The organism is Apilactobacillus nanyangensis (assembly GCF_016861915.1).
In the GTDB taxonomy this organism is placed as follows: Bacteria; Bacillota; Bacilli; order Lactobacillales; family Lactobacillaceae; genus Apilactobacillus; species Apilactobacillus nanyangensis.
Genome location: NZ_BOLX01000013.1, coordinates 1 through 53,431 on the forward strand (window position 1 = coordinate 1; position 53,431 = coordinate 53,431).

Annotated in this window: 52 protein-coding genes, 3 riboswitches and 1 other annotated feature; of the genes, 24 read left to right on the plus strand and 28 right to left on the minus strand. The window is 39.0% G+C overall.

Going from position 1 to position 53,431, the window contains the following annotated elements:
• Positions 1–105 precede the first annotated feature (105 nt).
• Positions 106–798, minus strand: coding sequence for a VIT1/CCC1 transporter family protein (locus JUD45_RS05320; RefSeq protein ID WP_034535052.1), 693 nt, complete (start codon positions 796–798; stop codon positions 106–108).
• 12 nt (positions 799–810) lie between these two features.
• Entirely contained in the window at positions 811–1,494 is a 684-nt protein-coding gene (locus JUD45_RS05325) for a VIT1/CCC1 transporter family protein (protein ID WP_138726411.1), read from the minus strand.
• Between the two features lie 314 nt (positions 1,495–1,808).
• On the opposite strand from JUD45_RS05325, the gene JUD45_RS05330 reads away from it, so the two are divergent.
• Entirely contained in the window at positions 1,809–2,984 is a 1,176-nt protein-coding gene (locus JUD45_RS05330) for an aminotransferase class I/II-fold pyridoxal phosphate-dependent enzyme (protein ID WP_138726412.1), read from the plus strand.
• Between the two features lie 13 nt (positions 2,985–2,997).
• Positions 2,998–4,509, plus strand: coding sequence for a phosphoenolpyruvate carboxylase (gene ppcA, locus JUD45_RS05335; protein WP_138726413.1), 1,512 nt, complete (start codon positions 2,998–3,000; stop codon positions 4,507–4,509).
• Between the two features lie 45 nt (positions 4,510–4,554).
• Here ppcA and JUD45_RS05340 read toward each other — a convergent pair whose 3' ends face one another.
• Positions 4,555–5,961, minus strand: a complete 1,407-nt coding sequence (locus JUD45_RS05340; protein WP_203619814.1) for an MFS transporter — start codon at positions 5,959–5,961, stop codon at positions 4,555–4,557.
• A gap of 101 nt (positions 5,962–6,062) precedes the next feature.
• Here JUD45_RS05340 and JUD45_RS05345 point away from each other — a divergent pair, with 101 nt between their 5' ends.
• Positions 6,063–6,659 (plus strand): hypothetical protein, encoded by a 597-nt coding sequence (locus JUD45_RS05345; protein WP_138726415.1) that lies wholly within the window; start codon positions 6,063–6,065, stop codon positions 6,657–6,659.
• On the opposite strand, the gene JUD45_RS07075 is transcribed toward JUD45_RS05345, so the two are convergent.
• A complete protein-coding gene (locus JUD45_RS07075) occupies positions 6,645–6,830 on the minus strand; it encodes a hypothetical protein (RefSeq protein ID WP_190238332.1) in 186 nt (61 codons plus the stop codon). The two genes, JUD45_RS05345 and JUD45_RS07075, sit on opposite strands and share 15 nt — an antisense overlap.
• Here JUD45_RS07075 and JUD45_RS07095 point away from each other — a divergent pair.
• Positions 6,752–6,979, plus strand: coding sequence for a CHY zinc finger protein (locus tag JUD45_RS07095; RefSeq protein WP_368856780.1), 228 nt, complete (start codon positions 6,752–6,754; stop codon positions 6,977–6,979). The two genes, JUD45_RS07075 and JUD45_RS07095, sit on opposite strands and share 79 nt — an antisense overlap.
• A gap of 27 nt (positions 6,980–7,006) precedes the next feature.
• Here the strand turns inward: JUD45_RS07095 and dapF are convergent, their stop codons facing one another.
• Together dapF and JUD45_RS05360 are read right to left on the minus strand one after the other, a co-directional pair.
• The gene (gene dapF, locus JUD45_RS05355; RefSeq protein WP_138726794.1) at positions 7,007–7,978 is read right to left on the minus strand and encodes a diaminopimelate epimerase; all 972 of its coding nucleotides are present in this window, start codon (positions 7,976–7,978) and stop codon (positions 7,007–7,009) included.
• 4 nt (positions 7,979–7,982) lie between these two features.
• On the minus strand, positions 7,983–9,350 hold the full coding sequence (locus JUD45_RS05360; protein WP_203619815.1) for an aspartate kinase: 1,368 nt from the start codon (positions 9,348–9,350) through the stop codon (positions 7,983–7,985).
• 179 nt (positions 9,351–9,529) lie between these two features.
• Positions 9,530–9,714, plus strand: a riboswitch (Lysine riboswitch).
• A gap of 146 nt (positions 9,715–9,860) precedes the next feature.
• On the opposite strand from JUD45_RS05360, the gene lysA reads away from it, so the two are divergent.
• From lysA to JUD45_RS05395, 7 genes are all read left to right on the plus strand, one after another.
• The gene (gene lysA / locus JUD45_RS05365) at positions 9,861–11,177 is read left to right on the plus strand and encodes a diaminopimelate decarboxylase (protein ID WP_138726796.1); all 1,317 of its coding nucleotides are present in this window, start codon (positions 9,861–9,863) and stop codon (positions 11,175–11,177) included.
• 5 nt (positions 11,178–11,182) lie between these two features.
• On the plus strand, positions 11,183–11,887 hold the full coding sequence (gene dapD / locus JUD45_RS05370) for a 2,3,4,5-tetrahydropyridine-2,6-dicarboxylate N-acetyltransferase (RefSeq protein ID WP_138726797.1): 705 nt from the start codon (positions 11,183–11,185) through the stop codon (positions 11,885–11,887).
• Positions 11,888–11,891: 4 nt separating this feature from the next.
• On the plus strand, positions 11,892–13,037 hold the full coding sequence (locus tag JUD45_RS05375) for an N-acetyldiaminopimelate deacetylase (protein WP_138726798.1): 1,146 nt from the start codon (positions 11,892–11,894) through the stop codon (positions 13,035–13,037).
• Between the two features lies 1 nt (position 13,038).
• Positions 13,039–13,953 (plus strand): 4-hydroxy-tetrahydrodipicolinate synthase, encoded by a 915-nt coding sequence (gene dapA, locus JUD45_RS05380; RefSeq protein ID WP_203619816.1) that lies wholly within the window; start codon positions 13,039–13,041, stop codon positions 13,951–13,953.
• Positions 13,950–14,711 (plus strand): 4-hydroxy-tetrahydrodipicolinate reductase, encoded by a 762-nt coding sequence (gene dapB, locus JUD45_RS05385; protein WP_373301476.1) that lies wholly within the window; start codon positions 13,950–13,952, stop codon positions 14,709–14,711. The genes dapA and dapB overlap by 4 nt, the downstream gene beginning before the upstream one ends.
• Before the next feature lie 11 nt (positions 14,712–14,722).
• Positions 14,723–15,904 carry an aminotransferase class I/II-fold pyridoxal phosphate-dependent enzyme gene (locus tag JUD45_RS05390; RefSeq protein WP_138726801.1) on the plus strand — a complete coding sequence of 394 codons (1,182 nt, stop codon included), beginning with the start codon at positions 14,723–14,725 and terminating at the stop codon, positions 15,902–15,904.
• 98 nt (positions 15,905–16,002) lie between these two features.
• Positions 16,003–17,079 carry an aspartate-semialdehyde dehydrogenase gene (locus JUD45_RS05395; RefSeq protein WP_138726802.1) on the plus strand — a complete coding sequence of 359 codons (1,077 nt, stop codon included), beginning with the start codon at positions 16,003–16,005 and terminating at the stop codon, positions 17,077–17,079.
• A gap of 50 nt (positions 17,080–17,129) precedes the next feature.
• On the opposite strand, the gene JUD45_RS05400 is transcribed toward JUD45_RS05395, so the two are convergent.
• From JUD45_RS05400 to JUD45_RS05415, 4 genes are all read right to left on the minus strand, one after another.
• Positions 17,130–17,591, minus strand: a complete 462-nt coding sequence (locus JUD45_RS05400) for a Fur family transcriptional regulator (protein ID WP_225426791.1) — start codon at positions 17,589–17,591, stop codon at positions 17,130–17,132.
• An 84-nt stretch (positions 17,592–17,675) separates the two neighbouring features.
• Positions 17,676–18,095 carry a hypothetical protein gene (locus JUD45_RS05405; RefSeq protein ID WP_203619817.1) on the minus strand — a complete coding sequence of 140 codons (420 nt, stop codon included), beginning with the start codon at positions 18,093–18,095 and terminating at the stop codon, positions 17,676–17,678.
• Positions 18,096–18,170: 75 nt separating this feature from the next.
• Positions 18,171–19,091, minus strand: a complete 921-nt coding sequence (gene mmuM / locus JUD45_RS05410) for a homocysteine S-methyltransferase (RefSeq protein ID WP_203619818.1) — start codon at positions 19,089–19,091, stop codon at positions 18,171–18,173.
• Positions 19,084–20,457: an amino acid permease gene (locus tag JUD45_RS05415; RefSeq protein ID WP_203619819.1), complete on the minus strand. Its 1,374-nt coding sequence runs from the start codon at positions 20,455–20,457 to the stop codon at positions 19,084–19,086. Before JUD45_RS05415 ends, mmuM begins: the two co-directional genes overlap by 8 nt.
• Positions 20,458–20,498: 41 nt before the next feature.
• Positions 20,499–20,745: a binding site (T-box leader), on the minus strand.
• 140 nt (positions 20,746–20,885) lie between these two features.
• On the opposite strand from JUD45_RS05415, the gene JUD45_RS05420 reads away from it, so the two are divergent.
• Positions 20,886–21,920: a lactonase family protein gene (locus JUD45_RS05420; protein ID WP_203619820.1), complete on the plus strand. Its 1,035-nt coding sequence runs from the start codon at positions 20,886–20,888 to the stop codon at positions 21,918–21,920.
• A gap of 40 nt (positions 21,921–21,960) precedes the next feature.
• Here JUD45_RS05420 and JUD45_RS05425 read toward each other — a convergent pair whose 3' ends face one another.
• A complete protein-coding gene (locus JUD45_RS05425; RefSeq protein ID WP_203619825.1) occupies positions 21,961–24,324 on the minus strand; it encodes an ATP-dependent DNA helicase in 2,364 nt (787 codons plus the stop codon).
• 112 nt (positions 24,325–24,436) lie between these two features.
• On the opposite strand from JUD45_RS05425, the gene JUD45_RS05430 reads away from it, so the two are divergent.
• The gene (locus tag JUD45_RS05430; RefSeq protein ID WP_138726808.1) at positions 24,437–24,910 is read left to right on the plus strand and encodes a DUF2798 domain-containing protein; all 474 of its coding nucleotides are present in this window, start codon (positions 24,437–24,439) and stop codon (positions 24,908–24,910) included.
• Positions 24,911–25,044: 134 nt separating this feature from the next.
• Positions 25,045–25,893 carry a DegV family protein gene (locus JUD45_RS05435; RefSeq protein WP_138726809.1) on the plus strand — a complete coding sequence of 283 codons (849 nt, stop codon included), beginning with the start codon at positions 25,045–25,047 and terminating at the stop codon, positions 25,891–25,893.
• Here JUD45_RS05435 and JUD45_RS05440 read toward each other — a convergent pair.
• Positions 25,868–26,578: an MIP/aquaporin family protein gene (locus tag JUD45_RS05440; protein WP_053796843.1), complete on the minus strand. Its 711-nt coding sequence runs from the start codon at positions 26,576–26,578 to the stop codon at positions 25,868–25,870. The genes JUD45_RS05435 and JUD45_RS05440 overlap by 26 nt on opposite strands.
• 97 nt (positions 26,579–26,675) lie before the next feature.
• Positions 26,676–26,936, minus strand: a complete 261-nt coding sequence (locus JUD45_RS05445) for a hypothetical protein (protein ID WP_138726810.1) — start codon at positions 26,934–26,936, stop codon at positions 26,676–26,678.
• A 218-nt stretch (positions 26,937–27,154) separates the two neighbouring features.
• On the opposite strand from JUD45_RS05445, the gene JUD45_RS05450 reads away from it, so the two are divergent.
• Positions 27,155–28,654 (plus strand): MFS transporter, encoded by a 1,500-nt coding sequence (locus JUD45_RS05450; RefSeq protein WP_203619821.1) that lies wholly within the window; start codon positions 27,155–27,157, stop codon positions 28,652–28,654.
• 29 nt (positions 28,655–28,683) lie between these two features.
• Here the strand turns inward: JUD45_RS05450 and JUD45_RS05455 are convergent, their stop codons facing one another.
• Positions 28,684–29,055 carry a hypothetical protein gene (locus JUD45_RS05455; RefSeq protein ID WP_225434701.1) on the minus strand — a complete coding sequence of 124 codons (372 nt, stop codon included), beginning with the start codon at positions 29,053–29,055 and terminating at the stop codon, positions 28,684–28,686.
• A 62-nt stretch (positions 29,056–29,117) separates the two neighbouring features.
• Positions 29,118–30,425: a nucleobase:cation symporter-2 family protein gene (locus tag JUD45_RS05460; RefSeq protein WP_236018489.1), complete on the minus strand. Its 1,308-nt coding sequence runs from the start codon at positions 30,423–30,425 to the stop codon at positions 29,118–29,120.
• A gap of 71 nt (positions 30,426–30,496) precedes the next feature.
• A riboswitch (purine riboswitch) is annotated at positions 30,497–30,596 on the minus strand.
• A 120-nt stretch (positions 30,597–30,716) separates the two neighbouring features.
• Here JUD45_RS05460 and JUD45_RS05465 point away from each other — a divergent pair.
• Both JUD45_RS05465 and JUD45_RS05470 read left to right on the plus strand, forming a co-directional pair.
• The gene (locus JUD45_RS05465) at positions 30,717–31,697 is read left to right on the plus strand and encodes an asparaginase (protein WP_308438517.1); all 981 of its coding nucleotides are present in this window, start codon (positions 30,717–30,719) and stop codon (positions 31,695–31,697) included.
• 14 nt (positions 31,698–31,711) lie between these two features.
• Positions 31,712–32,872: a hypothetical protein gene (locus JUD45_RS05470; protein ID WP_034532645.1), complete on the plus strand. Its 1,161-nt coding sequence runs from the start codon at positions 31,712–31,714 to the stop codon at positions 32,870–32,872.
• Positions 32,873–32,909: 37 nt separating this feature from the next.
• On the opposite strand, the gene JUD45_RS05475 is transcribed toward JUD45_RS05470, so the two are convergent.
• The 4 genes from JUD45_RS05475 to JUD45_RS05490 all read right to left on the minus strand — a co-directional run bounded on the left by JUD45_RS05475 (position 32,910) and on the right by JUD45_RS05490 (position 35,782).
• Positions 32,910–33,092, minus strand: a complete 183-nt coding sequence (locus JUD45_RS05475) for an LBP_cg2779 family protein (protein ID WP_034530908.1) — start codon at positions 33,090–33,092, stop codon at positions 32,910–32,912.
• A 72-nt stretch (positions 33,093–33,164) separates the two neighbouring features.
• Entirely contained in the window at positions 33,165–33,800 is a 636-nt protein-coding gene (locus tag JUD45_RS05480) for an energy-coupling factor transporter transmembrane component T family protein (protein ID WP_138726813.1), read from the minus strand.
• Entirely contained in the window at positions 33,800–35,212 is a 1,413-nt protein-coding gene (locus JUD45_RS05485) for an ATP-binding cassette domain-containing protein (protein WP_203619823.1), read from the minus strand. Before JUD45_RS05485 ends, JUD45_RS05480 begins: the two co-directional genes overlap by 1 nt.
• Positions 35,213–35,227: 15 nt before the next feature.
• Positions 35,228–35,782: an ECF transporter S component gene (locus tag JUD45_RS05490; protein ID WP_054605768.1), complete on the minus strand. Its 555-nt coding sequence runs from the start codon at positions 35,780–35,782 to the stop codon at positions 35,228–35,230.
• 77 nt (positions 35,783–35,859) lie between these two features.
• Positions 35,860–35,954: riboswitch (TPP riboswitch) on the minus strand.
• A 149-nt stretch (positions 35,955–36,103) separates the two neighbouring features.
• Here JUD45_RS05490 and JUD45_RS05495 point away from each other — a divergent pair.
• The 3 genes from JUD45_RS05495 (at position 36,104) to JUD45_RS05505 (ending at position 39,328) form a co-directional block, all read left to right on the plus strand.
• Positions 36,104–37,117, plus strand: a complete 1,014-nt coding sequence (locus tag JUD45_RS05495; protein ID WP_203619824.1) for a D-alanyl-D-alanine carboxypeptidase family protein — start codon at positions 36,104–36,106, stop codon at positions 37,115–37,117.
• A gap of 88 nt (positions 37,118–37,205) precedes the next feature.
• On the plus strand, positions 37,206–37,826 hold the full coding sequence (locus JUD45_RS05500; RefSeq protein ID WP_041153000.1) for an LVIS_2131 family protein: 621 nt from the start codon (positions 37,206–37,208) through the stop codon (positions 37,824–37,826).
• Positions 37,827–37,954: 128 nt separating this feature from the next.
• Positions 37,955–39,328: an MFS transporter gene (locus JUD45_RS05505; protein WP_187155490.1), complete on the plus strand. Its 1,374-nt coding sequence runs from the start codon at positions 37,955–37,957 to the stop codon at positions 39,326–39,328.
• A 35-nt stretch (positions 39,329–39,363) separates the two neighbouring features.
• Here JUD45_RS05505 and JUD45_RS05510 read toward each other — a convergent pair whose 3' ends face one another.
• Positions 39,364–40,764, minus strand: coding sequence for an APC family permease (locus JUD45_RS05510; RefSeq protein WP_187155489.1), 1,401 nt, complete (start codon positions 40,762–40,764; stop codon positions 39,364–39,366).
• Between the two features lie 107 nt (positions 40,765–40,871).
• Here JUD45_RS05510 and JUD45_RS05515 point away from each other — a divergent pair, with 107 nt between their 5' ends.
• Positions 40,872–41,741 (plus strand): LysR family transcriptional regulator, encoded by an 870-nt coding sequence (locus JUD45_RS05515; RefSeq protein ID WP_138726819.1) that lies wholly within the window; start codon positions 40,872–40,874, stop codon positions 41,739–41,741.
• A 30-nt stretch (positions 41,742–41,771) separates the two neighbouring features.
• Here JUD45_RS05515 and JUD45_RS05520 read toward each other — a convergent pair whose 3' ends face one another.
• Entirely contained in the window at positions 41,772–43,628 is a 1,857-nt protein-coding gene (locus JUD45_RS05520; RefSeq protein WP_187155488.1) for an FAD/NAD(P)-binding protein, read from the minus strand.
• A 122-nt stretch (positions 43,629–43,750) separates the two neighbouring features.
• On the opposite strand from JUD45_RS05520, the gene JUD45_RS05525 reads away from it, so the two are divergent.
• The gene (locus JUD45_RS05525) at positions 43,751–44,080 is read left to right on the plus strand and encodes a hypothetical protein (RefSeq protein WP_041152962.1); all 330 of its coding nucleotides are present in this window, start codon (positions 43,751–43,753) and stop codon (positions 44,078–44,080) included.
• A 36-nt stretch (positions 44,081–44,116) separates the two neighbouring features.
• On the opposite strand, the gene JUD45_RS05530 is transcribed toward JUD45_RS05525, so the two are convergent.
• Positions 44,117–44,626: a YbhB/YbcL family Raf kinase inhibitor-like protein gene (locus JUD45_RS05530; protein ID WP_138726821.1), complete on the minus strand. Its 510-nt coding sequence runs from the start codon at positions 44,624–44,626 to the stop codon at positions 44,117–44,119.
• An 11-nt stretch (positions 44,627–44,637) separates the two neighbouring features.
• Positions 44,638–45,099, minus strand: coding sequence for a hypothetical protein (locus JUD45_RS05535; protein ID WP_138726822.1), 462 nt, complete (start codon positions 45,097–45,099; stop codon positions 44,638–44,640).
• A gap of 133 nt (positions 45,100–45,232) precedes the next feature.
• Here JUD45_RS05535 and JUD45_RS05540 point away from each other — a divergent pair, with 133 nt between their 5' ends.
• On the plus strand, positions 45,233–46,096 hold the full coding sequence (locus JUD45_RS05540; RefSeq protein WP_138726823.1) for an NAD(P)-dependent oxidoreductase: 864 nt from the start codon (positions 45,233–45,235) through the stop codon (positions 46,094–46,096).
• 40 nt (positions 46,097–46,136) lie between these two features.
• On the opposite strand, the gene JUD45_RS05545 is transcribed toward JUD45_RS05540, so the two are convergent.
• The 5 genes from JUD45_RS05545 to JUD45_RS05565 all read right to left on the minus strand — a co-directional run bounded on the left by JUD45_RS05545 (position 46,137) and on the right by JUD45_RS05565 (position 51,346).
• Positions 46,137–46,907 (minus strand): ABC transporter ATP-binding protein, encoded by a 771-nt coding sequence (locus tag JUD45_RS05545; RefSeq protein WP_053791976.1) that lies wholly within the window; start codon positions 46,905–46,907, stop codon positions 46,137–46,139.
• Positions 46,900–47,796, minus strand: coding sequence for an ABC transporter permease (locus JUD45_RS05550; RefSeq protein ID WP_138726825.1), 897 nt, complete (start codon positions 47,794–47,796; stop codon positions 46,900–46,902). Before JUD45_RS05550 ends, JUD45_RS05545 begins: the two co-directional genes overlap by 8 nt.
• Complete coding sequence (trpX, locus tag JUD45_RS05555) at positions 47,793–48,788, minus strand: tryptophan ABC transporter substrate-binding protein (protein ID WP_138726826.1); 996 nt, start codon at positions 48,786–48,788, stop codon at positions 47,793–47,795. Before trpX ends, JUD45_RS05550 begins: the two co-directional genes overlap by 4 nt.
• Positions 48,789–49,164: 376 nt before the next feature.
• Positions 49,165–50,805: an APC family permease gene (locus tag JUD45_RS05560; RefSeq protein WP_138726827.1), complete on the minus strand. Its 1,641-nt coding sequence runs from the start codon at positions 50,803–50,805 to the stop codon at positions 49,165–49,167.
• A gap of 166 nt (positions 50,806–50,971) precedes the next feature.
• Complete coding sequence (locus tag JUD45_RS05565; RefSeq protein WP_053791973.1) at positions 50,972–51,346, minus strand: VOC family protein; 375 nt, start codon at positions 51,344–51,346, stop codon at positions 50,972–50,974.
• Between the two features lie 167 nt (positions 51,347–51,513).
• Here JUD45_RS05565 and JUD45_RS05570 point away from each other — a divergent pair, with 167 nt between their 5' ends.
• Positions 51,514–53,097 (plus strand): ABC-F family ATP-binding cassette domain-containing protein, encoded by a 1,584-nt coding sequence (locus JUD45_RS05570; RefSeq protein ID WP_498034158.1) that lies wholly within the window; start codon positions 51,514–51,516, stop codon positions 53,095–53,097.
• The last annotated feature ends 334 nt before the right edge of the window (positions 53,098–53,431 follow it).

The window sequence follows — 53,431 nt, forward strand, 5'->3', positions numbered from 1 at the left end:
TGTCACCGGTTGAATACCGGATCAATTCCTCCCAGAAAATAGCATAACCATCTTCCAATTTTAGGGGTTCAGGTCACTAAGCAAAAGTGCTTAGGTTTTTTTGTTTTAGAATTCGTTCATTAATTTCCCCATGGCATAGTGAATAATCATGGTTAGAATTCCGATGATGATGTTTCTGATTACTGCGACTTTGACTTTACCGTCACCCAGTTTGGCACTCATAAAACCAGTTAGACCTACAGAAACAATAACGGCTAAAATCGTGGCTGGCCAGCGGTAAATTCCACTTGTTAGACTCATTGCAAGAAGTGGGAATAATCCACCTAGTGCGGCTGAGAATAGGGATGAGAAGGCCGCTGACCACGGATTCATGTAGTGGTTTAATTCGATGTTGTACTTGATGCTAACCATTGTTTCCAATGGTTTCTTAGCAATCAATTCATCGGCAATTTCTTTGGCGGTTTCTTCGGTAATTCCACGACTCATGTAGAATTCTTGAACAATCTTCTTTTCACCTGCCAGGTCGTTTTTTAATAGGTAACGTTCTTTTTCTACCGATGAGCTTTCGGCGTCACGTTGTGAACTAACGGATGCGTATTCACCGGATGCCATTGAGAAGGCACAGGCAAGTAGGTCAGATAGTCCGGCGATAAAGATTGTGAAGATGTTTGGGGTGGCCACGGCAACTGAGAACAAGACACCAACGACGGTAAGAATTCCATCGTTAGATCCCAATACCCCAGCTCTTAAGGTATTTAGTCGTTCATCCATTGTGGCGGTTTGTTTTTTCTTTTCCATTGTTATTCCTCCCTAGGCTAGACTTCCGACTAGCAAACCAATTAGATAGGTTACTAGCATGGTTAACATTCCGGATGCGACGTTTCTTAATGTCGATTTCAAACGGTTGGCGTTACTCAACATTGCTGCAGCATATCCGGTCAGCGATAGGGCGATTAGGACAGCAATGAATGTTGCTATTACCTTAATGTTAGCAGGGAAGAGGGAGATAGCGACTAGCGGTAGGATGGAACCTGTCGGAAATGAAATCATTGATGAAATTGCAGCTGCATATGGACTGGTGAATTGATTGACGTTAAAACCGTATTTTTCACGAACGGTTGTTACCAATGCGTCTTTGTTCATCATTTCGGTAGTGGCTTTGGTGGCCAGTTCGTCTGAAATACCACTATTCATGTACTTTTCTTTGACAATATTGAACTCTGATTGATAATTATCCTTTAATGCGACCTTTTGTTTTTCAACGGCGTTTTTTTGCGAATCACTTTCTGAATTGACGGAGACATATTCCCCCATGGCCATTGAAACAGTGCCGGCAATCATACCAGCAATCCCAGAAATAAAAATTGAGAAGGTGTTGCTAGTGGCACCGGCAACACCGATAACGATACCGGCAACTGATAGGATTCCGTCGTTAGAACCCATCACACCGGCACGGATGATGTTAATGCGTTGTGCTAAAGTTTGTTTTTTCATATTGAAGGCCCTTTCTAGTTTATAATTATTATTAACTAGTAATAATTATAATTCACTTTTTTCGTAAAGTAAACCCTTCATTTTTAAGGTACTACCGAACATTTATTTTTTCAATAACTAACAAAATATTTATTGAAAATATTGATATATCAATATCTTATAGGATCAATAAAATTAGAAAATGATTAAAAATTATATTGTAATTTTAATGAAGTTATATTATAGTATTTAACAATATGATGCTCATTGAAAATTGGACTAATTGATTAGAAACAATCAATTGGTCCTTTTTTGCATATTTAGGAGGAATTGTAATGCCCAACTTATCATCATCACTTGTTGGTAGACATAACCAACGATTGAATGCATTAGCTCCATCGGGAATTAGAAGCTTTGATAAAAAGATCTCTTCCATTGATGGTTTGATTAAATTGACAATTGGAGAACCAGACTTGGATACTCCAGAACACGTTAAACAAGCAGGAATCGATAGCATTAAGAATAATGATTCCCATTATGCTGATCAAACTGGTAAAAAAGAATTGCGAGATGCAATCTCCAATCATTTATCAAATAAGTACGATTTAAATTACGATGCTGACAGTGAAGTGATTGTGACAGTTGGTGCCACAGAAGCCTTATACTCAACATTTCAAACAATTATTAACAAGGGAGATAAGGTAATCGTTCCAACACCCACTTTTGCTTTATACTTCCCAATCATTGAAATCTTAGGTGGAGAAGTCATTAAGGTCGATGTATCTGAAGACGACTTCATCTTAAAACCAGAGAAATTAAAGGCCATCCTAGACGAATATGGTGACTCAGTGAAGGCCTTATTATTGAACTATCCAAGTAATCCGACCGGAGTTGAATATTCTAAGGAAGACTTAGCCGGACTAGCAGAAGTAATTAAACAACATCCGATGTATGTTTTATCAGATGAAATTTATAGCGACTTAACATATGGAGTAAAACATTACTCAATTGCCAACATGTTACCTGAACAAACAATTTATCTAAGTGGTTTATCAAAATCACATGCGATGACAGGTTATCGAGTTGGATACATCTGTGGACCAGCCGAATTCATCAAGAAGGTTGGAATGGTTCACGCGTTCGTAGTTACATCAGTTACAAATTCTGCCCAAGTTGCGGCGGCTGAAGCATTAATCAATGGTGAAAATGATCCTGTTGAAATGGCTAAAATTTACCAAGAAAGACGAGATATCCTATACAAAGGTTTGACTGAATTAGGTTTCTCAATGCCAGAACCAAAGGGAGCATTCTACATGTTCGCAAAGATTCCAGCACAATACGGTAAAGATGATGAAAACTTTGCAATAGAATTAGCTAAGAAAGCTAAGATTGGTGTTATTCCAGGTAGCGCATTTGGACCTGGTGGAGAAGGTTACATCAGATTGTCATATGCTTCATCTAAAGAAGTTATTTTAGAGGCGCTAAAACGATTACAAATTTTTATGAAATAAAGGGGTAATTAACATGGACAGAAGAATTCCAAACATCATGGGGACTCAACACCCGGACAACGCTAACGTTCCGTTTTTTAAGAACGATAACGAAAAGTTCGTGTCCGCATTCAATGAAATTAACGAAGCGTATCAAAACTATTCCACATTAGATGCAGATGAATATATGTGGGATTGGGAAGGAAAACATGCTGACTCTTCCGTAATTGATCGTTTGTATTCTGAACATTACGATTACTTCAGTAAACATCCACTTGGTAACGACAAGTTCTTAACTTTCCGTTTACCAAACATCTGGGAAGAAACTGGTTACAGCTTAATGCAAGCTATGACTACTATCTTATTAGCTGAAGATTTTGCTCAAGACTTAGGTTTCAAAGACCGCCCATTGTTCGAAGCAATCTTACCAATGGCTAGAACTGCAGAACAATTGGTAAACATGGAAGAAAAATTCTCAAGCTTAGCTCACTTTAAATCAAAAGAATTTGAAAATGGTCACGAAAATAACGACCGTTTAAGAATGATTCCATTATTCGAAAGTTTTGAAGCTCAATTCAACGCTCCAGATATTTTGAAGAAGTACGTTGAAATTTACAAAGACGAATTTGGTGAAGACTTAACATACCTACGTGTGTTCTTAGCCGGATCAGATTCAGCTCTATCAAATGGTTTCTTAAACAGTATCATCGGTAACAAGTTAGCCTTAACTAAGTTAGGTGAATTCGAAAACGAAACAGGTATCGACGTATACCCAATCGCCGGTACTGGTAGTGCTATCTTTAGAGGGGGACTATCTCCATTAATGGTCGACAGATATCTAGAAGAATTCCCAGGTCTAAAGACTGCTACCATCCAATCAGCGTTTAGATATGATTTTGACTTAGAAACCGTTGTTAAACCAGCAGTAGCTAAGTTACGTGATGGTCTACAACACAATGCCTTTAGAATCATCAACGACGATGACCAAAAGACATTGTTATCAGTTGCTGATAAGGCTGCCAAACAATACCATGAAACCTTAGATCCACTAATCAACGACTTACAATCAGTCTTTGATTCATTCCCTAAGCGTCGTGATAGACACCAACACGTTGGTATCATCGGATACTCTAGAGATGTTGATGGATACAAGATGCCAAGAGCTATCACATTTACTGGTTCACTATACTCAGTTGGGGTTCCACCTGAAGTATTAGGTACTGGTCGTGTGTTAAGCCAATTAACTGATGATGAAATCAGAGCATTGAAGCAATACTATCCAAACATGAAGCATGACTTTGCCCATGTTTTGAAGTACTACAGTGCAGATGCCTTAGATTCATTAATCGAGAAGAACACTGCTTGGAAGGGTGTTAAAGAAGACATCCAAGCCATCGAAGACGCATTCGATATCAAGGCTGGTCCAACTAACGAAGAAGAAAAAGAACACGCTAAGTTAGCAAACGATTTAGTTCGTATTGATGACCAAGAAGTTCGTGAAATCTTAATTGAAAAGATGGGACGTCTAAGACATTTCTTAGGTTAATTCCAAATAAAAAAAGCTAGTGAGGTTTACTCACTAGCTTTTTTATTATGTGTATTTATTTTGGTTGTGTTTTAATAGCCAGATTAACATGACAGTAACGATTAACATGATTGCTGCAGCTACCCAGTAGGTGAAGTGCATTCCATAAACGAATAGGGAATCGTTGCCAAATGGGTAGGTGGTAATTTTTTTACCGTTCTTAAAACTCATTGCACCATACAAAATGGATGTCGAAATTGATAAACCAAGGGTAAAACCGATGTTTCGACTTAATGCTAGGATGGAACCGGCAATGCCTTGTTGATCCTTGGCTGCGTTTTCCATCACCATTGGATTGTTTTGGAATAAACCATTCGCGGTGGAGAAGACGACGAAACCTAATAGCATCACCATTAGTGTCCAATTAGGTTGCATGATAGCGAAGATAACTTCAGCCGCCACAAAGACAAGTGAAGCACGTAGTGACATGATCACCGCACCGTACTTATCACATAGCACACCACCCAAGTAGGCTGTAAAGACGTTTACCACCGGTAGGACGCTCATTAGTAGTCCGGTGTGTGATGGTGAGAACTTCAAGGTGTCTTGAATGTAAAATGGAAGCAAGACATTGTTGAAGTAGATGATGATGTACATGAACATCAAAGCGATGATACTGATTGAAAATCCAGGATTCTTAAATAGGCTCAATGCTAATATTGGGTCATCGACGTGACGTTCTACCATAATAAATGCGATTAGTAGAACTAGACTAGCGATAAAAGCCAAAATAACGCTGGTATTAGCGAACCCAATTTGTTGACCAGTAAATATACCAATAAAGAATAAACCAATTAAGACGGCCAAAATAATGAAACCTGGCCAATCGATATGAATGACTTGGCGTTCCTTGATTGATTTCTTTTGATAGACGAATTCGCCAAATACGTAGGCGAAGATTCCGATTGGTACGTTGAATAGGAAAATCCAGTTCCAATTAGCAATGGAAAGGATGATTCCAGCCACCGCAGGTCCAGCAATGTAACCAAGTTGACCGATGGTGGTATTGATTCCTAATGCACGACCACGAAGGTTAAACGGTACCGATTCAGTAATGATTCCTAAATTAGTGGCCATGGTCATGGAAGCACCTAGACCTTGTAGACAACGGGCAATCAATAGAATAATTAAGTTTTCAGAAAGTCCACAAATTAGTGAACTGATGGTAAAGATTAAAGTTCCAAGTTGAAATATTTTCGCCTTGCTGATTTGATCCCCTAGCTTACCGAATAAAATCAAAGACATACAGATTAAAATTAAGTAGGCCGAAGATATCCATTCTGCTTGGTTCATTGGAATATGTAAGTCTTGTGATATCTGCGGTAAAGCGGTATTTACGATACTCATGTCAACGGTTCCTAGAAAGGAAACTAACGCCACTGACATGATGATAAAAAACTGTTTGCGATTCATTTGAGCACTTCCTTAAATTGATAATATTAATTGTATCAGATGAGCGACAAAAGAAAAATTATGGAGTATAGTATCATAAATGATAAAAAGAAGGTGTCGCCATGGACATAGTCAAAAATGATGAATATATTGGTGATAGTCGTTTAGCAGAATGGTATTTTAAATCAAGGGATGGATACGAGCTGGATAGCTTTTCGCTGGGATATTTTTTAAAGGACTTAGGTGATTTTGTCGTTGTAAAGACCATCGATTTAAATGGTGCGTTGGACACAATAACGGCATTTTTAAAAAGTGACATTTTAGAAATTAGGTATGATACTGCATATACAGATATGCTGAATTCTTATATTGAACAAAATACTGAAAATGATTTATACGATCCCTATCATTTAATGAACCAGTGGGATACCTTTAATGCCAACACGATTCAGCAAGTTTTATTGAACTGTTTTGAAGCCGAGAAGGTGATTAGTGTTTGTGTATTAGAGGGCGAATACGTCGAGCATGGTAAGATTGTCTTGTTGACGGAAAATGTGATGACATTAAATGAATTCGAGTACCTCGCTGATTTAAACGAGCATGAGAACTGCAACACGACAATTAGAATTAACAAGACAACAGAGATTAATTTTTTGAGTAAGAATAATCATTTATACGAACAATATTTATTGAAGAAACCGAAATCAAATAATAAATAAAAAGAAATCGAGATGATTCGATGATTTATGGAATCCAATTAGATAGTGATAGTCGCTGTATTCACTACCATCAACCACACGACGTAGCGGCCATGGAATGCGGTCAGTGTCACCAGTATTTTGCATGCTATCGATGCCATAATTTAGTGGTTGATCACGACTTTGTGCCAATCAGTACAAAGGATACTAAACCGGTCATGTGTGGTCGTTGCAAACACAAACTAAGTTTTCAACAATACCAAGACAAGGTATGTCCATATTGCTTTGCTAAATTTAATCCGAAGTGCGAACTACACGAACATTTATACTTTAAAGACTAAAAAAGACTAGCGTTAGCTAGTCTTTTTTTATTGCTTAATAGTATCGATGAAGGCTAGGTAATCAGCTTCTTCACTAGTTTCTACTAAGTTGTTTTGAATTGGTTCTGATAATAAATCTACTTCGTCTTCTTCAATGTAACCAACGAATGTCGCGTTTCCCATTAGTTGAATCCAACGGTAGTCGGGTTCAGTGTGCATCTTAGTTTGCACCTTACCACCGGGGTTAAAGACGTCGATTGGTTCATTGACGTCGACTAATTCAGGGTAGTTCATCGCAAATGCCATTGAAGTGGCTGACATTCCTGTTCCACAGGCGTTGGTGAACCCAACACCACGTTCGAAAGTTCTAACAAAGATCTTGTTCTTGCCTAAAATCTTGGCGAAATTAACGTTCACTCCGTCTGGAAAGTAGTCGTTTGGTTGGTTTAGATAAGTTCCTAGATTGAATAGGGGTTCTTCTAAATCGTCATCATCTTCGATAAAACTAATTAAGTGTGGATTAGGCACAGCCATTGAAGTGAACTTTAGATGGTCACTAAATGCAGGGATTTCTTCGTTAATAATTTGGTCAAAATCTAAATTGGTATAGGGCAAATCTGAGGGGGCAAATTTAACTGGAGCGATTTGAACTCCGACCCATGAAACGCCCTTTGCGATGTCGTCAAAGACGTGGACGTTTAAATCTGCTTGCATGGTTTGAACCTTGAAATCACTTTGGTTGAACTTTTCAGCTAGGTAACGACCAACACAACGAAGACCGTTACCACACATAGAAGCGACACTTCCGTCTGAATTAAAGACCTTCATTTGGCCGATACATTCCGCGTGGTCTGAATGATCAACCACTAACAAACCATCTGAGTATGGTAAAACGTCGCTTTGTGCTAGCTTTTGTGCTAGATGACTTAATTGAGTGTCATCCAGTGAATCCTTTAGTTCATCGACATCCAATAAGAAGAAATGGTTCTCTGAACCGTGTACATAATGTAACTTTGTCATAATATTAATCCTCCTTGAAGAATTGGTTGTAGATGCTGACAACAGCCTCATCTGTGTATTCTTGGTCGATTCCAATCATAATCGCAATCTTGGAAGCACCTTGGTTAATCATGTTAATTGGAATTTTCTTTTCTGCTAATGGCTTGATGATTTGACTAATTGAACCAACTGATACGGCCATGTTTTCACCAACAACCATAATTAATGAATAGTTGTGAATCCATTCAATCTTATCGGGATGAATGGTTTCAGAGATTTCCTTACACATTGCATTGATAGTGTCATCTGAAGCTTGGTTTCTATCAAAGATGATAGTCAAATCATCGATACCTGATGGCATGTGTTCATATGAAATTCCGTACTTTTTGAAAATTGAAAGAATGGTTAAAGTACCGCCAATTTGTTTGTTCAATAGGTATGAGTGAAGGTATAAAGCTGAGAAACGATTGTCGGCTGAAATCCCGGTGATGACGTGTGAGTGCTTTACTTCATCTTCAGGAACAATTAGCGTTCCTTTATCTTCTGGTCGGTTGGTGTTTTTAACGTTGATTGTTACGTGACCCTTGATGGCGGGGATGATTGCTTCATCGTTAAAGACTGAGAAACCAGCGTAGGCTAATTCACGCATTTCACGATAACTCATCTTAGTAATTGGATATGGGTTATCTACAAGGTGCGGGTTAATCGCATAGATAGAACTAACATCGGTAAAGTTTTCGTATACATCAATATGTAAGCCGGTAGCAACAATTGAACCAGTGATGTCTGAACCACCACGAGCAAATGTAGCGATGTTTCCTTCCTTGGTGTAACCGAAGAATCCGGGGAAAACTAATTTTTCATCGTCTGAATATGCAAAGTTTTCTAAATTGGTATAGGTCTCATCAAGAAGGTTAGCAGCGTTTGGGTTAATGTCGTCTAAAACAATTCCAGCTTCCTTCGGATCGACGAAACGAGCCTTCATTCCACGACTATTTAATACGGCTGCCATTAACTTGGCATTCATTCTTTCACCGTTGGCCTTGAATGCGGCCATTAGGTATTCATCGTTTTTGTAATCGTTCTTTGCTAGGTTGGTGAATGTGTCCTTAATTCCGGCAAATTCACCTTCATCAACGTCGTATGCGTTCGCGATTTCAGCGTAACGACTAATGATTTCATCTAGAGTAGCTTGATAATCCTCTTTGTTGATTACTTGGGTTGCGTATTGAATTAATAGATCTGTGATTTTGACATCATCATCAAAGCGTTTACCAGGAGCGGAAACGACAACGACTTTACGTTGCTCATCTTCTGAAATGATGTTTATAACTTTAGCGTATTGTTCGCTATTGGCTAGTGAACTTCCACCAAATTTTACTAACTTGGACATGTAAATCAACTCGCAATCTTAAATTATTGATTTGTATTTTAACATTAAAAAATAATTAGACAAGTTATCATTTTTGGAATTTTAACGCAATTTAAGTCGCTCATATGGAAGTAAAAAAACATAAAAAAATAATTTCAAAAAATCTCTTGACGTAATTCAACTATTAGAATATAGTTAAACGTAATCGAAGAGGTCGCAAGCGAGATTAGTAGATAAAGTCAGTCACTGCAATGACTATGAGCTTTATTGAAAGGTGAACTTGCCGAAGTTAATGATTTTTTGCAGAGATCATTTTCTGGGACGTGTGTGAAGAATGCACGGACTGTCACAAGAAAATATGTCTTGTGGAGCGCTTTCGACAATTGAATCCTAAAAATTAGAAATTGATTAATAAAAATTTTAAAGGTTCTTTTGGATAGTGTGCCCACTCATCCAAAAGAACCTTTTTTGTTTTCAATTTGTCGAGTTTAAAACGACCTAAAGATCATTCGATTAGAAAGGCTGTTTATTATGACAAATCAAATTACAGATAATGATATTAATGCAGATGGACATTTGCAGATAGATGGTTGCGATGCAGTTGAGCTTGCTCATCAATTTGGAACTCCATTGATGGTTTACAACGTTTCAGCTATCCGCGATCAATTCCATCAGTTCAATAAGATTTTTGAACAAAACGATATTGATTACGAAATTTCATACGCCAGCAAGGCATTCGCCAATACAGCAATGTATCAATTGGTGAACCAAGAGGGCGGACATATCGATGTTGTTTCCGGAGGTGAAATTGCAGTTGCTTTGCATGCCGGTTTCCCAGCAGCAAAGATGAGTTTCCACGGTAACAACAAATCTTTAGAAGAATTAAGACTTGCGATTCAAAATCACGTCGGTGTCATCATGGTTGATAACTTCCATGAAATTGAACTAATCAGCCAAGTCGTTGAAGAGTTGAATGAAACCACCAACGTCATCATGAGAATTACTCCAGGAATTACAGCTCATACTCATGAATTTATCCAAACCGGTCAGGTTGATAGCAAGTTTGGTTTTGATCTTGCATCTGGCCAAGTTGAAGAAGGGTTTGAACTACTACATAAGAACCCACGAGTTCACGTATTAGGTTTCCATGCTCACATCGGTTCACAAATTTCATCACCAGATGGTTTCAACGCATTGGCCGTTAAGATGATGCAACTAGCTAACAAGTTCAACACAGAATACGACTTCAATACCAAAGTCTTGGACTTGGGTGGCGGATTTGGAATTCAATATGTTTCAACCGACGGTTACCTAGCTCCTGAAAAGTTTGTTGAAAGTATCATCAACACTATTAAGGAACAAGCCAGTCAATACAACCTACAAATTCCAGCTATCTGGATTGAACCAGGTCGAAGCATCGTCGGTTCAGCCGGTTTAACCCTTTACACCGTTGGATCACAAAAGAGAGTCGACGGCATCAAGCCATACGTCGCAGTCGACGGTGGAATGGGCGATAACATCAGACCAATGTTATACGACGCTGAATACGAAGTTGTTTCAGCAAACAACCCACGCGCACAACCCGTTGAAGAGGTTCGCTTAGTTGGTAAGTACTGTGAATCAGGAGACGTTTTAATTAAGAATGCATCCGTGCCAAGTCTAAACGCTGGTGACGTTGTCGCCGTCTTAGACACCGGAGCTTACGGATACTCAATGGCTTCCAACTATAACTTGAACCTAAAGCCAGCAATTGTCTTTGTTGAAAAGAGCAAGGCTCAATTAGTAACAAAGCGTCAATCATTTGAAAACTTATATGAACTAGATAATAACTTAGAATTAGGAGATTAATTATTATGGCAGAACTAAACGCACAAGAAATAATTAGCTACATTCAAAATGCAGAAAAGAAGACACCAGTTAAGGCATATATTAATGGAAGAATTGCACAAATTGATTTTCCACAATCAGTAAAGGTATTCGGCAATGATCAAAGCGCTACCGTTTTCGGTGACTGGAAAGACATCGAACCAATCTTGAAGTCAGATTTAGTGACTGAATACGAATTGGAAAACGATGCTAGAAACTCAGCTGTACCATTATTAGACATCCAAAACGTTAACGCTCGTATCGAGCCGGGTGCTACTATCAGAGACCAGGTTAAGATTGGAGACCGTGCCGTTATCATGATGGGTGCCGTTATCAACATTGGTTGTGAAATCGGTGAAGACACCATGATCGATATGGGAGTCGTCATGGGTGGCCGTGCCATCGTTGGGAAGCACAGCCACATTGGTGCCGGTGCAGTCCTAGCTGGTGTAATCGAACCAGCTTCAGCTACTCCAGTTCGCATCGACGACAACGTATTAATCGGTGCTAACGCCGTTGTAATCGAAGGAGTTCACGTTGGTGAAGGTGCCGTTGTTGCAGCCGGATCAATTGTTTTACATGACGTTGAACCAAACACATTAGTTGCCGGAAACCCAGCACGAAAAATTAAAGATATTGACGATCAAACCAAGGGAAAGACTCAATTAGAAGACGCACTAAGAAAGTTGTGATGATATGACCTTAGATTTAATTGCGGTGAGACGCCACTTGCATCAGATTCCAGAATTGGCGATGCACGAAAGTCAAACCCATCAATACCTATTAGAATTAATTAACGAACTTGCCACAGATAATATGGAATTTTTTACTCCCGAACAATTACCAACTGCAATTTTGGTAAAGGTTCACGGTAGCAACCCAAGTAAAACTATTGGTTACCGTTGTGATATGGATGCCCTACCAGTTAGTGAAAAAACTGGATTAGAGTTTTCGTCAAAGCACGATGATGTGATGCATGCATGTGGACATGATATTCACATGACGGTTGCAATCGGATTGTTGGAACACTTTGCTCAACACCAACCAGTAGACGACTTGATTTTCTTCTTCCAACCAGCTGAAGAAAGTGAAGGTGGTGCCAAGGTAGCAGTCGACAGTAACCTATTTTCAGGTGACTGGCATGTCGATGAATTCTATGGACTACACGACACCCCAGAACTACCAGCTGGAACCATCGGCTGTTGTTATCCAACTTTGTTTGCGGGAACTAGTGAAGTCGACATTACCCTAATTGGTAAGAGCGGCCACGCTGCTTATCCACACCAAGCAAACGACATGGTGGTGGCTTCAGCAATGTTAATTACCCAATTACAAACCATCGTTTCTAGAAACGTTGATCCAATCCAAGGAGCAGTATTAACCTTTGGCCAAATCAACGGTGGAACAATCAGAAACGTAATTGCCGGCAGGGTAGATATTAAAGGAACCATTCGTGGTTTGAACCAAGAAATGATTCAAACTGTTAAGACCAGAATTATTGAAATATGTAAGGGAATTGAAGCTGGATTCAACTGCCAAGTTAAGGTTGATATCAACCAAGGTGGTTACTACCCAGTTAACAATAACCAAGAGTTGACCGACCGTTTTATGAACTTTATGCAAGCAAATCCAGATGTGGATTTAACAGTCACAATGCCAGCAATGACCGGAGAAGACTTCGGTTACATTCTTCATCACTTTGATGGAACCATGTTTTGGCTAGGTGTTGGTAACACATCAGCACTTCACACCGATACCTTCAATCCTGATGAAAGCTGCATTGAAAAGGGAATTAACGCAATTAGTTCATTTTTAGAATTCGAAATGAGAGAAGACGATTAAAATGACACAAAATATTGATATTATGACCGCCATCATCACACCGTTTGATGACAATGGCAACATTGATTACGCTGCATTAGAAAGAGTCACTCAACACTGTCTAGAAAATGGCAGTCGTGGATTCGTGATTGGTGGAACCACAGGGGAAACACCAACACTAAGTACAGAAGAAAAGATTGAACTATACACTCGTTTCGGCACCTTGGTTGGCGATAGAGCATACGTCATCGCCGGAACCGGTAGTAACAATACAGAAGCGACCATCGAGTTTAATAACCATGTGCAAACTATCGATGGTATTGATGCCTTGTTAGTAGTGGTACCTTACTACAACAAGCCCGACCAACGTTCAATGATTGCACACTTCACAGCAGTGGCGGATCAAGCAACACTACCAATTTACATCTACAACATTCCAGGTAGAACTGGAGTAACTATGGCTAATGACACTGTGGTTGAACTATCACACCATCAAAACATCATTGGTGTAAAGCAATGTACATCAATGGATGACCTAGAGTACTTGGTCGACCATACCGAAGATGGTTTTCACGTCTACAGTGGTGAAGATGCTCAATCACTATTCGCCAAGTCCATCGGCGCTGACGGAATCATCTCAGTAGCTTCTCACATCTATGGCGCTCAAATGCGTGAAATGTATGAAGCACTAGAAAACGGTGACTACCGTCATGCTGGTGAACTACAAAGATGGTTAACCCCACGTATGAATGCATTATTCATGTACCCATCACCATCACCAGTTAAGGCCGTGTTAAACGCACAAGGCTTTGCGGTTGGGGGATGCCGTCTACCAATCTTGCCATTGGATGACGAAGAACGCAGAAATTTAGCGCGTCACTTGGAACTATCAGAAGACGCATTACTACATGACTTAGGTTTGGAGATGAGAAAATAATGAATATTTTTCTAGCAGGAGCAACCGGATCAATGGGCCAAAAGGTGGTCCACTTACTAGCGGATAAACCAGGATATGACATCACAGGGATTCTAACCAGTAAAACTGATGTGAACCCAAGTGATTACAACCTATCTGCAGACGTTAGGGTCTTTAACAGTTTAGATTCGATTGAAGGCTACTACGATGTCTGGATTGATTTCACTCAACCAAATGTCGTCTTTGATAACGTCAAATACGCAATTGAACACCACATCTCACCAATCGTTGGGACCAGTGGATTATCAGAAGACCAAAAACAAGAACTAATCAATCTAGCAAATGGTGAAAACGTTAACGGACTAATCGCCGCTAACTTCGGTTTATCAGCAGTATTATTAATGAAATTTGCTCAACAAGCTGCTAAGTACTTCTCAGACGTAGAAGTAATCGAAATGCATCATGAAGACAAGACTGACTCACCATCAGGAACTGCCATTCACACAGTCGACATGATGAGTGAAACCAAACAAGGTGAAAACATCAACCAAGAAGATGAACCAGCAAGAGGGATGTACTACAAAGGTGTTCCTGTTCATGCAGTTCGCCTTCCAGGTTACGTGGCCCACGAACAAGTATTATTCGGAGGCCCTGGTGAAGCATTAACCATTCGACAAGATTCATTTGATCGTGAATCATTCATGCAAGGAGTTTGGGTAGCATTAGAAAAACTTCCTGAACTACATGGATTAGTCGACGGTCTAGAAAATATTTTGTAGGAAGTGATTGTATGCCAAGAACCAATTCACAGCTTTTGAGAACTTATAACCACCGTTTAAACGGAATCGCACCATCTGGAATTCGTCATTTCGACGACACGATTTCAAAAAACTCTGATCTAATCAAATTAACTTTAGGGGAACCAGATTTAGATACCCCTGAACATATCAAGCAAGCTGCGATTCAAGGAATCAACGACAACGATTCACATTACTCAGCTCAAGCTGGGAAGGTCGAATTAAGACAAGCAATTACCAATTACTTATCTACCCGCTGGAACATTGAGTATGAGGCTGAAGAGGTCGTGGTGACCAACGGTGCGACTCAATCAATTTATTCAGCATTACAAGCAATTGTGAACCCAGGCGATGAGGTCATCATTCCAACCCCAATCTTTTCATTGTACGAACCAATCATCGAAATCTTGGGTGGTCACGTGGTAGATGTTGGTACCAGCCAAACTGGTTTTAAATTGACACCAGCGTTGCTAGAAGATGCCATAAAACAACATCCAGGCATCGTTGCATTAGTAATTAACGACCCTAACAATCCAACCGGTGTGTCTTACACCGCAGACGAAGTTAAACAGTTAGGACAAGTTATCGCAAAATCACCAATCTGGGTACTTTCAGATGAAATCTACGGTGAATTAACCTTTGATCACGACCATTACTCATTGGCACGCGAAATTCCAGACCAAGTGCTATACATCAATGGTTTATCAAAATCACATGCGATGACAGGATGGCGTTTTGGATACATATGTGGTCCAAGTGAAATTATGCAACGAATCAAAATGATTAACGCATACATGGTGACTTGTGTCGCTGATAACGTCCAAGATGCCGCGCTAGAAGCAATGACAAATGGTCAAGAAGACGCCTATGAAGCCAAGGCGATTTATCAAAAACGTCGTGACTTAGTATCAGCTAGGTTAGATGAAATGGGTGTTCAATACGTGATGCCAACATCCACATTCTATTGTTTCATCAAAATTGATGATAGTTACGGTCAAAATGACTATCAATTTGGTTTAGACCTAGCCGAAAAGGTTGGCCTAGGGGTAATCCCTGGCCGCATGTTTGGTAAGAGTGGGGAAGGTTACATCAGAATTTCCTTCGCCGCTAGTGAAGCAAAACTAACAGCTGGTCTCAATCGACTAAATAAATTTATTCAATTATTAGGAAAATGAATTGACAAATCTGAAAAATAAAGTATATTAATAATAAAGTGTATGCATATAAAAGACAGATGTCTATTTAAAATAGATAAAAAGTGAGGTTTGAAAAAATGAGAGAGTATAACGTAGCAATTTTAGGAGCAACAGGTGCAGTAGGTATGAGAATGGTCAGACAACTAGAGGACTCCACCGTCCCAGTTAAGAATTTGAAGTTACTTGCTTCAAGTCGTTCAGCTGGAACTAAGATTGAATTCAAGGGTGAAGAAATCGAAGTTGAAGAAACTACTCCAGATTCATTTGAAGGAATCGACATTGTGCTTGCTTCAGCTGGTGGCTCTACTTCAAAGAAGTTCCTACCAGAAGCTGTAAAGCGCGGTGCCGTATGTATCGATAACACCAGTGCATACCGTATGGACCCAGACGTACCATTAGTTGTTCCAGAAGTAAACGTTGATCAATTAGCTAACCATCGCGGAATTATCGCCAACCCTAACTGTTCAACCATTCAAATGGTGGTTGCCTTACAACCTGTCTTTGAAAAGTTTGGTTTAAACCAAATCGTTGTATCCACTTACCAAGCCGCTTCAGGTGCTGGACAATCAGCATTAAATGAATTTTACGGCCAAGCTCAAGACTACCTAGATGGTAAGGAAATGAGCGCAGATATTTTACCTACTAAGGGTGATAAGAAGCACTATCCTTTAGCATTTAACCTATTACCACAAATTGACGTCTTTGAAGAAGATGGCTCTACTCATGAAGAATGGAAGATGGTTCATGAAACCAAGAAGATTATGTTAAACGACATGGACGCTACTGACATCAAGGTCAATGCTACCTGTGTTCGTGTTCCAGTTGCCATTTCTCACGGTGAATCAGTATACTTCGAAGTAGAAGACAAGTCAGCTACTAAGGAAGATATTCAACGCGTTATCGATCAATTCGATGGTGCAGTTTTACAAGACGACCCAGATCATCAAGTATATCCACAACCAATTACCGCAGAAGGCAAGCGTTCAACTTTCGTTGGTCGCATTCGTGCAGACCAAGAAAATCCTGGATGCTTTAACATGTGGGTGGTAGCGGATAACTTGTTAAAGGGTGCCGCTTGGAACACTGTTCAAAACGCCGAAGAATTAGTAAAGCGTGATTTAGTGCGTGTCCCCGAAAACTACTACCATGGTTAAAGGGTAAATAAAAAGAGCCACATTCAATCGAATGTGGCTCTTTTTTATTGTTATTGATTATCTTTTTTAGCTAATTCTTCTCTACAATTCTTGCAAAGGCCAAAGACCTCAATATGAATCTTGTTGGTTTGGAAACCAGCTTGATTCATCGCTTCCTTGGCTAATTCTTGTTTTAATTGCTTATAGTTAGGGAAGTCGATATCTTCGATTTCACCGCAATTATCACAAATAGCGTGGAAGTGAGGAGATCCAAAGAAATCATATCTAATTCCACCATCTTCAGCAGGTAGTGCAATGATAATATCTAACTTTTCAAATAATTGTAACGTGTTGTAAATGGTTGCAATACTTAGGTTAGAAAATTCTTGCTTCAAAGCTTCGTAGATAGTGTCTACAGAAGGATGATTATCATGATTAATTAAATACTTTAAGATAATCTGTCTTTGAGGTGTGATTCTTACATTATTGTTACGTAAGGTTTCTAAGGCCTTTTCATACATTTCGTTAGACAAACACTCTACCTCCTTTGATTATTACTTTATAACTATTCTATCCTAATAATAAGATTAAAAAGGCTAGAAAGCAAATAAAATCAACTATAAAGCGTCAATTGCAGTCTTAATTTCATCATTTAATGGTGAAATATTGAATTGAGATGCCTTATCTGGCCAGTATTGATGTTTGAATTGAACGATTCGTCTAATCAATTCCAATTCGACATCGGTAGAAATGTTTAAAACATTCACGTAGACAATTGGAGAATCGCTTTGTAGGTTTGAGATACCAGCGACACCAACGAAATGTTTAGTTTCCTTATCCATGACACCCCATAGTAAGCCCTTTTGACTCATGATGTCGTTCATGATGGCATTGATGAAGTTGGAAGTGCTCATGATGTCTGTTTTTTCATCTTGTTGCTTTTGAAAATCGATTACTGATTGAAGCTTAAATTCTGTTAACCAATCCATGTAAAAGTGTTCAGTGATGATTGGTCTTAATCCTTCAAAACTACGCATAATAAGTCTCCTTAAATTTACTAGACTTTATTATAGTAGAGAAAAACTAAATTTGAAAGAAATCAGCCGCTCAAACTACTTGAAAAACTTGTCGTAGATGTGTTGTTCTTGGGCTTCTGTCATGCAACAGCAGCCACCGACGAATTTAAGATCCAATTCGAACCATTCAGAGATTAGTTGGTCGAATTCTGCAAATGATAAATCATCGTGGTTCCATTCCTTGATCTCTGGGTTGTAGGTTGCACCGGAATTAGGAAAGGCGATGAATGGTTTGTGCGCGGGATGACTTTGTTTTAACACATTTAATGCAGGAGTGACTAGTTGTGGCTTGGTACAGTTCAAACCGTAAGCAATCACGTGTGATTGTGATTCTAGAAATGAGGCCACTTCGATTAGTGAGCTACCGTCGGCTAAGTGGGATTCATCTCTCAATGATGCCGCCACAATCACCGGAATATTGAATCGTTTAGTATATTCGGTAATTGCCTTTAGTTCATTGATGTTAGGAAAGGTTTCTAGGATTAGCACATCGATGCCTGCTTCGACCATGGCCTGGATACGACCCTCGTGAAATGCAATGTATTCTTCATCGGTCAATGAGTAGTCACCGGTGTATTCGGAACCGTTGGCTAGAAAGGCACCGTAAGGGCCGACGCCACCCAACAACCATTTGGGGTCCGGGTTATTTGATTCCTTGCGGCCACGGTCGGCTAATTCAACGGCTTTCTTAATTAGGGCAATGGCTTGTTCTTCACTGTAGCCGGCCTTAACCAAACCAGGAACGCTGGCTTGGTAGGTGTTGGTGGTTGTCATTGATGATCTTGCGTCAAAATACTTCTTGTGGACGTCGACGATTAGGTCCTCGTGTGATTCTAAAGCAGCGGCGGTCCATAGGTTTGAGTTTAGTTTTAAGCCACGTTCTTCTAAACCGGTCGACATTGAGCTGTCGATTAAGATGTGGTTTTGTTGATTAATCCAATTAGTTACTTTATTCATGATGATCCTTCTTTCTATATACTAATGCGTGCCAGATGTAGCAGATGATGGCAAATGGCACTCCGATAATGATGTCGATACGTTGGTTAGGGTCAAATGCGATTCCAACCAATGAAAGTAAACAAATCACAATGACTAAAATTGGTAGGAGTGGGAATAGTGGCGCCTTGTATTTCAACTCGCTAGTGGAGTGGCCAGACTTGATAAATTGGCGTCTAAATTTGAAGTGCGCCCAACCAATCACCAACCAGACTAAGACAACGGCAAACGCTGAAATCGCTGTTAATGCAAGATAAACGGTGTTTGGTGCGTAGATACTTGAGAATAGGGCAAGTAGTCCACCGGCGATGGTTAGGATTAGTCCATAGACGGGAATTCCGTTCCTTGATAACTTTGCGAGTCCCTTTGGTAGAGTGTTCTTGTCGGCTAGTGACCATAGCATTCTAGAAGCAGCATATACACCTGAGTTAGCACCGGAGAAGATGGTGATAAATAAGATAAGGTTCATGATATCTGATGCGTATGGAATGTTGATATTGGATAGGATGGTAACGAAAGGACTTTGCGCTAGTGATGAATCACTTTGTGGCAAGATTGAACCCAATGCCACGATGGTTCCAATAAACAAAATTACCAAGATGATTAGAGTGTGCTTGATTGATTGTGGCACGGTCTTTTCTGGGTTTTGACTTTCACCAGCACCGACGGTAATCATTTCAGCACCTGAAAAAGCGAAGTTGGCTGATAGCACGATGGAGATGACCGGAATTAAACCATTTGGAAAAATTCCGTTATCAGTTAGTTGACCGAAAAATGGTTTGAAATGGGTGTGATGAATTGGAATAATCTTAAAGATGATTAGAATCCCAAGTCCCAGAAATACGACCAGTGCTAATACCTTAATCAATGACATCCAGAATTCACTGGAAGAAAATAGGTTCATGTTGATGATGTTTAGCAACAAAATGATGACTGTGAAGATTAAGCTAAATCCCCAAACAGGAATGTTTGGAAAGTATTGTTGACCAATCGTTGAAAGGGCGATGAATTCAGAGCCCAGCGCAATCGTCCAGGTTAACCAATACATCCAGGCGGTGATGAAACCGACACCGGGATTTATGTATTTACTTGCGTATGTATGAAATGCACCCGTGTTTGGATCGTGAACGGATAATTCACCCAGACACGCCATTACCATACAGACCAGGATTGAACCAATCACGTAGGCTAGAATGGTCCCTATTGGACCAGCCGTTTGGATTGAGTATCCAGTACTCATGAAGATACCAGTTCCAATCACACCACCAAGTGACATAGTGATAAGATTTCTGGCCTTTAGATTTTTTGAAAATTGATGAGAACTCATAAATAAACCTCCTTAAAAATAAAAAAAGCACCCGCCCTTACAAAAAGGGCGAATGCTTCGCGGTACCACCTTAGTTTTATAGCTAAAATGATACATTGATATCATTAACTATCTTATCCGGAACCTGTTGATTCCTTCGTGTTGTAACATACACAAATGTCGGGAGTTAAACAATTCACCCCCGAAGGTTCAGAGACCATTTTCGATAACTTTGAAATGTTCATTTCCACCATCCATGAACTCTCTTGGCAATCATCCGCTATGTACTTTTCTCATCAAAACCTAATATATTATTATTTATTTCTAATTATAGATGCATTATAAAATTTTTCAAGGGTAAATTTTTGAATTAACTGTTTAGCATTATCGATAAAATATGCAATAATAGAGGAGAAATATTAAATTTTAAGCGAAAGTGAGATTTAATTATGACTGAAAAATTCTTAATTGGTACTTACACTAGAGATATAAGTGAAGGAATCTATGAAATCGAATTAGATGAAAACAAAAAGCAATTACAAAACCTACAATTGGTTGCCAAAGCAGGTAACCCAACTTATGTAGCTGTTTCAAAGGCCAACCGTTTGTATGCCATCGACAAGGGTGATAACGGTAAGGGTGGTGCATTAGCGCTAGACAACTCAACTCGTCCCGCTAAAGAAATTAACGTTTGTTTAAACGAAGACACCAACCCAGCATACATTACTGTTGATGAAGGTCGTCAATTTGTCTACACTGCCAACTACCACACCGGTGAAGTAATGGTATACAAGATTGAAGAAGATGGATCATTAACCTACCTAAACAAAGTTGTTCATGAAGGAAACGTGGGTCCACGTCCAGAACAACAAAGTGGTGCTCATCCTCACTATGCTGACCTAACTCCAGATGGCCGTTTAGCCGTTGTCGACTTAGGCCAAGACATGGTTTACGTATACGACATCGCAGATGATGGTGCCTTAACCGAAGTTTCTACATTAAAGATGGAAGCGGGATTTGGTCCTCGTCATGTTGTCTTCGACGAACAAAAACACGTTGCATTCATCGTTGGTGAATTAAGCAGTAAGCTAGCCGTTGTGAACTACGATAAAAATGATGGTAGCTTCCACCTAGACCACATCGTTGCCACTATCCCAGATGACTGGACAGAACACAACGGTGCCGCTGCCATCCGTCTATCAAGTGATGGTAAGTTTGTCTATGTTTCAAACCGTGGTAACAACAGCATTGCGGTCTTTGAAGTAAGAGGCAATGGTAAGGTTGAACTAATTCAACTGGCAAGCACTGAAGGTGACTTCCCACGTGACTTTAACTTCAGTAGAGATGAAAAGTTCATGGTTGTTGTTAACCAAAACACTAACGACGCTACTTTATACGAACGCGATGCTAACAGCGGTAAGTTAACTGTTGTTCAAAAGGATGTTCATGTTCCAGAAGGTGTCTGTGTCGCACGCGAAAAATAAATAATTAAAAAAGACTTACGGATTTTCCGTAAGTCTTTTTTTAGTGTTGTTGCCAAAAGTGATTCAATTTTTGTTTAGTCTGATTAATGCTAAACGCAGTCGATAATTGACCCTGGTGCCAATTTCTTGGGAAGAGTTTTTGGTAACGATTTTGTTTGAATCGTTGATCCATTAGAACTACGTTTCCGACATCCTGGTTGGTTCGAATTAATCGACCGGCGGCCTGAAAAACGTTGTTTAATCCTGGTAGTTGGTAAGCAAAGTCAAAACCATGACCGTTTTCGGCATCGAAGAAGTACTTGATTAAATCATTTTCTGGATTTAAACCTGGTAGTCCAACCGAGACAATCCCGACACCAATGAGGTGGCTACCCTTAAGGTCGATTCCTTCACAAAAGATTCCACCCAGTAGTGCAAAACCGACCAAAGTGTCATTGTCATCTCGTTTAAACGTATCGATGAATGATTGTCGCTCTTCGGGACGCATTTCGCTTTCCTGAACGAGAACGTCGACGGTCGGATTTTCTTTTTCAAACGCTTCAACGACATCGTTTAAATACTTACCAGATGGTAGGAAGATGAGGTAATGACCATTCTTACTACTAATCATGGCGTTGATGGTATCGACAATTGGTTGAATACTGCTCTTTCGCTTGGCGTAGGTGGTTTGAATGTAGTTGGTAATAATCACCTGTTGGTTGTTTGGATTAAACGGCGAATCGATTTCATAGACGAGGCTATCCTCTTCATCCCCCAAGACACGTTGATAGTAATCCATTGGTGAAAGGGTGGCTGAGAATAAGACGTCACTACCACCGAGTTTGAGTGATTCACCAATAAAGGGACTGGGGTCCATACAGAATAGTTTGATAATCACGTTTTGGTCGCGGTCATAGAACATTCTAGTCTTAAAAGTATCGTCGTATAGTTCGGCGATGCGTTGAAAACTAAGTAGGGTGAAGTAATAATCCACGATTGCGTCGTTTAACTCTTCATCATTTTCGTCTTTTCCGAGCCAATCGGAGATGACATCACAAAGCTTGTTGAGCTGTTTAACAAACGCACTGGGTGGATTATCCAAGTGGACGTATTCCTCGTCGCTTTCGGTCAGTGGCTTAACGTTTAGGGTGTATGAACGTCGAAATGATTTCAATGCCTTATGCAATCTTTCGTTGTCCTCTTGGTCCTTGGTCATCTTGATTAAATCTGGTAACACCTTGTTGGAGATTGCCGATGAGTACATGTCGCGCGAACGGTTAACCAAGTTGTGGGCTTCATCGATTAAAAAGATGTTGTCAGGATCTTCGACCGTGAAGAAACGTTGGAGGTGCACCTGCGGATCGAATAGGTAGTTGTAGTCACAGATGATGACGTCACAGAATTGACTGAGGTCGAGTGAGAATTCGAACGGGTCAATCTTGTATTGTTCGGCGTATTGTTGGATGACGGCGAAGTCGATTTGATCCACATGTTCCAACACATCCTTAATGGCCGGTTTCAAACGGTCATAGTAACCAATCATGTATGGATTATCTTCGGGTTTCAAATCCTTTTCGGCCTCAAAGGTAATCTTTTCCTTAGCGGTTAAGGTGATGGTCTTGGCCTTTAGACCTTTATCCATCATCAGGTCCATGGCTTCTTTGGCGACGATACGCGTGCTTTGCTTAGCGGTTAGATAAAAGATACGGTTAGCTAGTTCCTCACCCATCGACTTAATGGCAGGGAAGAGAGTCGAAATCGTCTTTCCGGTTCCAGTAGGAGCTTGGGCAAACAAGTGCTTATGATTAGCAATTGTCTTGTATACCACCGCTGAAAAGTTACGTTGGCCGTGTCTGAATTCTTTAAACGGAAAAGCCATTTGATTGGCGGACTTGTTTCTTTCCTTAATGATATCAGTTCTTAGCTTCAACCATTCTTCGTATTCACTGATGAGGTCATCGAAGAACTGTTTGGCTTCATCACGACTGATGATAATTTCATTATTGGTGATGATTTCATCGGGAGTTTGAACGTAGGTGAGGGTTAGTTTGACCGCATCTAGATCGTCGAACTTTTGCATCAAGAAATAGGCGTAGACCTTTACTTGGCCCCAATAAAGAGTCATGATACTTTCCGGTAAGTCTTTAAATTCAACGTCAGACGTTTTAATCTCAATGATTTCGGCATCCTTGCCGTCAATTAAAACACCGTCGGCACGACCTTCAATATGAAAGTCAATGTCGTTGATCTTGAGTTTGGTATCTAAGTAGTATTCACTCTCAAAGTGCATGTATTTACTTTTTTGGAGTTTGCGGTGAATTTGGGCGCCTCTTCTGGCGGTATTGGAGCTATTCAAACGGGCGTTTAAGTCACCGCTTCTTAGCGTGAACTCGACTAAGTCTCTGATTCCGATTCGATTCAAGATGGTTCCTCCTTTCGTTTGAAATTGATATGTAATTTGTAACAGAATTGTAACTTATGAAAAAATTTTTGATGTGCTAGGCTAAATAATAGAGACAAAAGAAAGGGGTATCTTTATGCCTAGAGGATTTAAAGAAGAATTAATGTTTACAGGTATGATGGCCGGACTTATGGTTATCGTTATGGAAGCATATAACATCGCGATGGCTAGCGGAATTCACGCTGGTTTTATCGTCGAAGTATTAGTGGGCTACCCACTCGCATTAATAGTTGCCGCCATCTTGGATTTAGTGTTAGTTGGCCCAGTCGTTAAAGCTATCTTTTTCAATTATATATTCAAACCAGAATGGGAACAAACACCAATTAAGATTGCACTATGCATTTCAACCATGATGGTACTTGGCATGGTGACCCTAATGTCATTATTTGGTATCATCGTTACCTTTGGTTTTGAAAACATCACATGGGCAATGTATGGTCGTGCATGGATCTTAAACCTATGCTTAGCATTACCATTGCAATTAGTGATTGTTGGTCCAATCTGTCGCTTATTATTAGGTAAGATTCAAGCCGCAATTGATGAAAAATAATCATGAAAAGCTACCGGATATACGGTGGCTTTTTTTATTTCCTTGATTAATTCTAAATTTAGATAAATAATTACTGAAAAATATTCTAAATACCGTTATTATATAGGTAGAATAAGAATTCGAGGAGATATAACATGATTAAAATTGTGACGGATTCAACAGCTCTAATTCCAGAAGAAACTGTTAACAAGTACGACATTAAAGTAATTCCATTGAACGTCAACATTGGTACTCAAGCTTACCAAGATGGCGTTGATATGGATGGTCAAAAACTAATTCAATACATTAAAGACAATCCAAAGGGTGACTTTCCTACCACCAGTCAACCTTCAATCGGTCAATTCGTTGAAGTATACAACGAACTAACCAAGGACGGCGACACCGTTCTATCACTACACATGACTGATTTATTAAGTGGAACTGTCCACGCTGCTAGCCAAGCTAGTGAAATCGCTGACGGAGACGTTAAGGTAGTTAACACTCACTACATCGACCAAAGTCTAGGTTTTCTAGTGGTTGAAGCCGCTAAGATGGCTCAATCAGGTGATTACACTCGTGATCAAATCATCGACCACGTGAACCAAGACATTAAAAATTCCGAACTATACATCGGTGTAAGTACATTGGAAAACCTAGTAAAGGGTGGCCGTATTAGCAAGGCAACTGGTATCATCTCAAAAATGATGAACTTACACGTTGTCTTCCAACTATTACCAGATGACCTAAAGCTACAACTAAAGGGTCGAGGTAAGAAGACCATCACCAAGTGGTTGGACCAATTCTTTGAAACTAACGCAAACACCAACTACAAGTTCATCGGTATCAGTTACACTGGTAGTGACGAATTTGCGATGGCATTAAAAAAACGTCTGGAAGAACAATTCCCAAACGTTAACGTATTAGTTCAATATACTTCATCAATCGTTGCAGTTCATACCGGTGAAAATGCATTTGCCATCATGACTTGTAAACAAGATGACTAAAGATAACTGAAAAGATAATTCCTAAAATGGCACCAATGATAGGTCCTAAGAAAGGGACCACCGCATATCTCCATTGTGATAATCGTTTGTCGTAAGTTCTAGAAAAGAAGAAACGAGGAACCAAATCACGAGTGGGATTAAATGCGGCCCCAGTGATTGGAGCAACGATACTTATGATAATCATCATTAGTAATGATGAAAATAAGGTCTTGACCCACCATTGAGCATTGATGTCATTTTGCATTTCTGTATTAACGATAATCAAGAAGGTACCGATAATTTCCCACTTAAAGTTACGCTTCCAATTGTTGACGTCGCGGGGGACGGTCGCATAGAAGTTCAAGTTTAAAGGAAGACTAGCCAACCATTTTGACCAGACGGCCTTAACGGTTAGTGATGCTAGCCAGGCACCGAGGATTTGGGTAAGTACTTCACCAATCATTAGCCACCAGTGAATCTGGTGGTTAACGGCTAAAGTGAGTGATACGACCGGATTGTATTCGGCGGTTCCAAAGAAGAAAGTCGTTAGAAGGGATGGAAGCAGGATACTAATACCCCAGTAAAATCCGGTAATAAAACGGTTTTGTCCTTTGGGGAATAAGAAGTAGTTAATGATAACACTGGTTACTAATCCCAAGGATAACATTATGTAGGTTCCGATAAATTCACCTAATAATAGTTTCATTTCCATCCCTCCTTTAGCTGTCTACAAATGATAGATTATCACTTATTGAAATAAAATTAAAACCATATCAGATAAAAAGTGAAATCATTTCTTGGTTTCACTTTTTGTTTGCGTTTAGTTGGTTAATGATATCGATAACGTCTTGTTTGTTCACGAGACGGTGTTCTAAGGTGTTATAAAACATGGGTTGGTGTTGTTCGATGATTTTACGATCGGACTCGTCGCCGGAAAGGTAGGCGACGTCACAGGCATCCTCAATGTTTGCAACTTTAGGAAAACCGGCTGCACTCATGACACTACCTAAGACAGTATCGGCATCCTCGTAATTTAAAGCATCCAAGTATTTATCGTAATTCATCAATCCACCACCTAATCTTAATAGAAGATTATTATACAAATAGGTGGGCCAACTTGCTAGCAAATAGCTTTTACTAGTCGAAAATATAATAATACGGTAATATATTATATTAGTTAAAACAGTATGGTATTCCTCGGCGGGAACAATCGATAGGCATATCGACAGGTGGGCTCGCGTTAGATAGGCGCGAAGGAAATACTATACGAAGGAGACTTATTATGCAAAGTCGAAATAAATGGTTTGCATTGGTTGCAGTCTGCCTAGGATTCTTCATGGGCCTGTTAGACGTGACCGTTGTAAACGTTGCTCTACCAACCATTCAAACTAGCTTTAACAGCAGTTTTAGCCAGTTACAATGGGTCATTAATGCTTACACATTAATGTTTGCGGCCGTGTTGTTCCTAATTTCTAAGTTAGGGGACTTAATAGGGAGAAAACGCATTTTTATCATTAGTTTGGTATTATTCTCTGCTTTCTCACTAGCATGTAGTGTCGCGCCAAGTATTACTTGGTTAATCATCTTCCGTGGTATTCAAGGAATCGGTGGTGCCGGAATGCTTAGCCTTTCCATGAGTATCATCGCCGACATCTTCGAAGGACCATCAAGAGGTTTGGCTCTTGGAATCTGGGGAAGTGTTGCTGGTCTATCCACTGCACTTGGCCCATTGTTCGGGGGAATTCTACTTAGCTTCTTTAGTTGGGAATCCATCTTTTGGATGAATATTCCAATCGGAGTGATTGCACTATTCATGAGTGCCAGATACATTCCAACTTCCAAGACATTCAATAGTGGCAAAATCGATTTTATTGGAATGCTATTATCATTTGCCTTTATGTTCTGCATTATTTTAGGTTTAATTCAAAAAGAAACCCACTATGGATACTCTTGGTTCGATATGCACGTATTTGCCATATTGGCAGCTGGTGTCATTCTAATCGCCATTTTTGCCGTTTGGGAAAATCACTTCGCAAGTCCAATGCTAGATCTTAGTTTGCTTAAAAACAGACAGGTAGTTGGAAGTGCCATTTCCAACCTAACATTGGGAATTGCTATCTATGCGGCATTTAGCTACATCATTGTGCTATCACAAAACTACATGGGTTATTCCGCGCTACAAAGTGGGGCACAACTAATGCTAATTAGTGCCTTCTCACTTGTGATTGGACCCATCTCTGGTAAGATTGCCACTAAGATTAATCCAGGACTAATCATCAGTTTCGTATTAATACTAGCCGGTGTCGGGATGTTCGTCTTACCAGTCTTCTTGGGTAACCAAAACCACTGGTATGGTTTGATTCCTACATTCGTAACATTAGGTTTGGCCAATGCATTCGTTAATCCACTATCATCTAACATTGCCGTTAGTTCCGTTGAACCAAAGGAAATTGGGATGACCTCTGGATTATTAAACGTTGGTAAACAATTTGGGACCAGCTTGGGACTAGTTGTATTAGGATTGGCCTTGACCGACACCTACAACGATCATTTAGTGACATCTAAGATGGGTGATTCATTAATGCACATGTTCCAAAACGCTGGACCATTTGCGGGTAGTGAAATTGCTGAAAAGATGCACAACTCAACATTGTTATCAATCGTGCACAATTCCTTTTATCGAGGCATTGATAGCGTGGCAATCACAGATGGTTTTATCTTTATCGTTGCCGGAATTCTTTGCTACATCTTGTTATGTATGAGAAGCAAAAAGAGTAAATAAAAAAAGTCGCTTGTAAAAGCGGCTTTTTTTTAGTGGCGACTTGATTGGTGGCCACCGTTATTTGAAAGTTTGATATTATTTCGTTTGAACTTTTGTTGAGCTGAATCGGGTTGGAAATCAAAGTGGTGCATACGACCATTGTAATGTTTGCCGGCCATCTTGATTTGAACCCAGTCAGCCATGATGCGTTGCATGTTTTGCGCTGCTTTCACGCGGCTTTCTATTCCTTCGGTCTTAGCAGCAGGTTCGATATTATCTCTCAATTGATTGATCAACTTTTGGTGGTAGACCAATAGTGATTGGGTCAAAGGAGAGTCCTTGTATGAGTTGAATAGGCGTTCGATAAAACGCATTGCGTCTTTTGAGTTTTTGGGTTCGTAAAATCTTTCGTTATTATCCATAAGTGCCTCCAAAAAAATAACCATCATGCATATTATACATGATGGTTATCATTTTACATTGATTAGTCTTCCAATTCAATTTGACCAGTTAAGCTGAATAAGAAACTTAGTAGGACAGCTAGGAAACCACCAACAACGATACCGTTGTCTAAGATGATTTGAGCAGCTTGAGGAAGAGCTCTAAAGATTTGTGGGTAAACTGTTACCCCAATACCAGTACCAACTGATAGGGCAACGATTAATAGATTAGCATTTTTGCTGAAGTCAACGTTTTGTAGAATACGGATACCTTGAACCCCAACCATACCAAACATTACGACCATGGCACCACCAAGCACTGAACTTGGAATTACGGTTGCAACAGCACCAGCCTTAGGAAGCAGACCTAAGATTAATAGGAATAATCCAGCGTAGTAGATTGGGCGTTTAGTCTTAATACCTGATAATTGAACCACACCAACGTTTTCTGAGAAAGTTGAGTATGGGAAGGTATTGAAGACACCACCAAGCATCGCAGCGATCCCTTCAGCACGGTAACCATTAGCTAGGTCTTTTTCGCTTAGCTTACGACCAGTTAAATCAGCAAGTGCTAAGAAGACACCAGTTGATTCCACCATGGTAGTTAGTGATACTAAAATCATGGTTAGAATAGCTGACCAACTGAAGTGTGGTGTACCGAAGTAGAATGGTTGTGGGAAGTGGAACCAGCTAGCTTGAGCAACTGAAGCAAATGAAATCATGCCAAGTGCATAAGCAATCACAGTTCCGACTACCATCCCAACCAATACAGAGATTGATCTGAAGAAACCTTTTCCAAAGATGTTAATCAAGATAATAACGGCCATAGTAATTAGACCGACGATTAAATCGTGAGGGTCAGCGAAGTTCTTAGCTGAAGCATTTCCACCACCCAAGTTTTGAACGGCAACTGGTACTAATGAGAAACCAATGATGGTAATTAGTGAACCAGTAACAACTGGCGGGAAGAACTTACGTAGTTTTGCGAAAAGTCCAGAGATTAGAAATACGAATAAACCAGAACAAATAATAGCTCCATAAATATATGCGACACCTAAAGTACCACCGATAGTTTCAAGTGGTGTAATAACTTGTACCGCACATCCCAATACAACGGGAAGACCAATTCCAGTAAGTGGGGTCTTCTTAAGTTGTAATAGTGTGGCAATACCACACATAAAAATATCTGCAGAAACCAGGTAAGTCATTTGAGCTGCATTGAAGTGTAAGAAAGCACCGATTAGCAATGGGACGATAACGTCACCTGAATACATTGCTAACAAGTGTTGGAAACCTAAAATGGCAGCCTTAAATTGGGATACCTGTTGCAAATTGCTTTCATGATTATCCAAACAAAATTCCTCCTAATATTTAATTATTACCCTGAAAAATAAAAAAGCCTCAATGCTAGAAAAAGCAAAGAGACCTTCATCTTTTTGCTTATAGTCCGGACTTTACGGTTCCGGGTAGAAACTTACCAACCTTATTATGGTAAATATATAGGCAATAACTGATTTAATTTTGTAATTCAATATTAGACGAATTTTGTTAAAAAAGCAATCCTTATAATTAATATAATTGTTCAGTTTCACAATTATAAGGTACAATGGAAAGTACTATTTGATAGATACGAGGGGGGAATAATCTTGAAGCATATTTTAGCAATTCACACCGGTGGAACTATTTCAATGTCTCAAGACGAAAGCGGGGAAGTTGTTCAAAATGAACAAAATCCAATCGCCAATCAACAAGATAATTTATTAGATCAAGGAATCGATATTACAAATGAGGAGATTTTTAACTTACCATCTCCACATATGACCCCTGATAGAATGCTTGAAATCGCTAATCGAATTAAGGAAGCTAAAAAGCAAGGATACGACGGTGTCGTAGTTACTCACGGTACAGATACCCTAGAAGAAACTGCATACTTCTTAGACTTAACTTTGGCCAACGATTTTCCAGTCGTCGTAACTGGTGCCATGCGTTCATCAAACGAAATTGGTTCAGATGGCCTATATAACCTATTAAATGCTGCAGCAACCGCTGCAAGCCCACAAGCTAAGAACAAGGGTGTCTTGGTGGCAATGAACGATGAAATTCATACCGCAAGATACGTTACTAAAACCCACACTACTAACGTGGCAACATTTAGAACACCCACATTTGGTCCAATCGGAATTATTTCCAAACATGAACCAACATTTTACCAAGAACTAATCCAAAGTGAAGTTGTAAACGTTGATTCACTAGTGGATCACGTTTACCTAATTAAGGCCTTTGCCGGTATGGACGGTACCTTGTTTGACGCTTTAGATAATGATCAAACTAACGGTCTAGTAATCGAAGGACTAGGTGCTGGAAACCTACCTCCTGAAACATTAGATTCAGTAAAACGTTTAGTCGACAGAAACATCCCAGTCATTTTGGTTTCCAGATGTCTAAGTGGGGTTGCCCAAGACATTTACGCCTACGAAGGTGGAGGAATCCAACTGGAAGAAATGGGCTTAGAATTCTGTCACGGTCTAAACGGACAAAAAGCACGTATTAAATTAATCATTGCGTTAAGTGCGCACAAATCTGGTGAAGAGTTAGCTAGATTTATGAGTAACGCAATATCATAGAGTGAGGGATGTTTATGAACTCTATCATTGCAGATTTAAATGCAGCAATGAGTAAGAAACAACTTGTGAATATCTACCTAAACACAGGTGATATTTTCTACACCGGTTATATTCAAACTTATAACGATGACGAGGTCATCATTGCCACATACGAATCAAGCGGTCTAGCCGATGGATACGTCGCAATGAAGACTGCCATCATCGAGAGTGTGGAACGTCAAAGTGAAGATTTAGATAGCATCAAAGAAAAGATGCTAATCGCCAAGGACGAAGGATTAATGGAATCCAAACCCAGCGAATTACACTTTGATTCCAACAACAACTTGTTCCCACAAATTTTAATTCAAGCATACTTAAACCAAGAGGTTATCCTAATTCACGACAATGAAGCGGAACGTTTCTACACAGGGATGGTTAAGAAAATCAGCAATGATTCCTTTAAGTTCTTACGCATTAACAAGTTCGACTTCATGCAAAATGAATTGGTCACCATGGGCTTTAACCAAAGCATGATTATTGAATTCCAAGGTCGTGAACTAAGTGTCATGAGCAAAGTAATGGGCAAGGTCAAAGAACAAAACATTGCAAAGACCGCCGAATCAATCAACAACATCATCGATTTGTTGAACGATTCATTCCATCATCACAACCTAGTCGAAGTCCGTTGTAGATACAATGACCACTTCTTCTATGTCGGGGAGGTCATCATGTTAAACGACAGTGGTGCCATCCTAAAAGTTGTCGACATGTCTGGTCAATTTGGTGGCTATGTCTTCATTCGAATGAATGGAATCCAACGAGTCACCGTTGGCAACGACTACCTTGAATTGGTTCAACTAATGAAGGATCAAAACATCGCAGATCATAATGCATCACAGCCGGTATTAAACGATTCACGCGAATTTGACAGTACCGAAGATAATTTAAACGCCATCTTGACTCAATCAATGAACAAGCATCAATTGATTCGCTTACAATTAAAGTCCGGCAGTAACTTCTTGGGTTATCCGGAAAAGATTGGACCAGAATCAATGAAGTTCAGTCTATTGGATGAAACAGTTAACTTCTTCATTTACGGACAAAAGATTCCGTTAAATGACATCGTCGAAGTTGGTTTTGAATACATCTATGCTTATTTAGATGAACAACGATTGAGAAGAAAAGGTGATATGTAATAAAAAAGGAACCCGTTTTTACGGGTTCCTTTTTTGATTAGCCTAATTTTTGTTTGATAATATCTACTTCATCTTGATTTGGGGATCTGCGCATGCTCTTGATGTCATGCAATTCCTCTACACTAAAATGTAGGTTATAAGCCAATAATGTATCTGGCATATCATTATTCTTTTGATAAGTAACAATTTCTTCAGCAATCTTATTTAATTTACGATTCATAAGAACCCTCCTAACAAAATCCATCCGACAATTACATTATAACTTATTTTAGTATAAGTAGAAAAATAAAGTCTAAAAAATTAGGATAATTTGGATAGCGACAACCACAACCAAAAAGATTAAATAGTCAGTTGCTTTGATTGTGATCTTTTTGAAATGGGTTCGACTATTTCCTTCAACGAATAAATGTGAATTCATTCCCTGAGCTAGTAGGGTAGACCAGTTCATGGCGGCTAGGATTGACTTGAAGTAAAGGGTTGGAGAAACATACGATAGATGGACATTTCTCATTTTAGCGGCTAACTTGATGTCGACAATTTCTTGCTTAATGGTTTCAATCAAGTTAAAGGCTCCCATTACCCCGTAGGCAAACTTGCTGGGCACGTGAAAGTTTTGTTCCAGACTACCAGCCAAATCCTCGATGGAGGTCTTACAAGTGTAAGTTCCACCCAGTGTGACAAACGCGTATAGACGAGTCACCAATAAGATACCGTATTGATAGTCACCATTCATCTTTTGGGCGAAATAGATTCCGGCCGCCGGAATTAAGGTAACGAATAATAAGTATAGGATCCGCTTAACTGAAGCGAAGAAGATTAGATAAATTAGACTAACGATAAAGATAACTAGGTTTAGTCTAACTGATGTTGTAAATGAAATCTCCAATGCAATCACTAACATCATCAGTAGTTTTAATACGGGATTCATTAAAAGACCTCCTGATAAGTTAGTTTGTGATTATCAAATGCTAAATGGTAATCAACTAGGTTATCAAGACCATGAGTTTGGTGAGAGATAAGTAGTTGAGTTTGACCCTTAGTCTTTGCATAATTCAATAAATCAACGACCACGGCAACATATTCAATGTTGATACCATTAAAAGGTTCGTCTAAAAGAAGAAGTGAGTGTCCCATCATGACCATGCTTAGGATTTGTAGTCGTTTCTTTTGGCCATCACTTAAAGAGTAGATGACACGATCGGATAGCTCATCTAGACCAAGTTTGTGAGTGTATTCAGCGATTTGTTTATCGTCAAACCAATGGTTGAATGCATTCTTCTTGGATAGTTCTAGTTCGTCTTTGACAGTGATTTTAATGAATTGCTTGGTTGATTCTTGGAAAATCATTCCAACGTTTTGTAAGTACTTGTTTAAACGGATTTTACGAATTGATTTGTGGTCAAAGTTAATTTCTCCATCAAAATCATGTTGCTTGATAAATGTTTTAAACAGACTTGATTTACCACATCCGTTGGGACCAGTAATTAAGGTAGTTTTTTGCTTCATCAAGTCTAAATCTAAATGATTGATTAATTGCATGTCGTAGTTGGCAATTGATAAATCTTCACAGTTAACGATGGGTTCTCCAACAACTTCGTTTGATAGTGGACGATTTGTGGAATCGTTGAATTGATTGAACAATTCTTTGACTGCCGCTTCATCTAAAGATTTAAACGTTGTGTTGTCTTCATCGAAACCGATTAACTGGTCGATTTTATTTTCGTAGCCCATAAGATCATGATCGATACCGATGACAATCTTGCCTGATTCCTTTAGCTGGCTCAATAGACTAATCAGTTCCAGACGAGACTTGATATCGACATTGGCAAATGGTTCATCCAATAGAATAACAGGAGCGTTAATTGCTACGATGATACTTAGTGCAACTTTTTGTTTTTCACCACCGGAAAGGGTCTTGAATTCGCGCTTTCTTAAATCATTGGTATGAGTGAAAGAAAGGGCATCTTCGATGACCTGATCCATTTTATCAGGTTCAATTTGAAGATTTTCTAGAGTGAAGATGAATTCGTCTTCCACGGTAGCCATACAAAATTGTTGCATTGGATCTTGGAACATCATGGAAATGGTTTCACGCAATTTCCATTCTGAAAGTTCCGAGATATCTTGGTGATTAAAATGGATAACGCCGTTGATTGTACCGTCGTTATATTGTGGATAAAATCCTGCGATTGTTTTCAAAAGCGTTGATTTACCAGAACCGGAAGGACTGTATATCAATGCCATTTGATTAGATTCGAAAGCCAGGCTAACCCTTTTAAAAGTTGGCTTCGAAGTACCAGTATATTGGTATGTCAAATTGTTAATTGATAAGTTATTCAAAAAATGACACTCCTATTATTTGATAACGTGACTCTTTTCCAACATGTTGGCGATTAGTTTTGATAGCACACCACCAAAGATGAAGATTGAAATGAATCTTACGATGAATAAGATGATTAGCATGTGGATGGCATATGCATTGTAACCACTCTTGAACCAGTCATAGATAAATGTGATGACAGTAGTTGAGATGGTAGTAGCGAATACACCTAACCAATCGAAGTGCTTGTATTTAGTAGCAGCGAAACCTAATTCAGTTGCGATACCTTGTTCGATACCAACAATGATAGTTTCGACACCCCATTGTCCACCTAAGAACATTTCAACGATGGCACCAATGACCTCAGCTAAGAATGGAGCACCGGGACGTTTGAAGATAAAACCAGCAAGTGGAGCTGCCATTACCCAAAGACCAAGTAGTAGATCGTTAGCAAGAGGTGCTAGACCATAAGGAGTAAGTGCAAGACTTACTGCGTTGTATAAGAAACCTGTGGCAAAAAAGATGATTCCACAGATAATTGAGATTAATGTAAGTAAAATGATGTTTCTAAGTGACCATGTGTTTTTCATAGTTTCCTCCAGAAAAAAAGGACCCCAAACAACACGTGTTTGGAGTCCAATTTATTTTTATAATTTATAAAGCATTAAAAATAAAAGGGTTGTTTTCCTTCGCAGGGATTATCCTGAATCAGGTACTATGGGTATGAATCTCAGCCGAATTCCGGCACCCCAAACATTAATTATCAATTTAAATTAACTATACTATTTATTAAATTTAAATGCAATGCTTATATTTATTATTAATAAATAAAAAAGTCTGGATATCTTGTCGTAACGGTGATTTCGTGGTAACTTTAGATAGTGAAATTATAAAAATGGAAGTAAAAATGAATGAAGAAATCAGTTAAAAGACTAGCAATAATATTCGTTGCGGCGATTGGATTAGGGGCATATGAACAATTCAATAATCCATTCTCATTTATTCGCCAAGAATATACAAAACTAACTAATAATAAAAAAGGATACCAACCAAACTACCAACAAGATAGACAAACATATAAGACAGACTTATTAAAAATGTCACAGGACAAGGTCGAAAATGCGAGTGCAGCGGTCGCTCTTGATGCTACTAAGAATAAGGTCATTTATTCTCAAAATGGGGATAAAAAGATTAAGGTGGCTTCATTGGCAAAACTAATGACCTTGTACTTAACCATTCAAAAAGCTGAAAAGACTAATGGGTGGAATCAAGTGGTCGACACTAGTAGTAAAGGACTTAAAGAACTTGGCTCTGATGTCGAACTTGGTGGCTTTAAATTTAAGGATGGTCATAAGTACACGGTTCGTGATTTATATAAGGCTGCTTTAGTTCAATCATCAAATAATTCAGCAATTGCACTTGGCCAGTGGGTTGCAGGTGGTTCGAATGTTAAATTTATTAAGATGATGAACGAACAAGCCAAGGCATGGCATTTAGACGCTACCTTTGTGTCATCATCAGGACTAGAAAATAGTGACTTAGCTAAGTTTGGTTACGCTCAAGTCGGTGGCAAAGACGATGCCAACATGATCTCAGCCAAGAGTATCGCAATCATTGCCGATCACGTCCTATCAATTTATCCAAAGGCAATTGATGATGCCAAACAAGTATATGAAAAAGTTGATGGTCAAACATTATTTAATGAAAATAGTTTACTACCTGGTAGACCATTCTACGATGAAAGTTTGCACGTTGATGGATTAAAAACGGGATATACTGTTGCCGCTGGATTATGTCTAGTTGCGACAGCTCAACAACCAGGAAAAGATCGAGTGATTACAGTTGTTGTTAATGATTATGCTGAATTTTCTGACACTGCGAAGTTAATAAAACTAGTGAATAATCACGATTCATCATTGAAATAATAATAGTTAGCATAAGAATTTTGTATTTTTATTAAAATAGTGTAAAATGGTAAGGTATCTTTGATTACTAGTATAAAGGAGAAGATTTATGGAATCGGCCTGGAATATAGTTGGCCTACTTCTTTGGATAATTTTGTTTATTTATGCAATTTTTATTATTCATAACATCGGGGTAAGAAGAAGTAGGCTAATCATAAATGGGCACTACGACTTTTCATTAACTCACCATTTAAAGACGATTGCACAAATCGTCGTGTTATTTGCTGGGATTGGATTTATGTCTTTTGAGACATTCTATCCAAACATTAATGGATCAAATGTTGTTACTTCTCGTGACTTCAAACCATTAATTTTGGATACCAATGGGAACAGCTCTTACTATGTGAAGGTCAAAAGTGGGAATAATTCATCTTTGAATCAGTCTTACTCATATTTGGTTAATGGACAGCGTTTATCAGTATCAAGCTCAGCATCAAGTGTGCTAGTTGGTACTAATAGCGAAATTAATGTTCAAAAGTCAGCGGTTAGATGGAATGATAATGAAGCTAAGATGCTAGACAGAAAATACCAAAGAGCGTGGGTTGCCGACGTAACCGTTACGTATAAAGACAGTTTTTGGAATGGAATCGGATTACATGCAAGACGTCAGTTCAAGAGTTATACTCTAATCCGTATTCCGGATAATTCATTTATTTATAACGAAAAATAAAAAGCCGCTGGATTTAATCCAGGGCTTTTTTTCGTCTTAAGTTTGCTTTTTTATAATTTTTCAATTATACTTTTTAATCGTTATCATTTATAAAAAATTTACAGGAGAAGAAATATAATGATTATTTAATGAAAGATAGAATTTCTAGAAGTGTATTATTATCGATTTTAGCCGTTGGGGTGATGACGTTTGGAGGGGTCACAGTTGAGACTTCCATGAACATCACATTCCCAACCTTGATTAATGAGTTCCACATTGGTTTAAATGTGGTTCAATGGATAACAACTAGTTATCTACTCGTCTTATCAAGTGTTATTCCAATCTCTAAGTTTTTAAAGAAACGTTATACCGTTAAATCACTATTTGTATTTTCCGGCATTATGTTTTTGATTGGTTTAATTGTTGATGCCACCGCACCATCGTTTGCGTTTATATTGTTAGGTCGAATTATCCAAGGAATTGGAACTGGGATTGCGTTACCTTTGATGTTTAACATCATTTTGGATAACGTTCCAGTAAGTCGACTAGGTTTTATGATGGGGGTGGGATCGTTAATCACAGCGGCTGCCTCTGCCATCGGACCAACTTTTGGAGGAGTTATCGTAAATACGCTGGGATGGCGTTATATTTTTATTTTCTTAATTCCAGTACTATTGATTGCTTTGGCATTAGGGATTTATTCAATTCCTAAGATTAACCAGGGTGATTTAGCCAAGAATCGTTTTGACTATAGCGGCTTTATTTTAGTAGTGATTACATTCTTCGGTTTGATTATCGGAATCAGCAACATCAGTATTGCTGACATTATTAGTGTGAACACACTATTGCCAATCTTGATTGGTATCAGCTCATTGGTGATCTTTATCAGAACCCAATCGAGAAAACACCAACCATTATTAAACGTTAATATCTTGAAGAATGGTGCTTATTCTAAGTATTTATTAGCATTCTTCATTAACCAATTGATTATCTTGGGCCTTGCTTTCGTAGTACCAAACTACGTGCAAATCATTAACCATAGTTCATCTAGTGTAGCTGGTCTAATCCTGCTACCGGGTGCCATTTTGGGTGCAATTATTTCACCATTATCTGGTGCATTGCTTGATAAGCTGGGTGCCAAGAAGCCAATTCTTTCAGGTTCAGGATTAATCATCGTTTCATTATTGATCTTGACCTTTGCATCAAGTCACATTAGCGATGGAATGTTTCTAGCATTGTATTCACTAATCATGATTGGAATTGGTTTATCATATGGTAACATTATGACGAAAGTATTGAGTTTCTTACAAAATGAAATTCAAGCAGATGGAAATGCAATCCTAACCACAATCCAACAGTTTGCCGGAGCAATCGGAACTGTGATTGTCGCTACCATCATTACCAAGGTGGATAACCTCAACTTGGGTAGTGCTACGATTGGGTTTGCAGTTGCATTACTATTCTTATTAATAATTATGATTATTCAATTCGTGGTTGTCTTAACAACACGAGATAAAAAATAAAAAAAGACCAAGTCGATTCGACTTGGTCTTTTCGTTTAGTCTTGTTTTTGTAGTTTTGAATGATGAACTCCGTAAACGAAGTAGAAGATAAATCCAATCACAATCCATATACCAACGGAAATCTTGGTAATATCTGGAAGCATGATGATGAAGAAGATACTGAATACACCAGCTACGATTGGTAGGAATGGATACCATGGCATCTTAAATCCGGTGTTTTTAATATCTTTTCTACGACGAAGTTTAATAATACCAAATGATATGAATGCGAAGGCAATCAATGTTCCGGCATTAATCAATGATGCTAGTTGGGTCAATGGAACCAAACCAGCAAAGACAGCTTGAACGATGGTTGCAATGATAATCGCGTTCTTTGGTACGGAGTGTTTGGAGTTAACGCGACCGATGAACTTAGGTAGAAGGCCGTCTCGACCAAGTGCATACACTAGACGAGAACCACCGATGAACATAGTCACCATGGCGGTAAAGATTCCAAACAAAGCACCGATAGTAATTAGCTTGTTGAACGCTGACAAATGAATGATTTGAAGAGCGTAAGCAGCGGGATCGTCAACGTTTAGTTCCTTGTAGTTAACAATTCCAGTAAGTACCATTGAAAATGCAACATATAGAACTACGGCGAAAACCACAGTGCCGATAATTCCCTTGATCACGTTCTTACCTGGGTCAATGGTTTCAGCGGAGTTGGAAGCTAATGCATCAAAACCGATGAAAGCAAAGAAAACAGTAGCAGCTGCTGTGAAGATACCACCCATACCAAAAGGAGTTGAGTGGAATTGAGCAGGGTAGAAAGGAACATAGTTGCTTGTCTTAACGTAGAAAGCACCGATGATGATGAAAATAATAATAATGGCGACTTTGACGATGACGGCGAAGTTTTCAACGCGTTTAGACATTTCAGAACCCATTAGAAGAATTCCAGCGATAACCACAACAATGATGACGGCAGAAATATTAATCACGCCACCTTCCATTGGACTGGCTTGTAGGGCAGTTGGTAAATTAATTCCGATGGCGGCTAAGATATTGTTGTTAAAGTAAGCAGCAAATCCAGTCGCTTCTGCCGATACGGCTAAGAAGTATTCAAGGATTAAGGCCCATCCTAAAATCCAACCAACAATTTCACCATAGACGACTGAACCAAATGAGTAAGCTGATCCAGCAATTGGCATCGCTGATGAAAATTCAGCGTAAGCCATACCAACTAAACCAGAAACAATAGCAGCCATTAAGAAGGCAATCGCAACAGCAGGGCCAGCATGACTAGCAGCTTCATGTCCGGGAAGGATGAAAATCCCAGTACCAATTACGGCACCGATACCCAAGCCAATTAAGTCTTTAGTTGTCAAAGACTTGGATAATCGTGAATCGGCCTCTAAATAATTGCTAACCGACTCCTTTTTAAATATTTGCATAGATATCAACACCTTTTCTTGTTAATTTGTATTATTAACTATATAATGAGTTCTAACATAAGTAAAATTAATAAATTCAATATTTACATAAGAAAAGATGATATAAGATGAATAGATTTATTGTACTAGAAGCAGTATTACAGAATAAGAGCTTCACTAAAGCAGCGGAACAACTGGGTTATACACAATCTTCCGTTAGCCAAATGATGTCCAATCTGGAAAAGGAATTCAACATGCACATCCTAAAGCGTTCCAGATCAGGAGTTGAGTTAACACCTGATGGGGAAAAACTTTATCCACATATCAGACAAGCGCTTCGTCAATACCGTGGATTAATTGACACCGCCAACGCCATCAATGGCCTTCAATCAGGAACGGTCAGAATCGGGGCAATTACCAGTGTTAGTTGTTACTGGTTGCCTGACCTATTCAAAGAGTTTAAGGCGCTTTATCCACAGATTAATTTCGTTTTAAACCAGGGTGACTATGGAACCATCATCGATTGGTTGAAAACCGACCAAATTGATTTCGCCATCATGACCGCTGAATACGGAGAAGGTTTTAATAAGACAATTGTCCACAACACTAACATGAATGCGTTTATTCCAGTTGATCATCCATATGCCAACGCCGATTCAGTGCCAATTGAAGCCCTTGCTGATGATCCGTTCATCCTAGTTGAGGGTGGTGGCTACAGTGAACCGCTTGAGGCATTTAAACGTTCCGGGGTCACACCCAACGTGCGCTACAAGATTCAAGATGACTACACCATCATGGCCATGGTCGAAGCGGGACTAGGTGTAAGTATCCTATCCGAACTGGTTTACCGTCGTACCGACTTTAATATCGTTAGTAAGCCGGTCGAACCAAACGTGACTAGACCAGTCGCAATTGTGTATAAGAATAAGGATGAACTACCAATTGCCAGTCAACACTTTGCGAAGTTTATTATCGACAGAAAAGAAGAGCTCAAATAAAAAAAGCCATTCGATTGAATGGCTTTTTGTTTACATGTAGATAGTTGGGTTTTCAACAGGGATGTCTAGTAATCCTTTAGCAATATCGTCTCCGGCGCGTAAGATTGAATCATTGACACCTGGACGAGGGATAGCTGAGGTAACGAAGTATAATCCTTCGGTATTTAATCCCCATGTGTATAAGTTTGGTTGGCCGACCACTTGGTCAGTCTTAATATCGATATCCACAGATGAGTTATCCACTGTTTCACCATCAGATAAAGTGATAGGAAGTGGCTTAATTAATCCTTTGTCTATCATGCTGGTGATAACAGGGTTTGCTGAAACCTTGGTAACAGGAGCGTTTGTACGTGCTTCGATTAAAGCATCACCGTGGATAATTTCTTCACCGTAGAATGCTGAACGGGTGATGAACTTGTGATTGGCACCGATGACTTGCATTTGAGGGCCGATAATCTTAACGATACCGGCGTCCATCAATGCTAGGATTTCTTGGCTTCGAACGGCTGGAGCCCCTTGGGATAGGAACTTCATGTCAGAAGAGAAACGACCGAGGTACTTGTGCACCAAATCGTCGTTTGTGAATAAGTGATTGGACAACACGTAACGAATGTTGTCACGAAGATCACGAAGCATTTCTAGTGAACCGATGACAGGACCGGTCTTAGAGCCTAATAGGGCATCGTCAATCATTTCTTTTAACCAGGTCTTGATGTTTTCTTGATAGTTATCCAGTGTGGATATCTTTACACCAGCAACTGGGTTTAAAATCTTATCCCAATCAAAGACTTCTTCAGTTGGTAGGTGGTAACTACCGATTAAAGAGTTGTGGTTATCGGTTTCTTTGAACTTCTTTTGGAAGTCAGCGACATCGATTTCTGGATGTTTTAGGCTGAATAAGAAGCTGTAGTAACGATATTCAATATCTAGTCTTAATAACGTGTGGAAATCTTCAAATGAGATATGACCATCCTTTAGGTGTTTATCCACATTTTCGTTGGTTAAAAATACTGCTGGATAGTTTTCGTTGAATGCCTTTTGACTAATCGCCTTAGGATAGTAAGGAACCCCACGTCTTGATCCAGCAAAGATAGTAGGTTCATCGCCTGACGCGTGATAAGTAAGTGTGTCATCTCCGTTATCTGTGAAGTATCCGCCGCGGTCTTCGGTTAGACGGGATACGAAGTCATTAAAACTAAGTCCCATTCCACGGATAATCACATTTTGATCACTGGTGATTGTTGATAAGTCTGCTTCATCAGCTTCACCAGGTAAAATGTAGGTTAGATCGTAGTCATTAGCGTATTTTTGTAGTGATTCTTGGTCTTTGGTTAACTTGTTTTCTTGTTGACCTAGACTGAATACTAGCTTATCAACAGGGTAATCAACATCACCAACAGATACGACGAAAGAATCATCCTTAACCTTTTCAACGTTATCCACATTTTGGTTGAAGTGAACTGCCAGGTTGATGTTGTCATTGTCCTTGATTTGTTTAACTAATTGTTGGAAGAACCATTGACAGTAGGCACCGCAAATGGCACGAGGTACATAACTTCTGTCGTTAATCTTATCAACAGCTGTTAGTAACTCGTCTTTGTTATCAACATCTAGACTGTTGATAAACTCTTTTGAGGTTTCTGATTGGCACCATTGTGAAACACTTAGTGCGTCTTTTTGTCCATCATCGAATAATGAAAGTTCATTGGCAGGGGTATTCATAATTAGACTAATTGGTTGTTTGACTTTCCAGACACGGCCACCTGCAACGGCACGGTCGAAAAGATGAATTGTTAAGTTGTCATGATCAGATGATTCAAAGTTTTGAATCAAATTGTTAAGCATTAACAGACCACGAGGGCCTGCGCCGATAATTCCGATTTTCATTTCGAACACTCCTTTATAATAAGATAATAACATGATTGAAAAAGTGATTTCATTTTTAACGCATTATTTTCTAAAAATGATTATGGATTATGATAAAATAGCAGTTAAGGATGGTGTTAATAATGAGTGAATTAATTCCAGAAAACATGGACGAAGTAAAATTAAAGATGGCTCGTATGTTAATCGACGGACATAAGGTAACCGAAGAAGAAGTAATCTTCCAAGCAGTTGCTGATTTATTCCAAGATTACCTAGAAGAAGCAGAAGAAGGTCACTACGACACTTCTAAGCTTGCTGATGATGGAGTAACCTTTACAGTTACTGGTATCAGCGGTCGTCAAATTGCTGAATTTAAATCAAATGGAGAAAGCTTTGTTGAGGACTTCAAAAAAGATGCGTTAGACTTGTGTTTTAGACTAGAAGATGAAGCTCAACGAATTGCTCGACTATAAAAATAAAAGGCGTTGCCAAATCGGCAACGCCTTTTTTTAGTTTTCAACAGGTAAATCGACTTTTACTTGTTCGATAATGTGACCATCGATGCTATGAAGTAGTTCGTTGTACCAGAAACCATCCTTGAAGTTTAGTTTTTGGTCTAACGCATAAACGGTCAATGTGTAATCATGGACACCACTTGGTGGCTTAGGTCCCATGTACTTATGACTGATAGGTTGATCACCTAAATTATAGATGTGACCAGCTGAACTGTTGTTACCTTGAGTCCAGTGTAATGGATTTTCTTGACTGGCGTTTTCAGGAACAACCACGTCTTTGCCATCTAGTCCAGCGACTAACCAGTGAATCCATTCAAAACCACATACGGGAATTGAATCTAAATCGGTTAGCACAAAGGCGATTTCTTTTGTGTCGGCAGGAACATCTTCAATTGAGAAGGGAAATGAAACGATTGGAAAATCGTTTTGCTTAAATTCCTCAGCTGCATGACGAGTGTACTTATCTGGTAGACGGTTGTCATCTAATTTAACGTTTACTTTCATGAATAATCCTCCTATCTAACAAATTTTAAGATGTAATAACCTTGTGAATCAGCAGATACTGTGTATGTTTGGTATCCAGCTTGCACCCACTGGCTTTGTGTTGCCTTAGCGTAATTTTGCGCATCAGCAACGGAACTAAAGATGTGAGTACCATCAAACATAGTTTTATGTTTCTGATTGTTTGAGGTATTGCTCTTTTCTTGGTTATTCTTATCTTGTTCGGATGTGTTTGTATCATCCATGCTTGAACTACTTTGATTACTTGATTTAGTCATCTTAGTGGTTTGATTGTCATGGCTGCTAGTGAAGTAGGTGACGGCTTTAACACCGCCTAAGATTAATGCTGCCACAACGACGATAAAGATAATAATTGGCCAAATGTGATTTGAATTTGACTGATTATTTTCGGAGTTCATAAATGTATCATCGAAAGTATATTTACGAATACGGTTGTCATTGTCACCATTATTCATAATAAATAATCCTCCATTCGGAAAAAAGATTTGCACTTATATTATAACAAATATTAGTACTTATAGGAATTAAGCTAATTGTTTGAAGATATTGATAAATAGCTATAGTGTTTTGTTTAAGGAGGGATTAAACATGATAATTGGATTTATCGGAACTGGTGTAATGGGTTCCTCAATGATTAATAATTTATTGAAAGCAGGATATGAGGTAAACGTATTTAACCGTACTAAGGCCCACGCGCAAAGTGTCATCGATAACGGTGCTAAGTGGTTAGATACGCCTGAACAAATCGCACAATCTTCAGATGTTGTTATCACGATTGCTGGTTTCCCTGATGACGTAAAAGAAATTTACTTTGGTGATAACGGATTATTCAAGGGTGCCGATTCAGACACCATATTAATTGATTCCACCACTTCAACACCAAAATTAGACGAAGAAATTTTTGATGAAGGGCAAAAGAAGGGGATCGAAACATTGGATGCACCTGTATCCGGTGGTGACGTTGGTGCCAAGAAGGGTACATTAACCATCATGGTTGGTGGTAATCAAGAAACCTTTGATAAGGTCAAACCAATTCTAGATACCATGGGTAGCCAAGTAAAACTATTTGGTGGTTCCGGTAAGGGTCAACATACTAAGATGGCAAACCAAATCATGATTGCAGGTACAATGACAGGAATGGTCGAAATGTACGAATACGGTAAGGCTGCCGGATTGGACTTAGGTTCAATGATGGACACCGTCTCAAGTGGTAGTGCTGACAACTGGAGTCTAGATAACTATGGCCCACGTGTATTGAAGGGTGACTTTAAGCCAGGCTTTTCAGCTAAGCACTTCTTGAAGGACTTACGAATCGCCTTACAAGGTGCTGAAGAAATGCACATTGACCTACCAGCTACCAAATTAGCTAAACAATTATACGACAAGATGGTTAACGATTATCAATTAGGTGATGACGGAACCCAAGGACTTGTCAAAATTTACGAAAAATAAGCTAAACAAAAAGAAGGCATCGTTTGATGCCTTCTTTTTTTTATTGAATATCGTTGAAGAATGTAAGTAGTTCTTCTTTGGTTAGCTTTTGTTTGTCTTCACCTGAGATGTCATATGAAATCTTTCCTTGGTGAAGTACCAATAGGCGGTTTCCATACTTCAATGCATCTTCTAGGTGGTGTGTAATCATAAGACAGGTTAGGTTTTGTTCCTTAATGGTTTCATCAGTGATGTCCATTAGGTTTTGGGATGTCTTAGGATCCAATGCAGCAGTATGTTCATCTAGTAGTAAGATGCCAGGCTTTTTGATGGTTGCCATTAGGAAACTCAATGCTTGGCGTTGGCCACCAGATAGACTACCTGTGGCGGTGTTTAAACGATGATCAAGATTGTTGTTCATCTTAGCGGTGATTTCTTTGAAACGTTTCATTTCACCTTTTAACTTACGAGGAACTAGGTGATGGTGACCACCACGTTTTTCAGCAAGCAATAGGTTTTCAGCTACTGTCATACGAGGAGCAGTTCCTAGCTTAGGGTCTTGGAAGACACGACTTAAAAATGATGTACGTTTAACAACTGACATGTTAGTGATGTCTTTATCTTTGTAGATAACTTGACCAGAAGTAGGGCGAAGGTTACCACCAATGGTATTAAACAAAGTGGATTTACCAGCACCGTTGGAACCTAGAATGGTGATGAAGTCACCTTCATGAATATCTAAGTCAACGTGATCTAAGATGTTTAATTCTTCTGGAGTATCTTCGTTAACAGTCTTTACGACGTCTTTTAATTGAAAGATTGTCTTAGTCATTTTTTAGCCCCCTCTTCAAGACATGTTTTAGATGGAAGCGACTTTCGAATGCTGGAAGACCCATGAAAATCGCAAGTAGGATTGATGAGATTAAGTTCAAGTCGTTGGCGTTGAAACCAAGTTGTAGAACTAGTAGTAATACTAGACGGTATAAAATACTACCGACGATTACGGCAACTAGACGTTGGTTCATGGTTAAGTCACCGAAGATAACTTCACCAATGATGATTGAAGCCAGGGCAACAACGATGATACCGATACCCATGTTAACGTCTGAGTAACCGTTGTTTTGGGCAACTAGAGCACCACCTAAGGCGATTAGTCCGTTAGATACACTCACACCCATGATTTTCATGTTGTCGGTGTTGATACCTAGTGATTCAGCCATGTTTTCGTTATCACCAGTGGCGATGAAAGCTTGACCTAAATCAGTTTGTAGGAAGTAAATAAGGATTAAAGTTACAACGGTGATGACGATGAAACCAATGAAGACACCATCGAAGTAAGGTGGTAATGATTGTAAGAACTTACCGCTTAGCAAAGTAGGAAGACCTAATAATGATTGGTTGGGCTTACCCATGATGCGAAGATCAATGGAGTATGAAGCAGTCATTACCAAGATTCCGGCAAGTAGTACAGGAATCTTCGCTTTAGTGTATAAAAGACCGGTCACAAGACCAGCGACACATCCAACCAAGAAGGCTAGGATGGTAGCTAAAACAGGATTTACACCATGAGCGATTGCTGTAACAGCGGTTGCAGCGCCCATTGGGAACGTTCCTTCAACGGTCATATCAGGGAAGTCTAGAATTCTAAATGTTAGGTAAAGACCAATTCCGATTACGGACCATAATAGTCCTTGTCCGATTGCTGAAATAATTAAACTCATTTGTAAATCACTCCGTTTCTTTTGGCTTCCTTAATTAGGTAGTCAGGAATCTTGATACCAAGTTTCTTAGCTTGTCCTAAGTTGATTGCTAGGTCACCATGACTTAGCTTTTCGATTGGCATGTCTTCTGGGTTAGCACCCTTTAGAACACGAGCAGCCATCTTACCAGTTTGCACACCTAGCTTGTATTGGTTCAAACCAATTGTTGCTAATGCACCTTGCTTAACAACTGTTGAGGCAGTAGGGAATACTGGAACGTTCTTGGTGTTAGCAACGTTTACTAGTGTTTGGATTGCTGAGGCAACGGTGTTGTCGTTTGGTACGTAGACAGCGTCAACATTTTGCACCATTTGAGTAGCAACTTGGTTTAAATCGTTAGTGTTTGAGATTGAGTAACCCTTAACGTTAATGTGTTCTTCTTTACATAGTTTGACGAATTCATGATATTGATTTGTTGCTGAATCATCACTTGATGTGTAAATTACCCCTAGAGTATGTAGGTTAGGCATAATTTCTTTGATTAGTTTTAATTCTTCCTTCATTGGAGGAAAATCTGAAACACCGGTAACTTGGCGTCCTGGGTGTTCGTTTGAATCAACCAAACCAGCTGACTTAGGATCAGTAATCGCACCTAGAATAAGTGGGGCGTTTTTAACTGTGTTAGCTAGGACTTGTGCTGATGGGGTAGTAATACCGATTGACATGTCGACGTTTTCGGTCGCAAACTTAGAACTCATTGTCTTTAAGTTTCCTTGGTCACCTTCGGCGTTTTGAAAATCAATATTGATGTTTTTACCTGGAGTGTAACCAGATTCTTTTAATCCATCGATAATTCCCTTATGAATAGCGTCCAAAGCGGGATGTTCTGTAAGTTGTAAAATCCCAACAGTAGGGGTGTGATTACGACTGATCTTATGTGGTTGTTTTTCTTGGTAAAAACCAAATCCTAGTAAGACGACTAGGACAAAGATGACTGTGTAAAGTCTTTTCATAACTCATTCTCCTTTTGGTATAAAGCTTAAAATTGTAAATAAATGCAATAAAAAAACGGATAACCCAGACACTACAGGTTACCCGTTCTTATGGCCTGTGGTGTTCGAATCATATCCGCACAGGCTTATTTATTCGTGAGAAAGAAGCCGGTACAGATGCGCTTAATGATTGCATCATAAGTCGCATCTATACTAGTAATGCGACCTATAGGCACCAGCTTTGCCAACGAGAACTTGGACTTGTTGATAAAATATTCTTCATTGGTTCTTTCTCCTCTCAATTTAAGTTAAGTTCATTTTAAGTTTAGAAATTACAATTGTCAAGAAATAAAACATTGAGTAAATAAAAAAGAACACCAAATGGTGTTCTTATGCTTTATTTGTCTTCTTTATTTTCGTCAGTTGGTTCATCTTCATATGCGTCTAGATTGATTTGGTCATTGACCACTTTAGCATTATGAAGATCAGTACTTACCATTGAACTGGAAATTCCCCATCTGTAGAAAGCTAGGGAAACAATAATAATCACAACGAAGTCCAATGGATATGGAATCCAGTTTTGACCACCAAATGGTGCTGAACCTACATATGACATTACTGAGATGAAGATTAGGTAACCAATCATCCAGAAACTTCCGGCGAATTGGTTTTTTGTCTTCTTCCAGTCAGTTTTCCATTCAAAGTAGAAGTAGAATGGAAGACCTAATAGAATAACTACGATAACCTTAACGGTTGTTGGCCACATTGCCCAGTAAGCAGCTAAACTAGCTAAAACAAAGGCAAAAGGTGCCATAAATTGTAGCATTCTCATACGAATTGGACGTTTGAAATTAGGTGCCATCTTTCTCAATGATGTTACTGTAACTGGACCAGTTAAGTAAGCAATCAATGTTGAAGTAGAAATAACACTAGCAAGTGTACCCCAACTTCTGAATAGAGCAACTAATAGAACAGAGATGATCATATTAACAACCATCGCAATTCTTGGAACACCCCAACGTTCGTTAATTTTACCTAAGAACTTAGGCATGTGTTCATTTTGTACCATGGCAGCAAGAGTACGACTTGTTTGAGCAACAAATGAAACCCCTGTACCAAATGGTGAAATGAATGCGTCAAAGTATAGCAATACAGCAAGCCAATGAATGCCTAACATGATTGCTAAGTCGGCGAATGGTGATTCAAAGTTAACACCATGCCAACCTACCTTGGCAAGTACTGATGGTTCTACGGCACTAATGAATGTAAATTGTAGGGCAACATAGATAACAATACTAATAGCCAATGAAATGGTAATACCTAAAGCGATATTACGTTTAGGGTTCTTAATTTCTTTTCCCATGTTAATAACAACTTGGAATGCATTGTATGAAAAAATAATTCCTGAAGCTGTAGTTGCTGAGAAAATAGCGGCGCTACCATAAGGCATGAAGCCTTGTGATGCGAAGTTTCCACCATGGAATCCTGATAGGATTAACATGATGATAGTAAGTAGCGGAATTCCTAGTTTGAAGATTGAAATAAAACTAGTGAATTTAGCTAGTAAATTAACAGACCAATAATTTAATAGCGTGAAGACTAATATGAAAAGAAAAACGACAAATAAACCTAGATTAGAAATTTCTCCATTTACGATAAAACCGTGAGTCCAATGAGCCCATTTCCATGGCCATGAACCCATGTATTGGGTTGCGGCAACGGCTTCGATTGGAATCAAGGTAACTAATGATACCCAGTTAGACCAGGCAGCAATAAAACCTAATAGAGACCCGTGGGTGTATTGAGCGTACTTACTCATACCACCACTTTCGGGGAACATTGAACCTAGTTCGATGTAGTTAAAGGCGATAGCACCAATAACAATAGCACCGATTACCCATGAGATGATAGCGGCTGGACCAGCAACACGGGAAGCTTCCCATGAACCGAATAACCAACCTGAACCAATAATGGAACTAAGTCCCAACATTACAATTTGAAATAAACCTACTTTTCTTGATTTCTTATTTTTTTTCATAAAACTCCTTTCATGGTCTTTGAGTATACTAACAAAAATCCATGTCCATGTAAAATGTTTAAAGACCTACCATGACACAGTTTTTGCTGCTTATTGGGCATAATAATAACGTTTGTTAGCACTTAAAATTAATTAAAAAAAGTGTGATATTGATTATAATTCTTAATTAATATTCACAAATCTCAATTACATTTTTTTCTGGATCATTTATGAAAAGTGAATTCATTGGTCCATTTGAACCATGAACCTTTTTAGGGCCGTCAATGATGGTAACACCATAGTTGGCTAAGTGGGCACTTAAGTCCGTTAATGAGTCCTTCACAATGATACAGAATTTAGATGAACCCGGCGTAGGATTTTCCGGGACATTATCATCGCTATCATTTTGAAGGAAGATTAGTTTTTGTTTGCCAAGTTGGAATTCAAGTCTGTCATCTGTGAATTCAATGATTGGTAAATCTAAAACTTCATGGTAGAAACGCATGCATAGCTTTAGATCATTGGCAAAGATTGTAATATGGTCAATATCTTTGACCTTCATTATGATCATTCCTTTTTTAAATTTTTACACAATCAATTATACCATTATCGACGGATTTGGAACGATTTAATGTTGCTGAAAACGCCGAAAAATTGACGTTTAGACCTAAAATGTGTTAATTTTGTAATTATATATAAGTACGGAATAGAAAAAAGGAGAAAAAGACTGTGGCTTTATTAGATGTTAAAGATATCAGTATGGGTTTTGCCGACAAAAAGCTATACGATGAAGCAAGTTTTACCCTTAATAAGGGTGAACATATGGGAATTGTTGGACAAAACGGGGTAGGAAAGTCTACTTTGATTAAGATTATTACCGGAGTGGAATTGCCAATCTCAGGTTCAGTGAAGTGGCAAAACAATGTGAGCGTTGGTTACTTGGATCAATACGCTGATATTCCAGAAGGAATGACATTGATTGATTTCTTGCACACTGCTTATCAAGACCTATACGATAAATCAAAGCACATGCAAGAATTGTACGAACAATATGCGGAAAACTTTGATGACAAGTTATTGGAACAAGCGGGAAGAATTCAAGAAGAACTAGAAGCAAAACGCTTCTATGACATTGAGACCGAAATTGAACGAGTAATCACCGGTTTAGGTCTAGATGATGTAAAACGTGATCAACAAATCACCAACATGTCAGGTGGACAACGTTCAAAGATTATCCTAGCTAAGTTAATTCTAGAAGATCCAGACGTTATTTTACTTGATGAACCTACTAACTACCTAGACGTTGCCCACATTGCGTGGTTGGAAGACTACATCAATGGCTTTGATGGTGCCGTAATGGTAATTTCCCATGATTACGACTTCTTGGAAAACGTTACTAACTGTATCGTAAACATTGCCTTTGGAAAGATTACCAAGTATCGTGGGGACTTCAAGTCAGCCATGCGTCAAAAGGCTGAACGTGAAATGGTTCAACAAAGAGAATACGATAAACAACAAGTTGAAATTGAAAAGGCCAAAGCCTTCATTAGAAAGAACAAGGCCGGTTCAAAATCAACAATGGCTAAATCAAGAGAAAAGATGCTATCACATATGGAATTGGTTGATCCACCTTCGACTAACATCCACGCATCATTTAACTTCCCATACGAAGACACTGGTTCACAAAACGCATTGGTTGTCGACGAATTATCAGTTGGTTATGACAAACCATTGCTAAAACCAGTTAGCTTCTCAGTTAATACTGATGAAAAGGTTGGTTTCCAAGGATTTAACGGGGTTGGTAAGTCAACTCTAATCAAGTCCATTTTAGGAATCCTAGAACCAAAGGGTGGAAAAGCAACATTCTCACCATCAGCTAAGGTTAGTTACTTTAGTCAAGATTTGGTATGGAGCAACAACAATGAAACTCCAATGCAAATTATTCAAAACAAGTTCCCTAAGTTGGAACAAAAAGAAATCAGAACAAAACTTGCTAAGTGTGGTTTGGATTCAGCAAATGCTTCCAAGCCAATTGGTGAATTATCAGGGGGAGAACAAACCAAGGTTAAGTTAGCGATGTTGGAATTTACTCCATCTAACTTCTTAATCATGGATGAACCTACTAACCACTTGGATGACGAAACCAAGGAATCACTAAAACACGCAATTAACAACTTCCCAGGAAACGCAATCATTGTATCTCACGAAACTAGCTTCTATAATGGACTAGTGGACAAGGTCTTAGATGTTGAAAAACTAAGTCTAAGGGATGCTGACGAAATTGCGAAAGCACAAGGACAAGTAAATAACTAATTACAATAAGGAGGCGGACAACATCTATAATAGTCGAAAAGTATGGCTGATCATCGCAGATATTATGATGTTGATTTGGGCGCTTATATGTATTGAATGGTTAATCGTCAAAATTATTTTCATCGCCTTAGTATTATTCTTCGGTGGTCGAAATTTATACATTGACGATGGACAATTGATTGATACGAGATACAGCGTCATAACAGCTGCCTGTTTTGCTTTATTTATTTTAATTAGTTTGTTTTAGAAAAAAAGAACCCTGACCTGAACCCCTAAAATTGGAAGATGGTTATGCTATTTTCTGGGAGGAATTGATCCGGTATTCAACCGGTGA

What these genes read in the sequence shown, in the direction of transcription:
- JUD45_RS05320 (WP_034535052.1), bottom strand. Translation starts at nt 798, where the DNA reads ATGGAAAAGAAAAAACAAACCGCCACAATGGATGAACGACTAAATACC.
- JUD45_RS05325 (WP_138726411.1), bottom strand. Translation starts at nt 1,494, where the DNA reads ATGAAAAAACAAACTTTAGCACAACGCATTAACATCATCCGTGCCGGT.
- JUD45_RS05330 (WP_138726412.1), top strand. Translation starts at nt 1,809, where the DNA reads ATGCCCAACTTATCATCATCACTTGTTGGTAGACATAACCAACGATTG.
- ppcA (WP_138726413.1), top strand. Translation starts at nt 2,998, where the DNA reads ATGGACAGAAGAATTCCAAACATCATGGGGACTCAACACCCGGACAAC.
- JUD45_RS05340 (WP_203619814.1), bottom strand. Translation starts at nt 5,961, where the DNA reads ATGAATCGCAAACAGTTTTTTATCATCATGTCAGTGGCGTTAGTTTCC.
- JUD45_RS05345 (WP_138726415.1), top strand. Translation starts at nt 6,063, where the DNA reads ATGGACATAGTCAAAAATGATGAATATATTGGTGATAGTCGTTTAGCA.
- JUD45_RS07095 (WP_368856780.1), top strand. Translation starts at nt 6,752, where the DNA reads ATGGAATGCGGTCAGTGTCACCAGTATTTTGCATGCTATCGATGCCAT.
- dapF (WP_138726794.1), bottom strand. Translation starts at nt 7,978, where the DNA reads ATGACAAAGTTACATTATGTACACGGTTCAGAGAACCATTTCTTCTTA.
- JUD45_RS05360 (WP_203619815.1), bottom strand. Translation starts at nt 9,350, where the DNA reads ATGTCCAAGTTAGTAAAATTTGGTGGAAGTTCACTAGCCAATAGCGAA.
- lysA (WP_138726796.1), top strand. Translation starts at nt 9,861, where the DNA reads ATGACAAATCAAATTACAGATAATGATATTAATGCAGATGGACATTTG.
- dapD (WP_138726797.1), top strand. Translation starts at nt 11,183, where the DNA reads ATGGCAGAACTAAACGCACAAGAAATAATTAGCTACATTCAAAATGCA.
- JUD45_RS05375 (WP_138726798.1), top strand. Translation starts at nt 11,892, where the DNA reads ATGACCTTAGATTTAATTGCGGTGAGACGCCACTTGCATCAGATTCCA.
- dapA (WP_203619816.1), top strand. Translation starts at nt 13,039, where the DNA reads ATGACACAAAATATTGATATTATGACCGCCATCATCACACCGTTTGAT.
- JUD45_RS05390 (WP_138726801.1), top strand. Translation starts at nt 14,723, where the DNA reads ATGCCAAGAACCAATTCACAGCTTTTGAGAACTTATAACCACCGTTTA.
- JUD45_RS05395 (WP_138726802.1), top strand. Translation starts at nt 16,003, where the DNA reads ATGAGAGAGTATAACGTAGCAATTTTAGGAGCAACAGGTGCAGTAGGT.
- JUD45_RS05405 (WP_203619817.1), bottom strand. Translation starts at nt 18,095, where the DNA reads ATGCGTAGTTTTGAAGGATTAAGACCAATCATCACTGAACACTTTTAC.
- mmuM (WP_203619818.1), bottom strand. Translation starts at nt 19,091, where the DNA reads ATGAATAAAGTAACTAATTGGATTAATCAACAAAACCACATCTTAATC.
- JUD45_RS05415 (WP_203619819.1), bottom strand. Translation starts at nt 20,457, where the DNA reads ATGAGTTCTCATCAATTTTCAAAAAATCTAAAGGCCAGAAATCTTATC.
- JUD45_RS05420 (WP_203619820.1), top strand. Translation starts at nt 20,886, where the DNA reads ATGACTGAAAAATTCTTAATTGGTACTTACACTAGAGATATAAGTGAA.
- JUD45_RS05430 (WP_138726808.1), top strand. Translation starts at nt 24,437, where the DNA reads ATGCCTAGAGGATTTAAAGAAGAATTAATGTTTACAGGTATGATGGCC.
- JUD45_RS05435 (WP_138726809.1), top strand. Translation starts at nt 25,045, where the DNA reads ATGATTAAAATTGTGACGGATTCAACAGCTCTAATTCCAGAAGAAACT.
- JUD45_RS05440 (WP_053796843.1), bottom strand. Translation starts at nt 26,578, where the DNA reads ATGAAACTATTATTAGGTGAATTTATCGGAACCTACATAATGTTATCC.
- JUD45_RS05445 (WP_138726810.1), bottom strand. Translation starts at nt 26,936, where the DNA reads ATGAATTACGATAAATACTTGGATGCTTTAAATTACGAGGATGCCGAT.
- JUD45_RS05450 (WP_203619821.1), top strand. Translation starts at nt 27,155, where the DNA reads ATGCAAAGTCGAAATAAATGGTTTGCATTGGTTGCAGTCTGCCTAGGA.
- JUD45_RS05455 (WP_225434701.1), bottom strand. Translation starts at nt 29,055, where the DNA reads ATGGATAATAACGAAAGATTTTACGAACCCAAAAACTCAAAAGACGCA.
- JUD45_RS05470 (WP_034532645.1), top strand. Translation starts at nt 31,712, where the DNA reads ATGAACTCTATCATTGCAGATTTAAATGCAGCAATGAGTAAGAAACAA.
- JUD45_RS05475 (WP_034530908.1), bottom strand. Translation starts at nt 33,092, where the DNA reads ATGAATCGTAAATTAAATAAGATTGCTGAAGAAATTGTTACTTATCAA.
- JUD45_RS05480 (WP_138726813.1), bottom strand. Translation starts at nt 33,800, where the DNA reads ATGAATCCCGTATTAAAACTACTGATGATGTTAGTGATTGCATTGGAG.
- JUD45_RS05490 (WP_054605768.1), bottom strand. Translation starts at nt 35,782, where the DNA reads ATGAAAAACACATGGTCACTTAGAAACATCATTTTACTTACATTAATC.
- JUD45_RS05495 (WP_203619824.1), top strand. Translation starts at nt 36,104, where the DNA reads ATGAAGAAATCAGTTAAAAGACTAGCAATAATATTCGTTGCGGCGATT.
- JUD45_RS05500 (WP_041153000.1), top strand. Translation starts at nt 37,206, where the DNA reads ATGGAATCGGCCTGGAATATAGTTGGCCTACTTCTTTGGATAATTTTG.
- JUD45_RS05505 (WP_187155490.1), top strand. Translation starts at nt 37,955, where the DNA reads ATGAAAGATAGAATTTCTAGAAGTGTATTATTATCGATTTTAGCCGTT.
- JUD45_RS05510 (WP_187155489.1), bottom strand. Translation starts at nt 40,764, where the DNA reads ATGCAAATATTTAAAAAGGAGTCGGTTAGCAATTATTTAGAGGCCGAT.
- JUD45_RS05515 (WP_138726819.1), top strand. Translation starts at nt 40,872, where the DNA reads ATGAATAGATTTATTGTACTAGAAGCAGTATTACAGAATAAGAGCTTC.
- JUD45_RS05520 (WP_187155488.1), bottom strand. Translation starts at nt 43,628, where the DNA reads ATGAAAATCGGAATTATCGGCGCAGGCCCTCGTGGTCTGTTAATGCTT.
- JUD45_RS05525 (WP_041152962.1), top strand. Translation starts at nt 43,751, where the DNA reads ATGAGTGAATTAATTCCAGAAAACATGGACGAAGTAAAATTAAAGATG.
- JUD45_RS05530 (WP_138726821.1), bottom strand. Translation starts at nt 44,626, where the DNA reads ATGAAAGTAAACGTTAAATTAGATGACAACCGTCTACCAGATAAGTAC.
- JUD45_RS05535 (WP_138726822.1), bottom strand. Translation starts at nt 45,099, where the DNA reads ATGAATAATGGTGACAATGACAACCGTATTCGTAAATATACTTTCGAT.
- JUD45_RS05540 (WP_138726823.1), top strand. Translation starts at nt 45,233, where the DNA reads ATGATAATTGGATTTATCGGAACTGGTGTAATGGGTTCCTCAATGATT.
- JUD45_RS05545 (WP_053791976.1), bottom strand. Translation starts at nt 46,907, where the DNA reads ATGACTAAGACAATCTTTCAATTAAAAGACGTCGTAAAGACTGTTAAC.
- JUD45_RS05550 (WP_138726825.1), bottom strand. Translation starts at nt 47,796, where the DNA reads ATGAGTTTAATTATTTCAGCAATCGGACAAGGACTATTATGGTCCGTA.
- trpX (WP_138726826.1), bottom strand. Translation starts at nt 48,788, where the DNA reads ATGAAAAGACTTTACACAGTCATCTTTGTCCTAGTCGTCTTACTAGGA.
- JUD45_RS05560 (WP_138726827.1), bottom strand. Translation starts at nt 50,805, where the DNA reads ATGAAAAAAAATAAGAAATCAAGAAAAGTAGGTTTATTTCAAATTGTA.
- JUD45_RS05565 (WP_053791973.1), bottom strand. Translation starts at nt 51,346, where the DNA reads ATGAAGGTCAAAGATATTGACCATATTACAATCTTTGCCAATGATCTA.